Annotated in this window: 53 protein-coding genes (2 of these 53 cut by a window edge); 20 read left to right on the top strand and 33 right to left on the bottom strand. The window is 71.5% G+C overall.

All coding sequences use genetic code 11. The annotated features are described in order from the left end of the window. The 4 genes from ACWGDB_RS23095 to lnt all read right to left on the bottom strand — a co-directional run. A protein-coding gene (locus tag ACWGDB_RS23095; protein ID WP_453824121.1) for a helix-turn-helix domain-containing protein crosses the window boundary here: on the bottom strand, positions 1-197 show its beginning. 1,771 nt of this gene lie to the left of the window's left edge; the window shows 197 of its 1,968 coding nt (coding positions 1-197); its start codon is at positions 195-197; its stop codon lies off the left edge, out of view. A gap of 192 nt (positions 198-389) precedes the next feature. Further along, positions 390-1,199, bottom strand: a complete 810-nt coding sequence (locus ACWGDB_RS23100) for a 3-hydroxybutyrate dehydrogenase (protein ID WP_453824122.1) — start codon at positions 1,197-1,199, stop codon at positions 390-392. Positions 1,200-1,253: 54 nt separating this feature from the next. Continuing rightward, positions 1,254-1,733, bottom strand: a complete 480-nt coding sequence (locus ACWGDB_RS23105) for an NUDIX hydrolase (protein ID WP_453824123.1) — start codon at positions 1,731-1,733, stop codon at positions 1,254-1,256. Between the two features lie 69 nt (positions 1,734-1,802). Next, positions 1,803-3,416 carry an apolipoprotein N-acyltransferase gene (gene lnt, locus ACWGDB_RS23110; protein ID WP_453824124.1) on the bottom strand — a complete coding sequence of 538 codons (1,614 nt, stop codon included), beginning with the start codon at positions 3,414-3,416 and terminating at the stop codon, positions 1,803-1,805. Positions 3,417-3,734: 318 nt separating this feature from the next. Here lnt and ACWGDB_RS23115 point away from each other — a divergent pair, with 318 nt between their 5' ends. After that, entirely contained in the window at positions 3,735-4,802 is a 1,068-nt protein-coding gene (locus ACWGDB_RS23115; RefSeq protein ID WP_453824125.1) for an O-antigen ligase family protein, read from the top strand. 66 nt (positions 4,803-4,868) lie between these two features. Here the strand turns inward: ACWGDB_RS23115 and ACWGDB_RS23120 are convergent, their stop codons facing one another. After that, complete coding sequence (locus tag ACWGDB_RS23120) at positions 4,869-5,411, bottom strand: hypothetical protein (RefSeq protein WP_427842596.1); 543 nt, start codon at positions 5,409-5,411, stop codon at positions 4,869-4,871. Positions 5,412-5,517: 106 nt separating this feature from the next. Further along, a complete protein-coding gene (locus ACWGDB_RS23125; RefSeq protein WP_453824126.1) occupies positions 5,518-6,303 on the bottom strand; it encodes a glutamate racemase in 786 nt (261 codons plus the stop codon). 57 nt (positions 6,304-6,360) lie between these two features. Between ACWGDB_RS23125 and ACWGDB_RS23130 the strand changes: the two genes are divergently transcribed. Further along, entirely contained in the window at positions 6,361-7,536 is a 1,176-nt protein-coding gene (locus ACWGDB_RS23130) for a glycosyltransferase (RefSeq protein WP_453824127.1), read from the top strand. 4 nt (positions 7,537-7,540) lie between these two features. On the opposite strand, the gene ACWGDB_RS23135 is transcribed toward ACWGDB_RS23130, so the two are convergent. Further along, on the bottom strand, positions 7,541-8,827 hold the full coding sequence (locus ACWGDB_RS23135; protein ID WP_453824128.1) for a TerD family protein: 1,287 nt from the start codon (positions 8,825-8,827) through the stop codon (positions 7,541-7,543). A 296-nt stretch (positions 8,828-9,123) separates the two neighbouring features. Between ACWGDB_RS23135 and ACWGDB_RS23140 the strand changes: the two genes are divergently transcribed. The 4 genes from ACWGDB_RS23140 to ACWGDB_RS23155 all read left to right on the top strand — a co-directional run bounded on the left by ACWGDB_RS23140 (position 9,124) and on the right by ACWGDB_RS23155 (position 13,772). Further along, entirely contained in the window at positions 9,124-9,552 is a 429-nt protein-coding gene (locus tag ACWGDB_RS23140) for a DUF6643 family protein (RefSeq protein ID WP_453824129.1), read from the top strand. Positions 9,553-9,597: 45 nt separating this feature from the next. Then, positions 9,598-10,425, top strand: coding sequence for an MOSC domain-containing protein (locus ACWGDB_RS23145; protein WP_453824130.1), 828 nt, complete (start codon positions 9,598-9,600; stop codon positions 10,423-10,425). A gap of 193 nt (positions 10,426-10,618) precedes the next feature. Continuing rightward, entirely contained in the window at positions 10,619-11,224 is a 606-nt protein-coding gene (locus ACWGDB_RS23150) for an Rv1733c family protein (RefSeq protein WP_453824131.1), read from the top strand. A 109-nt stretch (positions 11,225-11,333) separates the two neighbouring features. Beyond that, positions 11,334-13,772, top strand: a complete 2,439-nt coding sequence (locus ACWGDB_RS23155; RefSeq protein WP_453824132.1) for a right-handed parallel beta-helix repeat-containing protein — start codon at positions 11,334-11,336, stop codon at positions 13,770-13,772. A gap of 29 nt (positions 13,773-13,801) precedes the next feature. On the opposite strand, the gene ACWGDB_RS23160 is transcribed toward ACWGDB_RS23155, so the two are convergent. Next, positions 13,802-16,096, bottom strand: coding sequence for a hypothetical protein (locus ACWGDB_RS23160; RefSeq protein ID WP_453824133.1), 2,295 nt, complete (start codon positions 16,094-16,096; stop codon positions 13,802-13,804). A gap of 292 nt (positions 16,097-16,388) precedes the next feature. Between ACWGDB_RS23160 and ACWGDB_RS23165 the strand changes: the two genes are divergently transcribed. Beyond that, entirely contained in the window at positions 16,389-17,216 is an 828-nt protein-coding gene (locus ACWGDB_RS23165; RefSeq protein ID WP_383629739.1) for a DeoR/GlpR family DNA-binding transcription regulator, read from the top strand. An 89-nt stretch (positions 17,217-17,305) separates the two neighbouring features. Continuing rightward, positions 17,306-17,776, top strand: coding sequence for an SRPBCC family protein (locus ACWGDB_RS23170; RefSeq protein WP_453824134.1), 471 nt, complete (start codon positions 17,306-17,308; stop codon positions 17,774-17,776). A gap of 49 nt (positions 17,777-17,825) precedes the next feature. Here the strand turns inward: ACWGDB_RS23170 and ACWGDB_RS23175 are convergent, their stop codons facing one another. Continuing rightward, on the bottom strand, positions 17,826-18,950 hold the full coding sequence (locus tag ACWGDB_RS23175; RefSeq protein WP_453824135.1) for a PLP-dependent cysteine synthase family protein: 1,125 nt from the start codon (positions 18,948-18,950) through the stop codon (positions 17,826-17,828). Positions 18,951-19,284: 334 nt separating this feature from the next. On the opposite strand from ACWGDB_RS23175, the gene ACWGDB_RS23180 reads away from it, so the two are divergent. Both ACWGDB_RS23180 and ACWGDB_RS23185 read left to right on the top strand, forming a co-directional pair. Further along, entirely contained in the window at positions 19,285-19,608 is a 324-nt protein-coding gene (locus ACWGDB_RS23180) for a hypothetical protein (protein WP_328429540.1), read from the top strand. A 184-nt stretch (positions 19,609-19,792) separates the two neighbouring features. Further along, positions 19,793-20,335 (top strand): ATP-binding protein, encoded by a 543-nt coding sequence (locus ACWGDB_RS23185; protein ID WP_453824136.1) that lies wholly within the window; start codon positions 19,793-19,795, stop codon positions 20,333-20,335. A gap of 40 nt (positions 20,336-20,375) precedes the next feature. Here ACWGDB_RS23185 and ACWGDB_RS23190 read toward each other — a convergent pair whose 3' ends face one another. Genes ACWGDB_RS23190 through ACWGDB_RS23200 form a run of 3 tightly spaced genes read right to left on the bottom strand, consistent with a single transcriptional unit; the run spans position 20,376 to position 23,970 of the window. Next, positions 20,376-22,937, bottom strand: a complete 2,562-nt coding sequence (locus ACWGDB_RS23190; RefSeq protein ID WP_453824137.1) for an ABC transporter permease — start codon at positions 22,935-22,937, stop codon at positions 20,376-20,378. After that, positions 22,934-23,692 (bottom strand): ABC transporter ATP-binding protein, encoded by a 759-nt coding sequence (locus ACWGDB_RS23195; protein WP_453824138.1) that lies wholly within the window; start codon positions 23,690-23,692, stop codon positions 22,934-22,936. Before ACWGDB_RS23195 ends, ACWGDB_RS23190 begins: the two co-directional genes overlap by 4 nt. Continuing rightward, positions 23,689-23,970: an SHOCT domain-containing protein gene (locus ACWGDB_RS23200; protein ID WP_328883496.1), complete on the bottom strand. Its 282-nt coding sequence runs from the start codon at positions 23,968-23,970 to the stop codon at positions 23,689-23,691. Before ACWGDB_RS23200 ends, ACWGDB_RS23195 begins: the two co-directional genes overlap by 4 nt. A 185-nt stretch (positions 23,971-24,155) precedes the next feature. Between ACWGDB_RS23200 and ACWGDB_RS23205 the strand changes: the two genes are divergently transcribed. The 3 genes from ACWGDB_RS23205 to ACWGDB_RS23215 are packed head-to-tail and all read left to right on the top strand — an operon-like array spanning position 24,156 to position 25,795. Further along, positions 24,156-24,713, top strand: coding sequence for a TetR/AcrR family transcriptional regulator (locus ACWGDB_RS23205; protein WP_453824139.1), 558 nt, complete (start codon positions 24,156-24,158; stop codon positions 24,711-24,713). Positions 24,714-24,768: 55 nt separating this feature from the next. After that, positions 24,769-25,335, top strand: a complete 567-nt coding sequence (locus tag ACWGDB_RS23210; RefSeq protein ID WP_453824140.1) for a DUF4865 family protein — start codon at positions 24,769-24,771, stop codon at positions 25,333-25,335. Positions 25,336-25,360: 25 nt separating this feature from the next. After that, entirely contained in the window at positions 25,361-25,795 is a 435-nt protein-coding gene (locus ACWGDB_RS23215; RefSeq protein WP_453824141.1) for a tautomerase family protein, read from the top strand. Here ACWGDB_RS23215 and ACWGDB_RS23220 read toward each other — a convergent pair. Further along, positions 25,782-26,231: an RpiB/LacA/LacB family sugar-phosphate isomerase gene (locus tag ACWGDB_RS23220; protein WP_453824142.1), complete on the bottom strand. Its 450-nt coding sequence runs from the start codon at positions 26,229-26,231 to the stop codon at positions 25,782-25,784. The genes ACWGDB_RS23215 and ACWGDB_RS23220 overlap by 14 nt on opposite strands. 120 nt (positions 26,232-26,351) lie before the next feature. On the opposite strand from ACWGDB_RS23220, the gene ACWGDB_RS23225 reads away from it, so the two are divergent. Further along, positions 26,352-26,732: a nuclear transport factor 2 family protein gene (locus ACWGDB_RS23225; protein ID WP_453824143.1), complete on the top strand. Its 381-nt coding sequence runs from the start codon at positions 26,352-26,354 to the stop codon at positions 26,730-26,732. 41 nt (positions 26,733-26,773) lie between these two features. Here ACWGDB_RS23225 and ACWGDB_RS23230 read toward each other — a convergent pair whose 3' ends face one another. Both ACWGDB_RS23230 and ACWGDB_RS23235 read right to left on the bottom strand, forming a co-directional pair. Next, positions 26,774-28,012, bottom strand: a complete 1,239-nt coding sequence (locus ACWGDB_RS23230) for an ROK family protein (protein WP_453824144.1) — start codon at positions 28,010-28,012, stop codon at positions 26,774-26,776. Between the two features lie 36 nt (positions 28,013-28,048). Then, entirely contained in the window at positions 28,049-28,705 is a 657-nt protein-coding gene (locus tag ACWGDB_RS23235; protein WP_453824145.1) for an alpha-ketoglutarate-dependent dioxygenase AlkB family protein, read from the bottom strand. 89 nt (positions 28,706-28,794) lie between these two features. On the opposite strand from ACWGDB_RS23235, the gene ACWGDB_RS23240 reads away from it, so the two are divergent. Beyond that, positions 28,795-29,928, top strand: a complete 1,134-nt coding sequence (locus tag ACWGDB_RS23240) for a methyltransferase (protein ID WP_453824207.1) — start codon at positions 28,795-28,797, stop codon at positions 29,926-29,928. On the opposite strand, the gene ACWGDB_RS23245 is transcribed toward ACWGDB_RS23240, so the two are convergent. The 3 genes from ACWGDB_RS23245 to ACWGDB_RS23255 all read right to left on the bottom strand — a co-directional run bounded on the left by ACWGDB_RS23245 (position 29,918) and on the right by ACWGDB_RS23255 (position 32,618). After that, positions 29,918-30,772, bottom strand: coding sequence for a class I SAM-dependent methyltransferase (locus ACWGDB_RS23245; RefSeq protein WP_453824146.1), 855 nt, complete (start codon positions 30,770-30,772; stop codon positions 29,918-29,920). The two genes, ACWGDB_RS23240 and ACWGDB_RS23245, sit on opposite strands and share 11 nt — an antisense overlap. A gap of 42 nt (positions 30,773-30,814) precedes the next feature. Beyond that, positions 30,815-31,669 (bottom strand): class II fructose-bisphosphate aldolase, encoded by an 855-nt coding sequence (locus tag ACWGDB_RS23250; RefSeq protein ID WP_453824147.1) that lies wholly within the window; start codon positions 31,667-31,669, stop codon positions 30,815-30,817. Positions 31,670-31,736: 67 nt separating this feature from the next. After that, positions 31,737-32,618, bottom strand: a complete 882-nt coding sequence (locus tag ACWGDB_RS23255; protein WP_453824148.1) for an SIS domain-containing protein — start codon at positions 32,616-32,618, stop codon at positions 31,737-31,739. A 144-nt stretch (positions 32,619-32,762) separates the two neighbouring features. Between ACWGDB_RS23255 and ACWGDB_RS23260 the strand changes: the two genes are divergently transcribed. Next, positions 32,763-33,542: a DeoR/GlpR family DNA-binding transcription regulator gene (locus ACWGDB_RS23260; protein ID WP_453824149.1), complete on the top strand. Its 780-nt coding sequence runs from the start codon at positions 32,763-32,765 to the stop codon at positions 33,540-33,542. Between the two features lie 92 nt (positions 33,543-33,634). After that, positions 33,635-35,470, top strand: a complete 1,836-nt coding sequence (locus ACWGDB_RS23265; protein ID WP_453824150.1) for a glycoside hydrolase family 15 protein — start codon at positions 33,635-33,637, stop codon at positions 35,468-35,470. A gap of 12 nt (positions 35,471-35,482) precedes the next feature. On the opposite strand, the gene ACWGDB_RS23270 is transcribed toward ACWGDB_RS23265, so the two are convergent. Continuing rightward, complete coding sequence (locus ACWGDB_RS23270) at positions 35,483-36,442, bottom strand: hypothetical protein (RefSeq protein ID WP_453824151.1); 960 nt, start codon at positions 36,440-36,442, stop codon at positions 35,483-35,485. A 188-nt stretch (positions 36,443-36,630) separates the two neighbouring features. Here ACWGDB_RS23270 and ACWGDB_RS23275 point away from each other — a divergent pair, with 188 nt between their 5' ends. Next, entirely contained in the window at positions 36,631-36,846 is a 216-nt protein-coding gene (locus tag ACWGDB_RS23275) for a heavy-metal-associated domain-containing protein (protein WP_383598535.1), read from the top strand. Between the two features lie 67 nt (positions 36,847-36,913). Beyond that, positions 36,914-39,169 carry a heavy metal translocating P-type ATPase gene (locus ACWGDB_RS23280; protein ID WP_453824152.1) on the top strand — a complete coding sequence of 752 codons (2,256 nt, stop codon included), beginning with the start codon at positions 36,914-36,916 and terminating at the stop codon, positions 39,167-39,169. Positions 39,170-39,235: 66 nt separating this feature from the next. Here the strand turns inward: ACWGDB_RS23280 and ACWGDB_RS23285 are convergent, their stop codons facing one another. The 8 genes from ACWGDB_RS23285 to ACWGDB_RS23320 form a co-directional block, all read right to left on the bottom strand. Further along, on the bottom strand, positions 39,236-39,688 hold the full coding sequence (locus ACWGDB_RS23285; RefSeq protein WP_453824153.1) for a phospholipase: 453 nt from the start codon (positions 39,686-39,688) through the stop codon (positions 39,236-39,238). A gap of 129 nt (positions 39,689-39,817) precedes the next feature. After that, positions 39,818-40,462: a hypothetical protein gene (locus ACWGDB_RS23290; RefSeq protein ID WP_453824154.1), complete on the bottom strand. Its 645-nt coding sequence runs from the start codon at positions 40,460-40,462 to the stop codon at positions 39,818-39,820. 5 nt (positions 40,463-40,467) lie between these two features. Next, entirely contained in the window at positions 40,468-41,334 is an 867-nt protein-coding gene (locus ACWGDB_RS23295) for a carbohydrate ABC transporter permease (protein WP_453824155.1), read from the bottom strand. After that, on the bottom strand, positions 41,331-42,275 hold the full coding sequence (locus tag ACWGDB_RS23300) for a carbohydrate ABC transporter permease (RefSeq protein WP_453824156.1): 945 nt from the start codon (positions 42,273-42,275) through the stop codon (positions 41,331-41,333). The genes ACWGDB_RS23295 and ACWGDB_RS23300 overlap by 4 nt, the downstream gene beginning before the upstream one ends. Further along, positions 42,272-43,555: an ABC transporter substrate-binding protein gene (locus ACWGDB_RS23305; RefSeq protein ID WP_453824157.1), complete on the bottom strand. Its 1,284-nt coding sequence runs from the start codon at positions 43,553-43,555 to the stop codon at positions 42,272-42,274. The genes ACWGDB_RS23300 and ACWGDB_RS23305 overlap by 4 nt, the downstream gene beginning before the upstream one ends. A 105-nt stretch (positions 43,556-43,660) precedes the next feature. Then, positions 43,661-44,413: a cupin gene (locus tag ACWGDB_RS23310; RefSeq protein ID WP_453824158.1), complete on the bottom strand. Its 753-nt coding sequence runs from the start codon at positions 44,411-44,413 to the stop codon at positions 43,661-43,663. Continuing rightward, on the bottom strand, positions 44,407-45,345 hold the full coding sequence (locus tag ACWGDB_RS23315) for a DUF6807 domain-containing protein (protein ID WP_453824159.1): 939 nt from the start codon (positions 45,343-45,345) through the stop codon (positions 44,407-44,409). The genes ACWGDB_RS23310 and ACWGDB_RS23315 overlap by 7 nt, the downstream gene beginning before the upstream one ends. Then, positions 45,342-46,457 carry a Gfo/Idh/MocA family protein gene (locus tag ACWGDB_RS23320; protein WP_453824160.1) on the bottom strand — a complete coding sequence of 372 codons (1,116 nt, stop codon included), beginning with the start codon at positions 46,455-46,457 and terminating at the stop codon, positions 45,342-45,344. Before ACWGDB_RS23320 ends, ACWGDB_RS23315 begins: the two co-directional genes overlap by 4 nt. 292 nt (positions 46,458-46,749) lie before the next feature. Between ACWGDB_RS23320 and ACWGDB_RS23325 the strand changes: the two genes are divergently transcribed. Beyond that, positions 46,750-47,931: a flavin-dependent monooxygenase gene (locus ACWGDB_RS23325; protein ID WP_453824161.1), complete on the top strand. Its 1,182-nt coding sequence runs from the start codon at positions 46,750-46,752 to the stop codon at positions 47,929-47,931. A 15-nt stretch (positions 47,932-47,946) separates the two neighbouring features. Here the strand turns inward: ACWGDB_RS23325 and polX are convergent, their stop codons facing one another. The 6 genes from polX to ACWGDB_RS23355 all read right to left on the bottom strand — a co-directional run. Beyond that, the gene (polX, locus tag ACWGDB_RS23330; RefSeq protein WP_453824162.1) at positions 47,947-49,683 is read right to left on the bottom strand and encodes a DNA polymerase/3'-5' exonuclease PolX; all 1,737 of its coding nucleotides are present in this window, start codon (positions 49,681-49,683) and stop codon (positions 47,947-47,949) included. A gap of 81 nt (positions 49,684-49,764) precedes the next feature. Beyond that, positions 49,765-51,009: a DegT/DnrJ/EryC1/StrS family aminotransferase gene (locus tag ACWGDB_RS23335; protein ID WP_453824163.1), complete on the bottom strand. Its 1,245-nt coding sequence runs from the start codon at positions 51,007-51,009 to the stop codon at positions 49,765-49,767. A 154-nt stretch (positions 51,010-51,163) separates the two neighbouring features. Beyond that, complete coding sequence (locus tag ACWGDB_RS23340) at positions 51,164-52,291, bottom strand: GNAT family N-acetyltransferase (RefSeq protein WP_453824164.1); 1,128 nt, start codon at positions 52,289-52,291, stop codon at positions 51,164-51,166. 175 nt (positions 52,292-52,466) lie between these two features. Next, positions 52,467-53,240 (bottom strand): class I SAM-dependent methyltransferase, encoded by a 774-nt coding sequence (locus ACWGDB_RS23345; RefSeq protein WP_453824208.1) that lies wholly within the window; start codon positions 53,238-53,240, stop codon positions 52,467-52,469. Positions 53,241-53,333: 93 nt separating this feature from the next. Next, complete coding sequence (locus tag ACWGDB_RS23350; protein WP_453824165.1) at positions 53,334-54,551, bottom strand: aminotransferase class V-fold PLP-dependent enzyme; 1,218 nt, start codon at positions 54,549-54,551, stop codon at positions 53,334-53,336. Positions 54,552-54,556: 5 nt separating this feature from the next. Further along, positions 54,557-55,190, bottom strand: the 3' portion of a protein-coding gene (locus ACWGDB_RS23355; protein WP_453824166.1) for a pyridoxal-phosphate dependent enzyme. 710 nt of this gene lie beyond the right edge of the window; only the last 634 of its 1,344 coding nucleotides appear in the window; its start codon lies beyond the right edge, outside the window; its stop codon occupies positions 54,557-54,559.

Below are 55,190 nucleotides of genomic sequence, written 5' to 3' on the forward strand. Positions count from 1 at the left end.
GCGACGATCCGCTCGGTGGCTGTGCCCTCGGCGCGGGCGAGCAGCACCGGCTGCTCGTAGGCGTCGGCGGACGCGCCCCGGGCCAGCAGCTCGAGGAACGGCGCCTCGGCGCCGCCCGGGGTCGCATCGGCGCTGCTCAGGGGCGCTCCGGCATCGGCGGCGGAGCGCTCGGCGGGCTGCATGTGATCGCGGGACATGCCGACAGGATTACTCATCGCACCGCCACCTCGTCAGCCCTGTGGATAACTCGGCACTCCACCGGCACCGGCCGGCCGGTACGACCGACCGGTACAGCCGATCTGCGAGCCAGAACAGCACGCCCGATCTGCGAGCCGGCACAGCGCGCCCAGTCAGCCCGCCCGATCAGCCGGCCCGACCTGCGAGCCCGATCAGTGCGCCGTCCACCCACCATCGAGCACGAGTGACGTACCGGTCACGAAAGACGCCGACGGGCTGCACAGATACGCCACGGCCTCTGCGACCTCCTCCGGTTCGATGAGCCGCTTGACCGCGCTGTCCTGCAGCAGCACCTCGGTCAGCACCCGCTCCTCGGGAATGCCGTGCGCCTCGGCCTGGTCGGCGAGTTGCTTCTCGACCAGTGGGGTGCGCACATAGGCGGGGTTCACACAGTTGGAGGTGACGCCATGGGGGGCGCCCTCCAGGGCAGCGGTCTTGGAGAGTCCCTCCAGACCATGTTTGGCGGCCACATAGGCCGACTTGAAGGCCGAGGCGCGCAGCCCATGGACGGAGGACACATTGACGATGCGGCCCCAGCCCTGCCCGTACATATGGGGCAGGGCACCACGGATGAGCCGGAACGGCGCCTCCAGCATCACGGTGAGCACCGTGTGGAAGACGTCCGGCGGGAACTCCTCGATGGGGCGCACGAGTTGCAACCCGGCGTTGTTGACGAGGATGTCGGTGCCGGCGGCGGCGAGCTCGGCGGCGTCCAGGTCGGTGAGGTCCAGGACGTGCGGCTCGACGGCGCCCGCGAGCCCCGTGCTCCGCTCCGCGAGCTCTTCCAGCCCCGCGGCGTCCCGGTCGACCGCTCTCACCTTGGCTCCCGCGCCCGCGAGCAGTAGCGCGCAGGCGCGGCCGATGCCGCCCGCGGCGCCGGTGACAAGGGCGGTGCGGCCGCCGAGGTCGAGCGGAGAAGGCGCCGACGAGCCTTGAGCAGGAAGAGTGCTGGGCGGGGTCATGGCTCGACCCTAGGCAGCGCCCTCGCCCGACCACATATGGCCACAGCCCATACTTCAGTCCGAGGTCATAGGCTCGAACCACGTGGGTTCATCGCACTGCGCCTGCTTGATCCGGAACAGCTGACGTTCGTCCATCGCGGGCAACGCGTCCACCTCGAACCATCCCACCTCCAGGGACTCGTCGTCGTTCACGCGCGCCTCGCCACCGACGGCCCGGCAGCGGAAGGTGACGTCCATGAACTGGCACATGTCACCGTTGGGATAGGTGACCTCGCCTCCGGACCTGATGAGGACGACCCGCTCGGCGACGCATCGGACACCCGTCTCCTCGTACACCTCCCGCACGGCGGCAGCGGCGGGCTGCTCGCCCGGGTCCGGGATGCCGTTGACCACCGTCCACTTGCCGTTGTCGGCGCGCTGCCCCAGCAGGACCCGTCCCTGGTCGTCGAAGACGACGGCGCTGACGCCCGGAAGCCACAACAGCTGATGGCCGGCCGAGGCCCGGACCGTACGAATGAAGTCAGGAGTAGCCATGGACCCGACCCTAACGGGCCGATGGCGGTGCCCCCGGCGGGATTCCGGGGGCGTCCGAGCGGCGTACCGCTAGACCTCTCCAGCGCGTCGTGCGCGCATCCCGGCACCGATCGCCCAGCCGACACCGCCCGCGGCGACCAGCAGCAACGCGATCTCCGGGAGGATGCCGAGCCGCGTGGCGGGCGTCTCGGTGGAGCGCAGGGGCACCTCCTGGACCAGCGAGTCGGGCACGAACATGCCCGTCCGCTGTGTGATCGTCCCGTCCGGCATGATGATCGCGCTGACACCGCTGGTCACCGGCACGGTGACGGTCCGGCTGTGCTCGACCGCACGGACACGGGACATGGCGAGCTGCTGGTAGGTCATCTCGCTGCGGTCGAAGGTCGCGTTGTTGCTCGGTACGGAGATCATCTGGGCGCCGTCGACGACCTCGGAGCGCACGGCCCAGTCGAAGGCGGCCTCGTAGCAGGTGACGAGGCCGACCTTGGCGCCGTCCATGGTGAACACACCCGGCTCGCTGCCCCGGCTGAAGTCCTTGCGGACCATGGAGGTCCAGTTCTCGTTGATCGCCCCGACGAGCGAGCGCAGCGGCAGGTACTCGCCGAACGGCTGGATCTGCCGCTTGTCGTACGTGTCGATGGGCCCCTTGACCGGGTCCCACAGGATCTGCTCGTTGAGCAGCTTGCCGTCCCGCTCCACGACACCGCCGACGGAGATGGGCGCGCCGATCGCCTTGGCGGCCCTGTCGATGACGGCACGGGCGTCGGCGTTGGCGAACGGGTCGATGTCCGAGGAGTTCTCGGGCCACAGCACGAAGTCGGGCCGGGCGACCTTGCCCGCCTTGACCTCGGCGGCCAGGCGCTCGGTCTCACGCGCGTGGTAGTCCAGTACGGCCCGCCGCTGGGCGTTGAAGTCCAGGCCGGCGCGCGGCACATTGCCCTGGATCACGGCGACGGTCGCGGTGCCGTCCTCCGCCTTGTCGCTGACCAGGGGCCGGGCGGCCACCGCGCCCACCACCGGTACGGCCACGCTCAGCAGGGCGACCGCAGCAGTGGACCGCTGCACGGCCCGTGTGCGCCGCGCCTCGACAGCCAGGCGTACTACTTCGTACAGGCCGAATCCGCACAGTACGACCGCGAAGCCGAGCACCGGTGTGCCACCCACCGCGGCGAGCGGCAGGAAGACGCCCTCGGCCTGACCGAACGCGATCTTGCCCCAGGGGAAGCCGTTGAAGGGCGCACGCGCGCGTGCCGCTTCTCCGGCGATCCACAGCGCCGCCGCCCACAGCGGCCAGCCCGGCAGCTTCGACACCGCGGCGACGCCCACGCCCACCAGCGCGACGAAGATCGCCTCGATCACGACCAGTGCGAGCCAGGGACCGGGTCCGACCTCCACGCCGGTCCACACCAGCAGCGGCAGCAGGAAGCCGAGCCCGAAGAGATAGCCGAGGCCGAAGGCCGCCTTCCAGCTGCGGCCGCGCAGCACCCAGCCGAAGACGGCGAAGGCCGGCAGGGCCAGCCACCACAGGGTGCGGGGCGGGAAGCTGACGTAGAGCAGCACTCCGGAGAGCGCCGCGGCGAGGGCCGGAACCAGGCGGCGCGCCAGCCGTGCCGCGCGCGAGGCGGTCGCGATCTGCGGCTCCAACTGGTCCGACTCGCCCACGGAAGTTGCGGTGACGGTCACTCCGGGAGTGTACGGCGGCCGACCTTGGCTCCGACAGCGCGGTCCGGTGCCGGCGAGGCCCGCGCACACGCGTGGTCGCAGGGTCTCCGGCCCCCACGCCCGGTCCGGTCCGTCCGCCTCGGGCCGACTCGCACGGTGCATCCCCCGATTCCCCGGGATTTCGTGTGACGCATCGTTCCTGCACGACACGTCCACAAATCGCCCATCACCCGTTACGGTATGGCGGAGCCTCAGTCGTACCGGCCGGTCAGGTCCGGGCGGCCGGGGCCCGTCACAGGTCGGGGGACCGGTTCGGGGGGCGGGGTGGATGTCACGGGGATGACGTCTGCGGCAGGTCCGGATGAGGACTACGACAGACGAAACGTTTCTGACGCGACAGGCGTAGTGGTTCTGGGAGCCTGCGCCGCCTGGTCGCTGATCTCGGCTGCCGTGCACGACGGCCGCCCCGAAGGTGTCCTGCTCGCGATCCTCGCCGTGTCCGCCGGCTATGCCGCGGGCCGGATCAGCGGGGCGCTCCTGCCCGTCGCCGCGCCCTGCGCCGGAGCGCTGGCCGGAGTGAGCCTGACCCTGGCCGTTCCGCACCTCTCCCCCGGGCCACGGATCGACGTCCCGCTGGGTCACGCCGGGGCCACCGCAGCCGTACTGACTCTCTCCGCCGGCGCCGCGTGCTGCGCAGCCTGGACCGCCTCCGCCGCCGCCCTGCGACTCGGCCTGCGGGCGCTGGCCGTCGCCATCGCGGTGACCGCGGCAGTGCTGGGCTCGACCAGCGGCTTCGTCGCCTGTTCCGCCGTAGTACTGTGCTCGCTCGCCGCCGGCCACCTCCGTCATCGCGGCGTGGGCATCGCCGGGCTGGCCCTGGGAGCGACGGCGGTCACCGGACTGACCTGGACGGTCGCGAGCAACGCGGCGCCCGACGGGCTCGCCGCCTGGCTGGAAGGTCAGCTCACCCGGCACCGGATCGAGCTGTGGCACGACGCCGCGCACCTGGCCGGCCGGGAGCCGGTCCTGGGGGCGGGCCCAGGGCGCTTCGGGGAGCTCAGTACGACTGCGAGCGAGACGCTGTCGTCCGACGGAAAGCCGCACTCGGCGCTGTTGCAGCAGGCGGCGGAGCAGGGAGTCATCGGCGTGCTGCTACTGGCGGCGGCGTTCTGCTGGATGCTGTTCGCGCTGTGGCGCACCGCGCGCCCCACCCCGGTCGCGCTCACCGCAGGCGCGGCCCTGACGGCACTGGCCGCGATCGCAGCGGTCGGCAATGCGCTCAGCTTCACCACCGTGTCGGTGGGCGCCGGCCTGCTGGCGGGACTGGCCACAGCACGTCCGATCACCGACGTGCCGTCGCCGCGCGAGCTGGACGCACACGCGCGTGGTGAGAGGCCGACCTCATGACGCGGGGCGAGATTCAGGGGTCCGCCGACACACGGGCCGCCGGGGGACCCGCTCACGGGGAGGTGCTCAGAGCGCCGTGTCGGGCTCCCGGGTCCGCAGCCGGTCCCTGATGACTCGTACGGCTGCCTCCGCGTCGTCCACGGTGACCGTGAACGTGTGCCCGTCCCACAGCTGCAGCACCAGGCCCTCACCACGCCGTACGACGACCGCGGTGCCCTTCTCGGGCCGCCAGCGGTAGCCCCAGCCGCCCCAGTGGCGCGGCGTGACGTTCGGGACGAAGTCCGCGCCCACCACCTCGGACAGGGGGATGCGGCGGCGCGGCACACCGATGTGGCCGCAGCGCACCTCGAGGCACTCCTGGTCGACCCTCAGGGCGACGTGCACGAACGCCAGAGTGCCGAAGAGGACCAGCAGCCCGGCCGCGATGCAGCCGACGACGGCCATGACGAGCGGGAGGATGCCGTCCGTCCACGGCGAGTCGATGGCCAGCTCGATCCCGAGCGCCATGCAAGCGCCGCCGACGAGCGCCAGCAGCCATTGGACCCGGTTGGTCGCCCGCCCGGTCCAGACATCGGGGTGCGGCTTCCTGCCGTGGGGGTGGTCCCTCATGCCTATGAGGTTACTCAGGTTTCGCTCTGCTGGTACCACGCTGCAGAGGGTGAATACGCCGACCGGGCCACACCCGGACCGCGAGCGTCCGCCTGGTGACCGCCGGTTATCGGGCGGGGCTGATCGCCTGCAGGAGACGGCCTTCGTCGTAGGCGAGGGCGGGCTCGGGGAGCGTTCCCTCGCGGCCGCTCAGCAGCACCGTAAGGGTGCCGTTCGCTTCAGCCGTGGCGGCGGGCTGTTCGCCCAGTCGGCGCAGCGCCTGCGCGGCGACCGCTCCGGCGGAACCGTGCAGGACGAGCGGCGGAAAGCCGGGGCGCTGGACGGCTGCGCGGATGCGGTCGGAGACGAGCTCGTAGTGCGTGCAGCCCAGGACGACGGTCGTCACGTCCTCGGGTGTCAGCGCGGCGGCCGCGGCGACTGCGGCCTCGATCGCCGTCTGGTCCGCATGCTCGACCGCCTCGGCCAGCCCGAAGCACGGCACCTCGGTGACGGTGACGCCGTCGGCGAAGTCCTCGATGAGCCCGCGCTGGTAGGGGCTGCCGGTGGTGGCGGGCGTGGCCCAGATCGCGACGGGTCCACCGCCGGCCGCGGCCGGCTTGATCGCCGGGACCGTGCCGATGACCGGAATGGCCGGTTCGAGGCGGGCGCGCAGGGCGGGCAGCGCGTGCACGGACGCGGTGTTGCAGCCGACGATCAGCACGTCGGGCCGGTGCGCGGCGGCGGCGTCGGCGACAGCCACGGCACGCCGGGTGAGATCCTCGGGAGTCCGGGGACCCCAGGGCATGCCGTCCGGGTCGAGTGAAAGCACAAGATCGGCGTCAGGTCGCAGACGCCGTACCGCGGCGGTGGCCGCGAGCAAGCCGATTCCGGAGTCCATCAGCGCGATCTTCACCCGGCCACGATAGTCGATGGCCCCTTGCGGGCCCCCGGGGTGGGGCAGACTTCGCGCGTGAGCGCCATCGCGTGGACCGCCGCCGGATCACTCGCCGCCTGGCTGTGGCTACTGCTCTGCCAGGGCTTCTTCTGGCGTACGGACGTCAGGCTTCCACGTCGGACGACACCGGACGGATGGCCGTCGGTCTGTGTCGTCGTCCCCGCGCGCGACGAGGCTGCGGTCCTTCCGTCCGCTCTGCCGTCGCTGCTCGCCCAGGACTATCCGGGGCGCGCGGAGATCTTCCTGATCGACGACGGCAGTACGGACGGCACGGGGGAGCTGGCGCGCGCGCTCGCACGGCGGCACGGGGGACTGCCGCTGACCGTGGACTCCCCCGGCGAACCACCGGCCGGCTGGACCGGCAAGCTCTGGGCGGTGCGCCACGGCATCGGCCTGGCACGCGCGCGTGCCCCCGAGTACCTGCTGCTGACGGACGCCGACATCGCGCATGCACCCGACAGCCTGCGGGAGCTGGTCGCGGCGGCGCGCACCGGAAGCTTTGACGCCGTATCCCAGATGGCCCGGCTACGGGTGGAGAGTCTGTGGGAACGGCTGGTCGTGCCGGCCTTCGTCTACTTCTTCGCGCAGCTGTATCCGTTCCGCCGGATCGGTGGGAAGGGGGCACGTACGGCGGCAGCGGCGGGCGGCTGCGTCCTCTTGCGTGCCGAGACAGCCGAGCAGGCGCGGATTCCGGACGCCATCCGGCACGCCGTCATCGACGACGTGGCGCTCGCGCGGGCCGTCAAGGGCGGCGGCGGCCACATCTGGCTGGGGCTGGCGGAGCGGGTGGACAGCGTGCGCCCGTATCCGCGGCTGCGCGACCTGTGGCGCATGGTCTCGCGCAGTGCGTACGCGCAGTTGCGGCACAACCCGCTGCTGCTGGCCGGGACGGTCGCCGGGCTCGCGCTGGTCTACCTGGTGCCCCCTGTGGCCGTGGCCGCGGGGCCAGCCGGCGGGGACACGGTGACGGCGGTCGTCGGCGGCCTCGCATGGCTGGTGATGACGGGGACGTATGTGCCGATGCTCCGCTACTACCGCCAGCCGCTGTGGCTCGCTCCCCTGCTGCCGTTCACCGCGTTCCTCTATCTTCTGATGACGGTCGATTCCGCGGTGCAGCACTACCGGGGGCGCGGCGCGGCCTGGAAGGGCCGCACCTACGCACGTCCGGACGCGGTGCCCGACGAGGGCTGACTGCTTACTTGCGGCCGGGCGTCCAGTTCATGCCCCACGCGTACGCGTGGTCGACCGTGCGCTGCGGGCTCACCCCGCGCTCGGGCACCAGGTAGCGGGCCTCGCGCTGGACGACCAGGTCGCTGCCGGTGTTGGTGATCAGCGCGAGCGCGCACACGGTCGAGGGGACCGTGCACTCGTCGAGCGAGAAGTCGATCGGGGCGCCGTGCTGCGGTGTGAGGGTGACCGTGGCGTGCAGGTCGGCGAAGGAACGTGCGCCTTGGTAGATGGTCACGAAGATCAGGATGCGGCGGAAGGCCCGCAGGTGGTCGAGGTTAACGGTGAGGTTCTCCCCGGCGGCACCGGTGCGGTCGTCGCCGTCGAGGTGGATGTACGGCGGCTGGTACAGGGCGCCGTAGGCGTTGCCGAGGGACTGGATGACTCCCTTGCTGCCGTCGGTCAGCTCGTACAGGGCGCACAGGTCGAGGTCGAGGTCGTTGTGCATGGCGACCGGGCGGCCCAGCTTGCTCGCCCAGCCCGAGAACTGCTTGCGCACCTCCCAGTTGAGGTTGACGCGCATGGCGCCCGAGGTGCCGCCCTGCTTGGTCAGGGACACCGAGGGCGCCGCCTTGGTCAGCGTCACCTTGCTCAGGCTGACCGGCGGCGCCTGGGGTGCGGGCGGGGGCACAGGCGGTATGGCGGGCGGCTGCATCGCCGGCGGCGGGGGTGCGGGCGTGGTCATCGGGGGCGCGACCGGCGGGGCTGCGGGCGCGGAAGCGGGTGCCGCGCTCTGGGGTTCGTCGACCGCGATGCCGTAGTCGGTGGCCAGGCCCTCGAGGCCACTGCTGTAGCCCTGGCCGACGGCGCGGAACTTCCAGGCGCCCTGACGGCGGTAGAACTCACCGAGGACGAAGGCGGTTTCGACGGTGGCGCCCGTACTGTCGAAGCGGGCGACGGCGGTGCCCTGGGCGGCATCCTTGACCTCGATGTAGAGGTCCGGGACCTGGCCAAACGATCCGCCGTCCGCGGAGGCGGCGAGGATGACGGTCTCGATCGCGGGCTCCACACGCGCAAGATCGACGAGCACGCTGTCGGTCACCCGGCCGCCGGCGTCCCGCTTGCCCTCGTGCCGGACGGCGCCGGAGGAGTGCTCGGGCTGGTTGTAGAAGACGAAGTCCCCGTCGGAGCGGACTTTTCCGCCGACCAGCAACAGCGCCGAGGCGTCCGCGTCGGGCACGCCCGGTCCGGAACGCCAGCCCAATTCGACCCGCAGTGCCGTCGTCGGCACCGGAACATTCGATCCTTTCGGCATTGACATGTCCGCCCCCATCACGGGTCACCGTGCCAGGCATGTCCTGGCAGCTCATCGGCTTCTTACAGGGTCAACCTATTCCCCGCGACATCGAACTCCCATGAGGGGCGGATGAACACCGCCGGTCAACCGCCGGTAACCCACCCGGAACTCGGCATTTACACGATCCGAACGCGGATTGGCGTCCCTTTTTGCCAAGTTCGCTCGCATTGGGGATCCAGCGTCACTGCGGACACATAAAACAACCCTCTTATCGGTCTCCCCAACCAGCACATCGTGGGCTTACCTTATGTGCCATGACCTCCCCCCGCTCCACCTATGGCGGCGGCTACTACTCCGCCTCCTTCCCGGACACCCCGATCTACGACTCGCTCGTGGCCGAGCGGGGCACCCCGCAGATCGCCCCGATCCGGGTCCCCGCCGCGTACGACGCCCCGGGCAGCCACCTGCCCGCGCTCCCGTCGGCACTGCCCGCCCTCCCGGCGGCCCCGTCCCAGCCCTCCTACGGCTATCCGCATGCGCAGCAGCCCGCTCCGCTGCAGCAGGCGCCTGCCGCCTACATCCCGCAGCAGGCAGCGCCGCGCGGCTATCCGGGTCCGCAGGCGCAGCAGCCTCGCCCGGTGGCCCCCGGCGGCATGGGCTACGAGGCGATGCGCCCCGCGGCTCCCCGGCCCGCGGCTCCTTACCAGGACCCGTACAACAACCAGCAGTACCGCGGCTACTGATCCCTTCCCCTCGGGGTTGTCGTCGCCACCTGGCACGATGGCTCCATGGGGCAAGCGCAGCTGCAGTCGATCCTCGTTCATCCGGTCAAGGCGTTCCGGGGCACCGCGCCCCGGACAGCCGTCGTGGAGCCCTGGGGGCTGGCCGGAGATCGACGCTGGGCGCTGATCGACGCAGGGGGAAAGGTCGTGACGCAGCGCCAGCAACCGCACCTCGCCCTGGCCGCCGCCGAGCTGTTGCCCGGCGGCGGTGTCCGCCTGTCCGCGCCCGGCATGGACCCGCTGAACGTGCCCGTGCCGCACGCGTCCGGCACGGTGCCCATGGAGATCTTCCGCGACAAGGTCGAAGCAGCCCCCGCCGAGGACGAGGCCGCGCACGACTGGTGCAGCACGTTTCTCGGCATCGGGGCACGTCTCGTGCACATGGCCGATCCCGGCACGTCCCGGCCCGTCGACCCGGAGTACGCCCTGCCGGGCGAGACGGTCAGCTTCGCCGACGGCTACCCGCTGCTGGTCACCACGACCGCCTCCCTCGACGCCCTCAACTCCCTCCTGGCCCGAGGTGATCACCCGGCCGAGGGCCCGCTGCCCATGAACCGCTTCCGGCCGAACGTCGTCGTGTCGGGCACCGCCGCCTGGGCCGAGGACGACTGGTCGCGCATCGCCATCGGTGAGGTGGCCTTCCGTGTCGCCAAGAAGTGCGGCCGCTGCGTGGTGACCACGACCGACCAGGCCACCGCCGAGCGTGGCAGGGAGCCCCTGCACACCCTGGGCAGGCACCGCCGGCTGGGCGGCAAACTGGTGTTCGGCCAGAACCTGGTGCCCCTCTCCCGGGGCACGATCCGGGTCGGCGACCCGGTCACGGTCCTCGACTGAGAGAGTCGACCGGGAAAGTTCTCCCGTGGGCGACGACATGCGGGAACCGAGGCCGGGGGCCCGCGCGTTGGGCATTTCGTGAGAAGTTCATGAGAAGCCCTGGCGGCAGGTGATTTCGCTCTCTCTTCGCCGGGCTCGCGGGTGAGCGGCTCCGGCAGGGGCTATCACGGAGCGGGGAAGGGGGTGACCGGACATGCGGGCGATCAGCGGACTCTGGCGCTGGCGGCACAATCCGCTGTGCCGTGCGACCGATCTGGCCGAGGCCTGGGTCGCCCTCGCGGCCCTGTTGCTGATCCTGGTCCTCACACCCGTGGTCGGCTCCCTGGTCGGCAGCCTCGCGCAGGACACCCTTCAGGACTCCGTGCGCGACCAGCGCGCGTCCCGGCACCTGGTGACGGCGACCGTGGTACGCGAACTGGAGGGCTCCCCGCTGGACGCCGACCCCGAGGCCACCACCGGACGGGAGCGTCGCACCCGCGTCGTGGCCGACTGGACCGCGCCGGACGGCAGCGTGCACCAGGGGCAGGTCATGGCGGGCCTCGACACCCCGCAGCCCGGCGACCAGTTCAGGATATGGACCGACCAACAGGGCCGCACAGTGGCCCGCCCCCTGGACTCCGCGACCGCGGCGACGCACGCCGTGCTCGCCGGGGTCGGTGCGGCCCTGCTGGCCATCGGCCTTGTCGAGGGCGGCAGACGGCTGCTCGTCTGGCACATGGTCCGTCGCCGGTACGCGCGTTGGGACCAGGCCTGGGACAAGGCCGGTCCGGACTGGGGCCGGACCGGCACCGGCAGCTGACGGCCTTACCGCTCTGGTCAACCCACCACCCGCGCGCACGCTACGGTGGAGCGGCCGAACTCTCCGGGAGCAAAACCCGCGTACTACGAGGTGGGGGCACATCAACGCCATGGCACAGGGCACGGTCCAGGTGACGCACACCGGCACATCGCGGTGGCGGCGCCGCACGGGTGAGTACGCATCGCTCGCCGCAGCCCTGGAGGCCGCGACCGACGGCGACGTCCTCACCGTCGCGCCGGGCACCTACCGGGAGAACCTCGTCGTCCAGCGGGCGGTGACCCTGCGCGGCCCCGAGGGCTCCCCGGGCTCGGTGCGCATCGCTCCCCTGGACGGTGTGCCGTTGACCGTGCGCGCCTCGGCGGTGGTTCAGGACCTGCATGTCGAGGGCCAGGACGCTGCGGCACCCGCGCTGCTCGTCGAGGAGGGCACCCCGGAGCTGTCGGACGTCCGCATCGTCACGCGGTCCGCTGCCGGGATCGAGGTGCGGGGCGGCGCGCGGCCGACCGTGCGCCGCTGCACCGTCGACAACCCCGCGGGCATCGGCATCGCCGTACTCGACGGCGGGGGCGGCGTGTTCGAGGAGTGCGAGGTCGTCGCGGCCGGCCAGGCCGGCATCGCCGTACGCGGTGGCGCGCACCCCCGCCTGGACCGCTGCCGGGTGCACCACGCCTCCGGCTCGGGGCTGACGGCGACCGGTGAGAACTCCGCTCTGGAAGCGGTGGGTTGCGAGATCTACGAGGTCCGGGGCTCCGGCGTCCAGGTCACCGGACGGGCCACCGCCCACCTCACCGACTGCGATGTGCACCGCACCACCGCCGACGGCGTCACGCTCGACACGGACGCCGTGCTGACCCTGGCCGACTGCCGTATCCACGACATCCCGGAGAACGCGGTCGATCTGCGCTCCCGTTCCGTACTCACCCTGACCCGCACGACGGTGCGTCAGTTCGGTCGCAACGGCCTTTCGGTGTGGGACCCGGGCACGCGCGTGGACGCCAACCAGTGCGAGATCTTCGACAGCACAGGCGACTACCCGGCGGTGTGGGTCAGCGACGGCGCCACCGCCGTGCTGGACTCCTGCCGGGTGCACGACGTGCCGGACGCGCTGTTCGTCCTGGACCGCGGCTCGCGCGCGGACGTCGTGGACAGCGACCTGTCGCAGGTGCGCAACACGGCCGTGTCGGTCAGCGACGGCGCCACCGCGCAGCTCGACGACTGCCGGATCCGGGACGCGGCGACGGGCGCCTGGTTCCGGGACCACGGCAGTGGCGGCACCCTCAACAACTGCACCCTGGACGGCACCCAGACCGGCGTGATCGTCACCAAGGGCGCCGACCCCACCATCGAGCGCTGCACGGTCGAGTCCCCGGCGGAGGCCGGGTTCTACGTGTCGGCGGGCGGCCGGGGCACGTTCCTGAACTGCCGGGTGAGGGGCAGCGCCGGCTATGGCTTCCATGTGATCGACGGCTCCCGTACGACGCTGCGGAAGTGCCGCACGGAGCGGTGCGCGCGGGGCGGGTACGAGTTCGCCGAGGGCGGCCCGGGCATGGCCGGGGCGGGCCCCGACGTGGAGGACTGCACCAGCGACGAGAGCGCGGGCCTCAGGCAGCCGCCCTCGGCGCCGGAACCCGCCGTTCAGACGGCGCATCAGTCCCCCGGGCTGCTCGGCGCGATCCCCGGGCAGCGCAGCACCGAGCAGGAGCCGCTCATCGCCGCCGCGGAGCCCGAGAAGTCGTCTCGGACGTCCAAGGCCGTCCTGGGTGAACTGGACGCGCTGGTGGGCCTGGAGAGCGTCAAGCGCGAGGTACGCGCCCTCACCGACATGATCGAGGTGGGCCGGCGCCGCCAGCAGGCGGGCCTCAAGGCGGCGTCCGTCAAGCGCCACCTGGTCTTCACCGGCTCCCCGGGCACCGGCAAGACGACGGTCGCCCGCCTCTACGGCGAGATCCTCGCCTCCCTGGGTGTCCTGGAGAAGGGGCATCTGGTCGAGGTGTCCCGCGTCGACCTGGTCGGTGAGCACATCGGCTCCACCGCGATCCGCACCCAGGAGGCCTTCGACAAGGCGCGCGGCGGTGTGCTGTTCATCGACGAGGCGTACGCGCTGTCGCCGGAGGACTCGGGCCGGGACTTCGGCAAGGAGGCCATCGACACCCTGGTGAAGCTGATGGAGGACCACCGGGACGCGGTCGTCGTCATCGTGGCGGGCTACACGGCCGAGATGGAGCGCTTCCTCTCGATCAACCCCGGGGTGGCGTCCCGCTTCTCACGGACCATCACCTTCAGCGACTACGGCCCCGAGGAACTGCTGCGGATCGTGGAGCAGCAGGCCGAGGAACACGAGTACCGGCTCGGCCCCGGACTCGCCGAGGCCCTCCTGAAGTACTTCACGGCCCTCCCCAAGGGTCCGGCGTTCGGCAACGGCCGTACGGCACGCCAGACCTTCGAGGCGATGGTGGAGCGGCACGCGAGCCGGGTCGCCCAGCTCGACGAGCCGAGCACGGACGAGCTCACGCTGCTGTACGACGAGGACCTGCCCGAGCTGGGCTGACCTCGGCACCTGCATCGGACCCGGTCGGATCAGCCCTCGGCACCGACCTCCCGCCGCTGTGCGGGCACCTCCGGTTTCAGTCGCGCCAGCAGCCGCTCCCGCTCCTCGGCGAACGCCGGGTCCGCCTGGTAGTCGCCGTGGCCCAGAATCGGGGCGGGCAGGGGGTGTTCGGGGGTACGGCCGTACGCCAAGGGGTCCCTGAGAGCCGCGCGGTCCACTTCGGGGGTGCAGCTGCCGGGCAGCCGGACCGGGCCGCCGATGGGGTCGGTGACGCGGTACAGGTTGCGCCAGCAGTCCAGCTCGGCATGCAGGGACGCGAGGGCGGCCGAGCCGAAGTGGGCCGGGAACCATCGGCCGTAGAGGCGTTCCAGCGGGGAGCCGTAGGTCAGCAGCGCGACCCGCTTGCGGTCGGCCGGCGTCAGCTGCCAGACCGCCGCGGCCGCGAGCACACTGCCCTGGGAGTGCCCGGAGATCACGAGGCGGCGGCCGTCCTCGGCGCGCGTCCAGGTCGCCATCCGCCAGGTCAGGTCGGGCACCGCGCGCTCGGCGTAGCAGGGCGGGGCGAAGGGGTGGGCGGCACGGGGCCAGAAGGTGCCGACGTCCCACAAAATGCCGATGGTGCGCCGTGCGGAGGCGTCCTTGTAGGCGCGCCGACCCCAGGTGACGAAGAGTATGAAGCCGAGGCCGATCAGCCAGGAGCCCAGCGCCTGCGCGGTCTCGGCGGCGCCGTGCACGAAGGCGTACGTCCCGTCGGCGGCCTCGCTGGGTGTCTCGTCGGTCGTCAGCGCGCCGACCAGGGCTCCGGCGCCCAGGAGCAGGGTCGCGGTGGAGGTGACGGCGACGAGGAGCGGGGCGCGGTCGGTGAGCGTGGCCATCGCGCGCGTGCTCGCGATCCGGCGGGTGCGTGCGGTGTCACGGGGCTCCCCGGCGTAGTCGAGCTCCACCGTGCCCAGCTCGGTGCGGCGCAGCAGCCAGGCGCGCCATGCCAGCCCGCCGCAGAGCAGCAGCAGGAGGACCAGCAGCGGCGGGATCACGGACGCCTGCCAGGTCAGCAGGACCGGCGGGCCTGCGATGGACGCGTGCGTGCCGTCCAGCCAGTCGGCGACCCGCTGGGCGACGCCGCCCGACATCACGCCGCCGAGGGCGCAGGCCAGCATGACCACGGCCGGCCCGCCGAGGCCACGCATCGCGGCGCGCGGGTCGGGCCGGGTGCGGTGAAGGACGTGGGCGACCACGGCGAGCACGATCACGAGCAGGCCCTGGAGGAAGGCGATCGCGCCGAAGGTGGGGTCGCCCGGGAGGCGGCCCGCCGACTGCCAGCCCGGGCGTTCCCACCCGGCGTACACCAGGGCGAGCAGCAGCAGGACGAGGGCGGCGAGCGGCAGGCGCCGTACGAGATGCTCGTCGAGTTCCCGGTCGAGACGGTTCTCGCTGCGGCCCCGGCGGCAGACCACCCACACCACGACGGCCGCGCCGGTGAGGATCGCCGCTTCCAGGAGCCATCCCAGGGCGTCCAGGAGCGCGGGTCCACCGGCCCTGCGGTCGAAGCGGGCAGCTGCCGCGCCCACCGCCGCGGCGACGGTCAGCAGGCCGGCGGCGGTGTGCGCGGCGCGCAGCCGTGCGACCAGGCGACGGCCGTACCAGAAGCCGGGGCGGCCCAGGGAGGTGCCGCCGGACTCCTCGTCGGGCTCGGGATCGCGGGACATCGGCTGCTGGGACTCGTACGCGCTCCAGGTGCGGCGGGAGAGGTACCAGAGCAGGCCGGTCAGCGCGGCGGGCACCAGGGCCGCGAGGGCGAGCCTGCGGCCGGGCCGGCTCCACCAGCCGCCGTCCGAGGCGAGCGGCGACAGGAAGCCCAGCCAGCTGTGCCGGTCGGCGCACGCGCGTGTGCCCGCGCACTGCCAGGCCGTGAGGTCGAGGGCGACCTCGCACGCGGCCGCGACGAGCAGCACCGTCAGCGTCAGCCCGGCGAGCCGTACGAGCAGGCCGTACAGCCGCACCGTCCGCGTGCGGTCCTGTGCGGTGGGGCGCATCCAGTGGGCGAGGTTGACCACCATGAACGGCAGTAACAGCAGCCACAGGGCGCGTGCGCTGTTTCCCGAGGTGAGGTTGCACCAGACGTAGGCCTCGGGCACCGGGCCGTCCCGGTGGTCGTCCGGCCGGTCCTCGGCATCGACGTCGTCGGCGCGGCGGAACACGGCGGCCGTGTCGTCGCCGGTGATCCGCACCGTGCGCGGATCGTCGAGCATCTCCTGCGGTGTGGTGCCGCCGACCCCATGGACCAGGAGTTCCAGGGCTGCGGCGCGCTCCTGCGCACGATTCACTTTTCGCACTTCCCCCGTGACGAGCCTTCGGCTTCTGTCCGTGCGGGCACAAGGATCTCCCCGTGGGAGGTCCCGTACACCTCTCGTCACGGAATCTCCCCGATCCGTGTGAAGAACAGGGGAACGGCAGATGCGGAAGTGACATGCGCGCGTCGGTACGGTCAGTGGCGCGACCGGTACCGACCCGTGCGAGGATGGGACGTCCCGCGCACCGGGAGGGGCGAGAATGTCCTTATCAGAGCAGGTGCGCAGGGCGTGTCGGACGGCTTGAGGCGAAAGGACCGGAGCGTACGTGAGTGAGAATCAGAACCTCCTCGCGGAGCAGCGGCGCGCCCTGATCCTGGACGAGGTACGGCGCCGAGGCGGGGTGCGTGTCAACGAGCTGACCCGCAAGCTCGGCGTGTCGGACATGACGGTGCGCCGCGATCTCGACGCGCTCGCCCGACAGGGCGTGCTGGAGAAGGTGCACGGCGGCGCGGTCCCGGTGGTCGAGGCCAGCACCCATGAGCCGGGCTTCGAGGCCAAGTCGGGTCTGGAGCTGACGGCCAAGGAGGACATCGCCCGCTCGGCGGCCGAGCTGGTCGCGCCGGGCACGGCGATCGCGCTGTCGGGCGGTACGACCACGTACGCGCTGGCGCACCAGCTGGTGGACGTGCCCGACCTGACGGTGGTCACGAACTCGGTGCGGGTGGCCGACGTCTTCCACGCCGCGCAGCGCACGTCAGGCCCCCGGCAGGGCGCGGCCACGGTCGTGCTGACCGGCGGGGTTCGCACTCCCTCCGATTCGCTGGTGGGCCCGGTGGCCGACCAGGCGATCGCGGCGCTCCACTTCGACATGCTGTTCCTCGGAGTGCACGGCATATCGGTCGAGGCCGGTCTGTCCACGCCGAATCTCGCGGAGGCCGAGACCAACCGGCGTCTGGTGCAGTCGGCGCGCCGGGTCGTGGTGGTCGCCGACCACACCAAGTGGGGTGTGGTGGGGCTGAGTTCGTTCGCGGCGTTGGAGCAGATCGACACGCTGGTGACGGACTCCGGTCTGGAGAGCGAGGCGCGCTCGGAGATCGCGGAGCATCTGCGGCTGGTGGTGGCGGGCGAGCCCGACATGGATGCGGACCTCTGAGACCGGTGACGTCTCGCGGTGCAGACAGCTGACGGAGCGCCAGCTAGGGTGGCGTGCCCGGTCCAGCGTCGGCACAGGGGGTTTCGTCCATGGCTCATCTGCTGCGTGAGGTGGGTCTCGACTTCGTCGGGACCGCGCCCGTACGGCACGTCTTCGCGCGGGAGATCACCGCTCCCCCGGAGACGGTCCACCGCGCGCTGGCCGAGGACGTGTCCGGCTGGACGGAGTGGTTCTCGGCGGTGACGCTGGCCCGCCCGCTCGACGACGGTGCCCGGCGCGAGATCAGGCTCAAGGGCGGGACACGCTTCGAGGAGACGATCCTCGCCGCGAAGAGCCCCGAGCTGTACGCCTACCGCGTCGACATCACCAACGCGCCGGGGGCCCGTGCCATGGTCGAGGAGTGGCGGCTCGCCCCGGCGGGGACGGGCACGCGGGTGCAGTGGACGTTCGCGGTGGACGGCACGGCGCCGTTCCGCTTCACCTTCGGCCTCGCGCGGCCAGGGCTCGCACGGGCGTTCCGGGGCGCGGTGACCGCGCTGGACCGACGGCTGACGCACTAGGCGGTTTCTCAGCGCCGCGGGGATCGTGCAGCATCCCGTGCCTCGCCCGTCACTCCGGCCAGACGCCCGTCTCCAGCAGTTGCCCGATGACCGCGGAGTACGGCGCGATGTCCAGGCCCTGCTCGGCGAGCCAGGTGTCCGAGTAGTACTTGTCGAGGTACCGGTCCCCCGGGTCGCACAGCAGCGTCACCACGCTCCCCTGCCGGCCCTCGGCGACCATCTCGGCGACGATCTTCAGCGCGCTCCACAGCCCGGTGCCGGTGGAGCCGCCCGCCTTGCGGCCGATGCCCTGCTCCAGGGCGCGTACGGCGGCCACGCTCGCGGCGTCCGGCACCTTCATCATCCGGTCGATCGCACCGGGCACGAAGCTCGGCTCCATGCGTGGCCGGCCGATGCCCTCGATGCGGGAGCCGCAGTCGTAGGTGACGTCCGGATCGCCGGTGGTCCAGCCCTCGAAGAAACACGAGTTCTCCGGGTCGGCCACACAGATGCGGGTGTCGTGCTGCATGTAGTGGACGTACCGGGCGATGGTCGCCGACGTGCCGCCGGTGCCGGCCGTGGCGACGATCCAGGCGGGCTCGGGGAACCGCTCCAACTCCAGCTGGCGGAAGATGGATTCGGCGATGTTGTTGTTGCCGCGCCAGTCCGTGGCCCGTTCGGCGTAGGTGAACTGGTCCATGTAGTGGCCGCCGGTGTCCACCGCGAGGCGGGCTGACTCCTCGTACATCTTCCGCGAGTCGTCCACGAAGTGGCACTGCCCGCCGTGGAACTCGATCAGACGGCACTTCTCGGCGCTCGTCGTGCGCGGCATGACCGCGATGAAGGGCACCCCGATCAGCTTCGCGAAGTACGCCTCGGAGACGGCCGTCGAGCCGCTGGACGCCTCGATCACCGGGCGACCCGGCCGGATCCAGCCATTGCACAGGCCATACAGGAACAGCGAGCGGGCGAGCCGGTGCTTGAGGCTCCCGGTCGGGTGGGTCGACTCGTCCTTGAGGTACAGGTCGATGCCCCAGTGCTCCGGCAACGGAAAGCGCAGCAAGTGGGTGTCGGCCGAACGGTTGGCGTCGGCCTGGACCTTGCGCACGGCTTCTTTCAGCCAGACGCGATAGCCGGCGTCGCTCCGGTCGACGTCGAGGGTCACGCCGGACGGGGTCTGCTGAACGGTGCTCACGGCGGTGCTCCTCATGCTCGGCCACAACGGCGACTCGCGCGGCCGTCACTTCGAGCATAGACACCTTCCGCACGCTTCTCACCTGCATAAACACACCTTTGAGAGCCTCAAAGGCACCCCTGGGCCGTGCCTTCACCAAGGCTGCGGGGGCGCATTCGCGCGAGTGCTCCGAGCACTGCGAACAGGGGTGACATGCGTACTGGTGCTCGGCGCGGGACGCGGGCACACTGCTCCGGACGGGACGACGGTCCCGAACGGGGTGCACACTGGATCAAGACCAGGGCCGGCACCCGCGCAGGACCAGCCGGCACACCGAGGCGCAAGGGGGCGGGGCATGGCGGAGCCTGAGTTCAGGGCCACGGGCGTGCGGATCGGGAAGCGGCTGCGCTCGCTGACCCGGGCCGGGCAGGTGCGGATCAGCGACGGCAGGGTGCAGTTGCTCACCAGCTACGGCAGCGAGATCGACAGCGCGCCGGTGCAGGCCGTACGGGCGTCCAAGCCCTGGTTCTCGCCGGACGACAAGGCGCTGGCCGACATCAACGGCAAGCGCTACTCGCTGACCCTGGGCGATCACGACCCCGCCCCCGGGGAGGCGGGTCCTCCTGCGGCGCGCCGGTTCATAGAGGCCGTGCGGAAGGCTGCTGGACGTAAGGGCTGAGTCACTGCGAGTTGCGGTACCGCATCCCCTGCGTCACGCTTGTCTCACGTCACTCTGGGTTTACCGGCGATAACGCTGCGAACCAGCCCGCCGGCCACGACAGCAGGCGGCCGTTTTCCTTCACGCCCCTGCTGGATCCGTACTCCGTGTTCTTCCGGACCTCTTCAGTCGGGGAGTCGCAGCCGTGATCAGTTACCCAAGCAGGCACTGCACGGTGGAGCTCCAAGCCCTGCCGTCGCGGATCGGACAGGTCCGCAGAATCGTATCGGCGCAGTTGCGCTACTGGCATCTGGACGCGTTGATAGACCGCGCCGCGCTCGGTGTGACCGAGCTGTTGACCAACGTCCACCAGCACGCCCGGCCGGACAAGATGTGCACCGTGGAGATCGAGGTGCTGCTCGACCGGCTGATGGTCTCGGTGCGCGACCACGACCCACGGCTGCCGGTCGTTGCGGACGTCAGGACCGCCGACATGCTCGCCACGTGCGGTCGCGGGCTCGCGATGGTGGCCGCCGTCAGTGAGAGCTGGGGTGTGCGGCCGGACGGCGAGGCCGGGAAGGTCGTGTGGTTCACGCTCCCGACGGCCGTGACGCCGCGGGCCACGGCCGCTCGCCCGCCGCAGCGCACGGCGGTGGACAAGCCTGTGCGTCAGTTCGCGGAGGTCGGGGCGCCGGTCGACCTGCGTCGGCCCGAGCATGCTCCCGCCCGGTCCGCCGTTGTCGGCTGACCGGGCGGTGAGGGGACCTTTTAAGGTGCCGTCACCTGTGTCATTCGGTGGCGATCGCCCGTAGTACGTCCAGGCGGGCCGCACGGCGTGCCGGGCGCAGGCCTGCCAGGGCTCCGGCTGTGATGCCGACCAGGGCCACCAGGGCGAGTTGGAGCGGCGCCATCGCGAAGGCGAAGGCGCTGTCGCTCGCCCCGTCGGAGGCCTTGACCAGGACCCAGCCCAGGAAGGCGCCGAGGGCGAGGCCGCCGACCGTGCCGAAGGCGGCCACCAGGACCGACTCCCATCGGACCATGGCGCGCAGTTGGGAGCGGGTCTGGCCCACGGCCCGCAGCAGGCCCAGTTCACGGGTGCGCTCGTGGATCGCCAGGGTGAGGGTGTTGGCGATGCCGAGGAGTGCGATGAGCACGGCGAGGGCGAGCAGGGCGTAGACCAGGGTGAGCATCATGTCGATGCCGCCGGCCGAGGACTGCGCGTACTCGTCGCGGGTCTGCACGTCGGGGTTGCCGTACCGGTCCGCAACCCTCTCGACTGCCGCCTTGCCCTCGTCCGTGCTCACGCCGTCCTTGAACGAGACGGCGATCAGGGTGTCGGCGTCCTGGGTGCGGTGCGGGGCCCAGGCGTCGCGGGTGACGACGTAGTCGCCGGCGAGTTCGGACCGGCCGTAGACCGCTCGGACCGTGAAGGTCTCCTGGCGGCCGTCGGTGAAGGTGAGGCGGGTCTTGTCGCCGGTCGTCAGGTTCCGCTTGTCGGCCTCCTGCCCGGTGATGGCGATGCCGTCGGTGCCGAGGTCGCGCAGGGAGCCGTTGACGGTGCCGAGGTCGAAGGTGCGCTCCAGGGCGACGGGGTCGGTGACCGTCAACGCCCTTCCCTTGCCGTCGACTTCCGCGACACCCCGTCCGAGTCCGACGGCCGTGTCCACCTCGGGCAGCCGCTGGACGGCGTCGGCGAGGCGGGGGCTCAGCCCGCTGCCGCCCGCGCCGAACGACGGGGTGCTGACGGCCACGTCACCCGCGAAGGACCGGGACACGGTCTGGTCCATGGTCGCCTTCAGCGAGGCCCCGAACACGGTGAACAGCGACACGACGGCCACGCCTATCATCAGGGCGCTCGCGGTGGCGGCCGTGCGCTTCGGGCTGCGCAGGGCGTTGCGCCGAGCGAGCCCGCCGGTGACGCCGCGCAGCCGGCCGAGGGGGCCGCCGAGGATCCGTACGGCCGTCGAGGAGGCGACCGGGCCGAGGACCACGAAGGCGGCCAGGGCGAGGACGGCGCCGGCTGCGGCCGGCCACAGGGACGGGGACACCAGGACGCCGGTGAGCGTCACGCCGAGCGCGAGGGCGAGGAGACCCAGGCCGGTGACGGCGCGGGCGCGGGAGGCGCCGGAGGTGTCGACGGCCGTTTCGCGCAGGGCGGCCAGCGGTGCGGTGCGGCCGGCTCGTGCGGCGGGCAGCAGCGCGGAGCCGAGGCAGACCACGATGCCGACCGCGAGGGGCAGCGCCATGGAGATCGCGCTGATCACCAAGTCGCCCTCGGGGAACGGGAATCCGATCGCCGGGAACAGCGCCTGGAGGCCTGCCGCGATGCCGATGCCGCCCGCGAGGCCGGCCACCGACGCGGTGACGGCCACGGCGGTCGCCTCGACGAGGGTCGACGCGGTGACCTGGCGACGGGAGGCACCGAGGGCGCGCAACAGGGCGTTCTCGCGGGTGCGTTGGGCCACGACGATGGCGAAGGTGTTGTGGATGGAGAAGGTCGCGACGAGGAGGGCCACTCCGGAGAAGACCAGCAGGAAGGTGGTGAAGATGGTCAGGAACTGGCTGGAGATCATGTCCGTGTTCTCCTCGGCCGATTCCTGACCGGTGATGGCCTCGACGCCGCTGGGCAGCACGGATGCCAGTTCGTCGACCAACTGCTGCGGGCTGACGTCCGGTCCGGCCCGCACCTGGATGGTCGCCGCCTCGCCGGGACGGGCGGTGAGGTACTTCTCGGCGTCGGCCTGGGTCATGCCGGTGAAGGTCACCTGGGCCATGCCGTCCTCGCCACCGAAGGTCGCGAGGCCGACGATGGTCACCTCGACGGGGTCGGGCGTGCGCAGGGTCGTGGTGTCGCCGACCTTCAGGTCGCCGCGGTCGGCGGCACCGCGGTTGACGACGACCTCGCCGGACTTCTGCGGGGCACGGCCTTCGGCCAGGCGGTACGGGTTGAGCTCGGGGTCGTCGATCCAGTTCCCGGCGAGGGTGGGCGGGCCCTGGCCGCCGATGGGGTCGCCGTTCCTGCCGATGAGCTGACCGGCGCCCTGGATGCTGGGCGCGACGGCCTCGACGCCGGGGGCCTGCTCGATCCTGCGCACCAGGTCCGTGTCGACCGGTTCGCGCACGCCCTCGCTCTCACCGGGCGTGGTGATGGCGTCGGCGCTGCGGACGACGGCGTCCGTGCCGCCGGTCGCGTTGCCGAACATCGTGTCGAAGCCGGCCCGCAGGGTGTCGCCCATGACGAGGGTGCCGGCGAGGAACGCGACGCCGAGGAACACCGCGAGGAACGTGCCGGCGAAGCGGCGCTTGTGGGCGCGCAGGGAGGACACGCTGAGGCGGACGGAGGCGTTCATGACGGCACCTCGAAGGCTTTCATGCGGTCCAGGACCTTGTCGGCGGTCGGGGATTCGATGCGGTCGACCAGGTGGCCGTCCGCGAGGAAGACGACCGCGTCGGCGTGGGCGGCGGCCACGGGGTCGTGGGTGACCATGACGACCGTGCGGGCCGTCTGGCGCGCCGCGCGGCCGAGCAGTCCGAGGACCTCTTCGCCGGAGCGGGAGTCGAGGTTGCCGGTCGGCTCGTCGGCGAAGACGACGTCGGGCCGGCCGGCGAACGCCCGGGCCACCGCGACGCGTTGCTGCTGGCCGCCGGAGAGCTCGGCGGGCCGGTGGTGGAGCCGGCCGCGCAGGCCGACGACGTCGATCAGCGCGTCGATCCACTCCGGGTCGCCCTTGCCGCCCGCGAGGTCCAGCGGCAGCGTGATGTTCTCCGCGACGGTCAGGGTCGGGACCAGGTTGTAGGCCTGGAAGACGAAGCCGACGCGGTCGCGGCGCAGGAGGGTGAGGCGGCGGTCGTCGAGACTGCTCAGGTCGGTGTCGCCGATGTGGGCGGTGCCCGAGGTGAGCGTGTCGAGGCCGGCCGCACAGTGCATCAGGGTGGACTTGCCGGAGCCCGAGGGCCCCATGATCGCGGTGAAGCGGCCGGCCGGGAAGTCGACGCTCACCCCGTCCAGGGCCCTCACGGCGGTGTCGCCGGTGCCGTACACCTTCACGGCGTCCACGACGCGGGCGGCCGTCGGCGTGCCTGTCGTGGTGGTCGTGACGGTCATGCCGCACCGCCCTTGCCCGTGCGGCCGAACTGCTCGTCCAGGACGGACAGCCGGCGCCAGTACTCGTCCTCGTCGATCTCGCCGGAGGCGAAGCGGTGGCCGAGCACGGTGATGGGCGAGTTGTCGTCGGGGGTGGGCCGCCCGGGGCCGCGGCGTCCGCGCCACACCGTCCGGCGCAGCAGCGTGATGCCACCGATCACGACGGCCGCCCAGATCAGCGGGAAGAGGAGGATCCACGGGCCGGGGCCGCCGTCGGCGAAGTGTGCCAGCGTCTGCATCTCGAGTCATCTCCCGGGTCGGTTCGGTCGGGTCTTTCGGTGATGTCTCGAGACTCGCGCCGCGAGGGGGTCCGGGTCGTCGTACGGCCAGCGGCAGTGTGCGTACCTCGCGGGGAGTAGGCGGGGCCGGTTCCGCTGCTCCGATGGGCTCGACTTCTGTAACTACTAGTATGTACAGTGACGGCATGAGCACCTCGGACCGACTGATCGAGTCCACCCGCGAACTGCTGTGGGAGCGCGGCTACGTGGCCACCAGCCCCAAGGCGATCCTGGAGCGTGCGGGGGCCGGGCAGGGCAGCATGTACCACCACTTCAAGGGGAAGCCCGATCTCGCGCTGGCCGCGATCCGGCGGACCGCCGAGGAGATGCGGGCTACCGCCGCGGGAGTACTCGACTGTCCGGGCACGCCGTACGAGCGCATCGAGGCGTATCTGCGGCGCGAGCGCGAGGTGCTGCGCGGCTGTCCGATCGGGCGGCTGACGATGGACCCGGACGTGGTCGCCAGCGACGAACTGCGGGCGCCCGTCGACGAAACGCTCGACTGGCTGCGCGAACGGCTCGCCGCGATCGTCGAGGAGGGCCAGGAACAGGGCCAGTTCGCGGCCGCACTCGACGGCGAGGCGATCGCGGCGACGATCGTCGCGACCGTCCAGGGCGGCTATGTCCTCGCCCGCGCGTCCGGCTCGCCCGCCGCGTTCGACGTGGGCGTCCGGGGCCTGCTGTCCCTTCTCGCACCGCACTAGGAACCGCACCGCACCGCACCAGGAACCACACCGGACGCGCCAGGAAGGCGGCACGATGCACGCGATGCAGTACCGGATCACCCTGCCCGCCGACTACGACATGGAGATCATCCGGCGTCGTGTGGCGAGCAAGGGGCACCTGCTCGACGACTGGCAAGGGCTGGGCCTCAAGGCGTACCTGATTCGCGAGCGCGGCGTGCACGGGTCACCGGTCAACGAGTACGCGCCGTTCTATCTGTGGAACACCGTCGCGGGCATGAACGCCTTCCTCTGGGGCGGCCCGTTCCAAGGCATCGCCGACGACTTCGGACGGCCGCCGGTGCGGCAGTGGACCGTGCTGGCACGGGAGGGCGCCGCCGATCCGCGTGTGCGGGTGGCGGTGCTGCGGCGTCAACAGGTGCCGGACGGCGTGCGGTTGAAGGACCTGGCGGCGGACGTGACACGGGAGACCGAGAGGTCGGCCGGCGAGGACGGTGCGGTGCTCGCGGCGGCGGCCGTGGACACGAGCCGTTGGGAGCTGATCCGTTTCTCGCTCTGGGAGAACGACACGCCCAAGGCCGACGGCGAGGTGTACGAGGTGCTGCACATGTCCGTGCCGGGGCCGCTCACCGCACGTTCCTGAAGCCGCTGACAAGGAGAACCGACCCATGCCCTTCGTTCGCATCGACGCCCTGGGAGCCGACCCCGAGCGGCTCGACGCGCTCGGTCGTGCCGTGCACGACGCCCTGGTGGAGGCCATCGGGATTCCGCCCGACGACCGGTTCCAGGTGCTGGTCGGGCACGACGGCACGCGCAGCACCCTGCGCTACGACGCCGGCTATCTCGGCATCCGCCGGGACGACGGCATCGTGTACGTGACGATCACCCTGCGCTCAGGGCGGACTCCCGCGCAGAAGCAGGCGCTGTACCGGCGGATCGCCGAACTCGCCCATGCCTACGCGGGGACCGAGCCGCGCAATGTGTTCGTCAACCTCATCGAGAACGAGCCCATCAACTGGTCGTTCGGCGAGGGAGTCGCGCAGTACGCCGATGCCCCCGCCCCCGTCGACTCCCCCGCCTCGAAGAGCATCACGGCTCCCTGAGGTCCAGGCGGCCGATGCGGGCCACGTTCTCGCGGTCCTCGGCGTCCTCGCTCGCCTCGCCGGCGAACCAGGCGTCGAGGATCTCCTTGAGCAGCGGCTCGGACGTCAGTCGCAGGCTGAGCGCGAGGACGTTGGCGTCGTTCCAGCGGCGGGCGCCGTCCGCCGTGTAGCCGTCCGTGCACAGGGCGGCTCGTACGCCCGGCACCTTGTTCGCGGCGATCGACGCGCCCGTGCCGGTCCAGCAGCAGACGACCGCCTGGTCCGCCGTCCCGTCGGCGACCTCGCGGGCGGCCGCTTCCGAGCACGCGGCCCACTGGGGGTCGGACCCGGGACGCAGGGCCCCGTGCGTGACCACCGCGTGGCCACGGGCACGCAGCTCGGCGACGAGACCGCGGGCCACGGGTTCGTCCATGTCGGAGGAGACGGAGATCCGCATGTCAGGAAGGGTACCCAGGTCCGCGGGCGGGTGTGCGGCCGTGGGCCGTGAGGTGCGGTCGTCCCGGCTGCGGCAGAGCATGGAGGTGACCGCGAGGAGACCCGGGGCAAGGAGGTCGGGATGGACGCCGTGGATGTCGTCCAGCGCTTCAACGCCGCGATCAACGACCATGACCTCACCGAGATGGCCTCGCTGATGTCCGACGACCACACACTCGTCGACACCGAGGGCGGCACCGTCAGCGGAAAACAGGCCTGCATCGAGGCGTGGCGCGGGTTCTTCGCGGCGTTCACGGACTACCGGAACGTGTTCACCGACCTGACCGTGGAGGACGAGGTCGTCTCGGTGTCCGGATACTCCCTCAGCTCGCGGCCCGAGCTTGCCGGTCCGGCGCTGTGGAGCGCCCGCGTCACCGGTGAGCTGGTCGGCGAGTGGCGGGTGTACCCGGACTCGCCGGAGACGCGCCGCGAGCTCGGGCTGCCGCCGGGCGGGCTCGTCTAGGGCCTGTGGATTGGACGCCGGCACGATCCAAGCGACAGCCCCTAGGCCAGCGCCCCCAGCGGATCGTCCAGCACCGGCTGCCAGGCCAACTCGGCGGCGCCGACCAGGCTGTTGTGGTCGAGGGTGCACGCGAGGATCGGGACACTGCCGCTCTGCCCCCAGAGGCTGCGGTCGGCGACGACGGCGCGCAGACGGCCGGGGTCGGCGTCGAGGAGGGTGGCGTGCAGGCCGCCGAGGATGATGCGGTCCGGGTTGAGGATGTTGACCAGGCCGGCGAGGCCCAGGCCGAGGCGGTCGATGAGGGCCTCGGTGGCGACACGGATCGTGGGGTCGTCGTACCGGGTGCGGATCAGGTCCTTGGCCTGCTGGAGCAGGGAGACCTCAGGGCCGGGCTCGCGGCCGGCGGCCGTGAGGAACGCCAGCGGGTCGGCCTCGACGTCGAGACAGCCGCGGCTGCCGCAGTGGCAGGGCCTGCCCTCGGGGTTCACGGTGAGGTGACCGACCTCCAGGGCCAGGCCCGAACTGCCGGTGTGCAGACGGCCGTCCAGCACGAGCGCACCGCCGACGCCCCGGTGCCCGGTGGCCACGCACAGCAGGTCGCGGGCGCCGCGCCCCGCTCCGTGCCGGTGCTCGGCGAGCGCGACAAGGTTGACGTCGTTGCCGGTGAACGCCGGTCCGGTGATCCCGGCGGCGCGCACGCACTCCGTGAAGATACGGCGGACAGGGGCTCCCACGGGCCACGCCAGGTGCAGGGGGTTCAGGGCCAGGCCGTCGGGCTCGGCGACGGCGGACGGTACGGCGAGCCCGGCACCGACGCAGCGCCGTCCGGTGGTGCGCAGCAGGTCGGCGCCCGCCTCGACGACGGACCCGAGCACCTTCGCCGGGTCGGCTTCCACGGTCTCGCAGCCGGGTGCGGTGGCGACGATACGGCCGCCCAGGCCGACCAGCGCCGCCCGGAACCCGTCGGCGTGCACCTGCGCGGCAAGGACGACCGGGCCGTCCTCGGCGACCGCCAGCCGGTGCGAGGGCCGCCCCTGCGATCCCGCCGCCGCGCCGGGCCGTGCGTCGACCCGGATCAGCCCGAGCGCCTCCAGCTCGGCGGCGACCGCGCCCGCCGTCGCCCGGGTCACGCCGAGCTCGGCGGTGAGGACCGCGCGTGTGGGTGCGCGTCCGGTGTGCACGAGCTCCAACGCGGGTCCGAGCGCGCCGCGCCCCCGGTCCAACCGCGCCCTCGAGGTGGTCCCTTCCCCCGCCGTCCGGGGGTCCGCCTTGCCGCTCATGAGGGCGAGTCTCCCATGATCCGCAGGTCCGGCGGCCTACAGGCCGCTCACTCTGAGCGTGATGTTCAGCCGGCCGGTCAGCCCCAACTCCGGCGGTGCGGTGCCCGGCTGCACCTTCGGCACACCGTGGTGGGCCAGTCGCGACGGGCCGCCGAACACGAACAGGTCGCCGCTGCGCAGCTCGACGTCCGTGTACGGGCGGCTCCGGGTCTCGGTGTTGCCGAAGCGGAAGACGCAGGTGTCGCCGAGGCTCAGGGACACCACCGGGGCGTCCGACTTCTCGTCGCTGTCGCGGTGCATGCCCATGCGTGCGTCGGCGCCGTAGAAGTTGATCAGGGCGATGTCGTACGCGGCCTCCGGTCCGCCGGGCAGGTCCGCACCCACCGTGTCCCGCACCGCGCGCCGGCCCAGGTCGCCCAGCCACCCGGGGAACGGCTTCACCGGGGCTCCGTCGCCGTCGACGACCGTCCGGGCGTAGGCGTACGGGTACCAGTGCCGGCCCAGGCAGACCTGGCGAGCGGTCATAGTGCCGCCGCCGGGGGTGCGCACCATGCGCAGGCCGGCCGGTGGGCGCGCCCACCCGCGGCAGGCCTCCAGCAGCTCGCGCTGGGCCGACGCGTCCAGCCAGCCGGGCACGTGCACCGCGCCCGGCGCGACCTCCGTACGCTCACGGGGGAACAGCTCGGCGTCCATGCCTCCCATCCTCCCCCACCGGCCTGAGCTGCGGCCCGGCAAGCGGTGCCGCCGGGGTCGCTTAGCCTTGACGCACGATGAACGACCGTATGACGACGCCCTGGGGCGAGCTCGCGCTGTCCCGTTTCCCCGCGGACCCGCGTGACAGGCTGCGCGCCTGGGACGCCTCCGACGAGTACCTTCTCAGGCATCTGGCCGAGCAGAACGTCCCGCTGTCCGGCACGGTCGTGGTCGTGGGTGACCGCTGGGGCGCCCTGGTCACGGCGCTCGCGGCGCACCGGCCGGTGCAGGTCACGGACTCCTACCTGGCCCAGGAGGCGACCCGAGCGAACCTCGCCCGCCATGGCGTCGAGCCCGGCGACGTCCGGCTGCTCACGACGCAGGACCCGCCGCCGGACCGCGTCGACGTCCTCCTGGTCAGGGTGCCCAAGAGCCTCGCGCTGCTGGAGGACCAGCTGCTGCGGCTCGCGCCCGCGGTGCACGAGGGCACGGTGGTGGTCGGCACGGGCATGGTGAAGGAGATCCACACCTCGACGCTCCAGCTGTTCGAGCGGATCCTCGGCCCGACCCGCACCTCGCTCGCCGAGCGGAAGGCCCGGCTGATCTTCTGCACGCCTCAGCCGGCGGCCGAACGGCCCGCCAACCCGTGGCCGTACACGTACACGCTCCCCGACGGCATCGGCGCGGTCTCGGGACGCACGGTCGTCAATCACGCGGGTGTCTTCTGTGCCGATCGGCTCGACATCGGCACGCGCTTCCTCCTGGGGCACCTGCCCGACGTCAGGGGCGGCCGGCGGGTGGTCGACCTCGGGTGCGGCAACGGTGTCGTCGGTACGGCGATGGCGCTGGCCAGCCCTGAGGCCGAGGTGCTGTTCGTCGACGAGTCCTTCCAGGCGGTGGCCTCGGCGGAGGCGACGTACAAGGCGAACGGGGTGCCGGGGCACGCCGAGTTCCGGGTCGGGGACGGGCTGGCGGGCGTGCCGGCCGGGAGCGTCGACCTCGTGCTCAACAATCCGCCGTTCCACTCCCACCAGGCCACGACCGACTCGACGGCCTGGCGGATGTTCACGGGGGCGCGGCGCGCGTTGCGGCCGGGCGGTGAGCTGTGGGTCATCGGCAACCGGCACCTCGGCTACCACGTGAAGCTGCGGCGGCTGTTCGGCAACAGTCGACTCGTCGCCAGTGACGCGAAGTTCGTGGTGCTTCGGGCCGTCAAGAAGTGACGGTGCGTTCGGGGTCCCCGACGCGGTAGCGGTTCAGGCGGTACGCGTCGATGTCACGGCGCCGGATCACCGTCATGGCCCGCAGCAGCAGCCGTACGGGGAGCGGGACGGCGCTGCGGACGGCGCCGCTGAAGTCCGCGAAGGTGCGGGACTCCGCGAGCTCGATGCCGGCGCGCCACGTCTCGACCTCCTTCGGGTCGTCGCAGCGCCAGCGCATGCGGGCGGCCATCCTGCCGAGGACGTCGTGGTTGTCCTGCCGGTCGATCGCGCGGCTGCCGGCCGTCTCCAGAGCCAGCTCGGCGCCGGGGAACCGGTCGGCGACGAGGTCGAACACCGAGCGGACGCCGTCCTGGTCGAGGTAGATCAGGACGGCCTCGGCGACCATGAAGTACGGCCCCGGGCTCGCGCGCACCGCCTCGGTCCAGGTCGGGTCGGTGACCGAGGCGGCGATGGTGTGTCTGCGGTCGGTGTCCTGGAAGAACGTGCGGCGCAGCGCCATCACGTCGGGCAGGTCGAGGTCGAACCAGTGGACCGTGCCGTTGTCCAGGCGCTCGAACCGGGTGTTGAGGCCGGTGCCGATCTCCACGACCGTTCCGGACGGATGGCGGCGCAGGAAGCCGGCCACCCAGGCGTCGAACTGGAGCGTGCGCAGGGTGGCGCCGATCAGGCTCTTCGCCCCGTGGAAGCGCGAGAAGTCGTAGTCGAGGGAGTCGACCATCTCCACGGCCTTGGGGTCGTGGATCAGGCCGTTGCGTTTGCGTGTCTGCACCGCCCGCCCGTAGAGCGGGATGAGCAACGTCTCCTGGGTCTCGCCCAGTTGGGGCCGCCGCTTCGACTTAGGCATACCTAAGTATGCATTCGGAGCGCCCGGCCTGGGAGTGGTCGGTCAGGGTGTCGTCAGTACCCCGATGATGTCCGCCACCGCTCGCACCATCGCCTCCCGTCCCACGCTCAGGTATTTGCGTGAGTCGACCGCCTCGGGATGGGCCGCGAGGAATTCGCGGATCGCTGCCGTCATGGCGATGTTGAGGGCCGTGCCGACGTTGACCTTGGCGATGCCGCCCGCGACCCCCGCGGTGAGTTCGTCGTCGGGGACGCCGGAGGAGCCGTGCAGGACGAGGGGGACGTCCAGGGTGGCGGCGAGGCGTTTGAGGAGATCGTGGTCGAGGGTGGCGGTGCGGGTGGTCATGGCGTGGGAGCTGCCGACGGCGACCGCGAGGGCGTCGACGCCGGAGTCGGTGACGAAGGCGTGGGCCTCGGCGGGGTCGGTGCGGGCGCCGGGGGCGTGGGCGTCGAGGGGCGGCTCGCCGTTCTTGCCGCCGAGGCGCCCCAACTCGGCCTCGATCCAGAGGCCTTGGGCGTGCGCCCAGTCGGCGGCGGCCTTCGTAGCGGCGAGGTTGTCGGCGTACGGCAGGCGGGCCGCGTCGTACATCACGGAGCTGAACCCGGCGTCCGGTGCCTGGCGCAGCAGGTCGTCGCTCTGGATGTGGTCGAGGTGCAACGCGACGGGGACGGCGGCGCGTTCGGCGGCGGCGACGGCGGCGCGGGCGAGCGGAAGGAGCCGTCCGTAGCGGAACTTGACGGCGTTCTCGCTGACTTGGAGCACGACTGGCGAACCCACCGACTCGGCACCGGCGATGACCGCCTCGACGTGCTCCAGGGTGATGACGTTGAAGGCGGCGACGGCGGAGCGGGCTGCGGCGGCACGGGTGACGAGCTCGCCGGTGGTCACGAGGGGCACGGCCTTGTCCTTTCTCGGCGCGGGAGAGGACGCGTCGGACACGTCCGGGGGCGTGTCGTGGTGCGCGTCAGGGGGCGAGGATCACCGAACGGGTGAGGTGACGGGGCTGGTCCGGGTCGAGGCCGCGCGCTGCGGCGACGGCTACGGCGAGTCGCTGGGCGCGGACCAGTTCGGCGAGGGGGTCCAGGCGGCCCTCGATCCACAGCCCACCGGTGGAGCGCACCTGTTCGGCCAGCCCCTCGGGCGCCTCGCCGAACATCCAGGTCGCGGTGCCGCCGGTGGTGATGCTGATCGGGCCGTGCCGGTACTCCATGGCCGGGTAGGCCTCCGTCCAGGACAGCGCCGCCTCGCGCATCTTCAGCCCGGCCTCGTTGGCCAGGCCCACGGTCCAGCCACGGCCGAGGAAGGTGAACTGCCCGCACTCCACCAGCCCTTCGGGCAGTTCGACGGCGAGCGCGGTGCGGGCGTCGGCCACAACCGCTTCGGTGTGCAGGCCGAGGTGGGCGCGGAGCAGGGTGAGGGCGGTGGTCGCGAACCTGGTCTGCACGACGGACCGTTCGTCCGCGTAGTCCAGGACCACCACCTCGTCGGCGACACCCATGACGGGCGTGTCCGGGTCGGCGGTGATCGCGACGGTCGGCGTGCGCCCCTTCAACCGCCCCAGCAGGTCCAGCACTTCGGTGGTCGTACCGGAGCGGGTCAGGGCGAGGACGCGGTCGTAGGAGCGCCCGTGCGGGAACTCCGACGCGGCGAAGGCGTCCGTCTCGCCGCGGCCCGACCCCTCACGCAGTACGGCGAACGCCTGCGCCATGAAATACGACGTCCCGCAGCCGACGACCGCGACCCGCTCCCCCGGCCCCGGCAGCACCCCGCCGAGGCGGGCCGCCTCGGTCGCGGCGCGGGTCCAGCGCTCGGGCTGGCTGTTGAGCTCGTCCTCGACATGCGTCATGCCGCCGTCCTCCGGGCCTCTGATGGAGCCTTGCGATGGTCATCTGATTGTTCTTGCAAGATAGCTCCCACTTTCGAGCATAATCAAGCAAACACAGGAAGAAGCGTGCGCTAAGGTCGCGGGAGATCGAGGAATGGAGGGTGGATGTCGCGCGACGCCCGCTGGAAGGCGCTGCTGGAGCTGCTCGTTGAGCGGGGCCGGCTGGACGTCGAGGAGGCGGCCGCCGAGCTGGAGGTCTCGGCCGCGACGATCCGCCGCGACTTCGACCAGCTCGCCGAGCAGCAGATGCTCGTCCGCACACGGGGCGGCGCGGTCGTACACGGAGTGTCGTACGAGCTGCCGCTGCGCTACAAGACGGCCCGGCACGCCTCCGAGAAGCAGCGCATCGCCAAGGCGGTGGCCGATCTCGTCGCCCCCGGCGAGGCCGTCGGGCTGACCGGCGGTACGACGACCACCGAGGTGGCGCGTGCCCTGGCCGTGCGCAGCGACCTCGCGTCCGGCTCGCCCGCGCTGACCGTCGTCACCAACGCGCTCAACATCGCCAATGAACTGGCCGTGCGCCCCCAGTTCAAGATCGTGGTCACCGGCGGGGTGGCGCGCCCGCAGTCGTACGAGCTCATCGGGCCGCTCGCGGACGGGGTGCTGTCCCAGATCACGATCGACGTGGCGGTTCTCGGCGTCGTCGGCTTCGACGTCACACACGGTGCCGCCGCGCACGACGAGGCGGAGGCGGCGATCAACCGGCTGCTGTGCGAGCGCGCCGAGCGCGTGGTCGTGGCCGCGGACTCCAGCAAGCTGGGCCAGCGGGCGTTCGCCCGGATCTGCGCGGCCGACGCCGTGAACACGCTGGTCACGGACACGGCGGCCGACCCGGAGACCCTGCGCCGCTTCGAGGAGGCGGGCCTGCGGGTCCTCGCGGTCTGAGACCCCGAGCCCCCCGATCCCGCCACCCCGGCCCCTCCGGCCGACCTCACCTACGCTGGGAGCGAGGCGCATGGCGGGCCGAGGAGGCTGCGATGAGCACTACTCCGATCGAGACGGGCACACCGGGGGCGTCGCGGTACGTGCCGATCGCCGATCACGGCCTGATCGGCGATCTGCGCAGCGTGGCCCTAGTGGGCATCGACGGCACGATCGACTGGTACTGCTGCCCGGCTTTCGACGCGCCCAGCATCTTCGCGGCGATCCTGGACGCCGAGCGGGGCGGCTGCTTCGAGCTGGCGGCGTCCGTGCCGGCGCGGACCAAGCAGTTCTACTTCCCCGACACCAACGTCCTGATCACCAGGTTCTTCACCGAGGACGGCGTCGGCGAGGTGCAGGACTTCATGCCGGTCGACGGCGATACGGCCGAGGCCGAGCGGCACCGGCTGATCCGGCGTGTGGTCTGCGTACGCGGCTCGATCCCGTTCCATACGCGCGTCGCACCGCGCTTCGACTACGGCACCCGGACACACACCGTCCGCATGGAGGACGAGGTGGCGGTCTTCGAGTCGGAGGAGCTGTCGATCGGGCTGACCTCCACCGTGCCGCTGGAGATCGACGGGCCGGACGTGCACGCCGACTTCAAGCTCTCCCAGGGCGAGTCGGCGGTGCTGGCCCTGGACCAGATCAGCGGGGCGCTCGCGCTGAAGCGGTGCGCGCGAGCCGAGGCCGAGAGGCAGTTCAACAGCACGGTGGCCTACTGGCGGAGCTGGCTGACCGCCTCCCAGTACCGGGGCCGCTGGCGGGAGATGGTGCACCGCTCCGCACTGACCCTGAAGCTGCTCACCTACGCGCCCACCGGCGCCATCGTGGCCGCGCCCACGACGAGCCTGCCCGAGCAGCTCGGCGGCGAACGCAACTGGGACTACCGGTACATGTGGGTGCGCGATGCCGCGTTCTGCGTGTACGCGATGCTGCGGCTGGGCTTCACGACCGAGGCCGAGGCCTTCATGAAGTTCCTCACCGAACACGTCAGCCGGGGCGACGGCTCGCCCACCGGTCCGTTGCAGATCATGTACGGCATCGACGGCCGCACCGAATTGCCCGAACGGGTACTCGACCACCTGGAGGGCCATCTCGGCTCCGCTCCGGTGCGGGTCGGCAACGCCGCCTCCGACCAGCTCCAGCTCGACATCTACGGCGCGCTGGTCGACTCGATCTACCTCTACGACAAGTGGGCGCAGCCCATCTCCAGCGACCAGTGGGACGACGTGTGCGCCCTGGTGGAGTGGGTGTGCGAGAACTGGGACCAGCCCGACGAGGGCATCTGGGAGACCCGCGGCGGCCGCAAGAACTTCCTGTACTCGCGGCTGATGTGCTGGGTGGCCATCGAGCGGGGCATCCGCATGGCCAACCGCCGCGGACTGCCCGCCGATCTGCCGCGCTGGCAGGAGTGCCGGGACAGGATCTACCGGCGGATCATGACCCGGGGCTGGTCCGAGACGCGCAAGGCCTTCGTCCAGTGCGAGGACAGTGACGTCCTGGACGCGGCCGTGCTGATGATGCCGATGGCCAAGTTCATCGCGCCGACCGACCCGAAGTGGCTGTCCACGCTCGACGCCCTCACCGAGGATCTGGTGTCCGACTCGCTGGTCTACCGCTACGACCCGGAGGCGAGCCCCGACGGACTGCGCGGTGACGAGGGCACGTTCTCGATCTGCTCGTTCTGGTACGTGGAGGCCATGGTCCGGGCCGGCCGGGTCGACGAGGCGCAGCTGGCCTTCGAGAAGATGCTGACGTACGCCAACCATCTGGGCCTGTACGCCGAGGAGATCAGCCACACGGGTGAGCAACAGGGCAATTTCCCTCAGGCGTTCACCCATCTCGCCCTGATCAGCGCGGCGTTCAACCTGGATCGCGCCCTGGGCTGAGGCAAGAACCCCTCAGTGACCGTGCTCCGCAGTCCCGTCCTCGTGCCCGGGCACCTCCGAGGCGGTCGCCGTCGCACCTGCCCGCACGGTGAACTCCGCCGTGTGCACCTCCCCTTCGTGCTTGAAGTCGAGGAACAGCCGGTACGTACCACTGCTCGGCGCCGTCGCCGTGAACGAGATCTCCGGGCCGGGCTTCGTCCTGCCGTCGCCGGGCTCCCCGTTGGGGTGGACGTGGAGGTACGCGAGGTCGCCGGCGCGCAGGGCCACCAGGTGGCCGTAGGCGCCGAGGTAGGGCTGGAGGTTGGTGACGGGGCGGCCGCCCCGCGAGACCTTGAGCTTCAGCTCGCGCTCCTTGCCCGGGCGCAGGACGCCGTCCAGCCGGACTTCGTAGCCGTGGACCTTGGCGGTCGTGTTCGGCGTCGGCAGCTGCCGCGGCTCATAGGGACCGGCGGCCGCCAGGTCCGCGCCGAGGGTGAGGTTCTCGGCGCCCTTCTTCGCCGGGGTGAAGTCGGCGAAGACGCGGTAGCCGCCCGCGCGGGGCAGTTCCACGGGGATGCCCCAGGTGCCGTCGGCGGCGCGGGTGGGGTGCAGATGACGGTAGGTACCCAGGTCGCGTGAGGCCAAGATGAGGTGGAGTTCCTTGTCGTGCTCGCGCCGATAGGCGGTGACGGCACGTCCGTCGTCGTCGCGGATGACGAAACTCAGGTCGGAGCGCTTCCCGGCCGTGACGCCCGGGGTCCGCAGGTCGAGGGTGTAGCCGCCCTCGGAGATCTGCAACCCGCCGGCCGGCTTCGTCTCGTGCCCGCCGTGTCCGTCACCTTCCGGTGCCGCTGACTCCTCGCTGTGGCTCTCGTGGCGGGCGGGTGCCGGGTCGTCGACGACGGGGTCGACGCCTTTGCCCACGCCGTAGGCGGTGCCGAAGGTCGCGGCCAGTGCGGCCGCGAACGCGGTGATCCTCAGTCCGGCATGCATGGCGGTCTCCTGCGAGTCGGTCCTTCGATACGATCCTTCACTGCACCTCACGATACCCCTGGGGGGTATGAAGTCAACCTGCTTCCCCGCTTGCCTCGACTACCCCCTAGGGGTATACATGGACATCGGCCAGGATACCCCTACCCCGTACCCGGGCCAACCGCGACAGAGCCCCTCGGGAGGAACACATGACCACCACCACCTACGCCGTGTCCGGGATGAGCTGCGCCCACTGCAAGGCCACGCTCACCAAGGTCATCGGCGAGCTGGACGGCGTCACCGAGGTCGGTGTCGATCTCGCGACCGGCCAGGTCACCGTCACCAGCGCCGGCGAGCCCGACGACGCGCTGATCACGGAGGTCGTGGACGAGGCCGGCTACGAGCTGACCGGCCGCGCCGCCTGACCCGCACCCCGAATCGCCGGGGCCCGGCCGCACCGGGCTCCGCCCGCACCCCGCACGAGGAGCTGGGATGACCACCACCGCGTCCGACCCCACGACCGAGGTAGAGCTCGCCATCGGCGGCATGACCTGTGCCTCGTGCGCGGCGCGCATCGAGAAGAAGCTGAACCGCATGGACGGCGTCACCGCGACCGTCAACTACGCCACCGAGAAGGCGAAGGTCAGCTACGGCGGTGACGTGTCCGTCCAGGACCTGATCGCCACGGTGGAGAAGACCGGGTACACCGCGCAGGAGCCGGCGCCGCCCGTGCGGGACGCCTCCGAGGACACGGACGAGCCCGATGAACTGCGGCCCCTGCGGGAGCGGTTGATCACGGCCGTGACCCTCGCCGTGCCCGTCGTGGCGATGGCCATGATTCCGGCGCTGCAGTTCGAGTACTGGCAGTGGCTGTCACTCACGCTGGCGGCGCCTGTCGTGACCTATGCCGGGTGGCCCTTCCACAAGGCGGCGTTCACCAATCTGCGGCACGGCGCGGCCACCATGGACACGCTGATCTCGGTCGGTACGTCGGCCGCGTTCCTGTGGTCGCTGTGGGCGCTGTTCTTCGGCACGGCGGGCGAGCCGGGCATGACGCACCCCTTCGAACTGACCATCGCCCGCAGCGACGGCTCCGGGAACATCTATCTGGAGGCGGCCGCCGGTGTCATCGCCTTCATCCTGGCCGGGCGCTACTTCGAGGCCCGTTCCAAGCGCAAGGCGGGCGCGGCACTCAAGGCACTGCTGGAGCTGGGCGCCAAGGACGTGACCGTCCTGGGTGGGAACGGCATCGAACGGACCATATCCGTCCCGGAGTTGAAGGTCGGTGACCGCTTCCTCGTGCGGCCCGGCGAGAAGATCGCCACCGACGGGACCGTCGTCGAGGGCTCGTCGGCGGTGGACGCCTCGATGCTCACCGGCGAGTCCGTGCCGGTCGAGGTGACCGTGGGCGACGCGGTCACCGGCGCCACGATCAACGCGGGAGGCCGACTCGTCGTCGAGGCCACGCGCGTGGGCGCCGACACCCAACTCGCCCGGATGGCACGGCTGGTGGAGGACGCACAGAACGGCAAGGCCGCGGCGCAGCGGCTGGCGGACCGGATCTCCGCCGTCTTCGTGCCGGTCGTGATCGCGCTCGCGCTGGGCACCCTCGGCTTCTGGCTGGGCAACGGGGTCGGGCCCGCCGCCGCCTTCACCGCCGCGGTCGCCGTACTGATCATCGCCTGCCCGTGCGCCCTGGGTCTGGCCACGCCGACCGCGTTGATGGTGGGCACCGGACGTGGCGCGCAGCTCGGAATACTGATCAAGGGCCCGGAGGTGCTGGAGTCCACACGCAAGGTCGACACGATCGTCCTCGACAAGACGGGCACCGTGACCACCGGCCGGATGACCCTGCTGGCCGTGCACACCGCGGACAACGCCGACGAGGCCGAAGTCCTCCGTCTCGCGGGCGCGTTGGAGCACTACTCGGAGCACCCGATCGCCCGTGCGGTGGCCGAGGGGGCGCTGCAGAAGCTGGGTTCGCTGCCCACGCCGGAGGACTTCGCGAACGTACCCGGCCTCGGGGTGCAGGGCATCGTCGGCGGGCATGCGGTCCTCGTGGGGCGCGAGCGCCTGCTGGCCGACTGGGCGATGGAACTGCCTCAGGAGCTGCGGCAGGCCAAGTCCGAGGCCGAGGCGGCCGGTCGTACCGCCATCGCGGTCGCCTGGGACGGCGAGGCGCGGGCGGTCCTCGAGGTCGCCGACGCGGTGAAGGAGACCAGCGCGGAGGCGATCCGGCGACTGCGCGCCCTCGGTCTCACCCCGATCCTGCTGACGGGCGACAACAAGGCCGTCGCACATGCCGTCGCCCGCGAGGTCGGGATCGCCCCTGAGGACGTCATCGCCGAGGTACTGCCGCAGGACAAGGCCGATGTCGTCAAGCGCCTTCAGGGCGAGGGCCGTTCGGTGGCGATGGTCGGCGACGGCGTCAACGACGCGGCCGCGCTCGCCCAGGCCGACCTGGGTCTGGCGATGGGCACCGGCACGGACGCGGCGATCGAGGCGGGCGACCTGACCCTGATGCGGGGTGACCTGCGTGCCGCCGCCGACGCCATCCGGCTGTCCCGCCGGACGCTCGGGACCATCCGCTCGAACCTGTTCTGGGCCTTCGCCTACAACGTCGGCGCCCTGCCGCTCGCCGCCGCCGGTCTGCTCAACCCGATGATCGCCGGAGCGGCCATGGCCTTCTCGTCGGTCTTCGTTGTCGGCAACTCGCTGCGCCTGCGCTCGTTCCGGGCCGCGAGCTGAATCCTCACGCAAAGGGGGCGCCGCTCAAGCGGCGCCCCCTTTTCCGTACGGTCGCTCAGCGGCTGCTCAGCCGAAGGCCTTCACAGCCTGGTAGTAGGTCCAGGCCGTGCTGTTGCAGGCGGCCTTGGAAGCACCGCTGTAGCCGGCGCACACGCGCTTGAGGTCCTCGTAGAAGGCACTGTCGACGCGCGACTTGTTGGCACTGAACGTGCCCAGCGCCTTGTAGTTGCGGTAGCCGAAGTCGTGCCGGGCGCAGGACGTGGAGAAGGGGAAGCCGAACGGGTTGTCCGGCGAGGAGGAGCAGTAGTCCGTGGACCAGTCGAACCCGTAGGCGGACCAGGCGGACTGGTTGGAGCGGGCGGCGACCCAGGAGTTGTAGCTCGACGCGCTGGTCTGGGTCCAGTTGGCCAGGACCTGGGGCTTGTCGGCGGGGGCGGCTTCGGCGGCCGTGGCGGTGGCGACGACGGCCATGAGTGAGAGGGCTGATGCGGCAAGACCGGTGGTGAGTGTGCGGTGCATTCCACACCTCCATGAGGCTGCGACCCGCCCGTCGGGTCGCAGGTTCATGACAAGATGATTGACACCCCAACAGTCCTTTTACACCGCATGCGACCTAATGCGCCGTTAACTCTGGGACATGCGAGGAGATCAGGGGATGAATTCGTGCTCCGTACTACGTGCCCCCGCCCGCCTGCGCCTACCCTCCCTGCGCAGGTCCACGGCCGTGACCGCCAGCGCCAGCGGCCCCGGGGCGAGGAACGCCAGCGGCACCAGCATCCAGGCGCACAGGATCGCGGTCACCACCGCGAGCAGCACCAGGCCACTGCCGCCCACGTCCTGAACGGAGTCCCGGGCGGCCCCGCGTACGGCCGCGTGCCAGTCGGAGAGCGACTCGCGGCGGGCGCAGGCCCTGAGGCCGACCACGACGGCGCACGCACCGATCGCGGCGGCCGGCACGGCGAACAGCGGCGCACCCGGCAGCCCCGCCCCGGCCAGTGCCAGGTCGCAGGCGAGCAGCAGCACTCCCGCCAGCGCGAGGGCGCCCGCCGCCAGGTCGCCGGCCCGCAGCCGTCGCCGTAGCAGCGCGAAGTACCGTCCGGCGGTGGCGGGCCGTTCCTCCCGGGCGCCGCGCAGCACCGCGCAGGCCGTCGACAGCGCCGCGGGCGCGGTCAGCAGCGGCAGACCGGCCACGGCCGTGGCGAGGCCGATGCTCAGCACGTCGGCGAACAGGGTCATGCGCGGGCCGAACACCTCGCCCGCCTCACGCGAGCGCGTCCCGCTCGGTCCACTCATGCCGCTCACCCCTTGAGTCCGGAGCTGGCCATGCCCTCCACCAGCAGGCGCTGGAAGGCGAGGAAGAACAGCACGATCGGCAGCAGCGCGATCACGGACAGCGCGAACATCGGGCCGAACGCCGAGGTGCTGGAGGCGTCCACGAACGACCTCAGGGCGAGCGTGAGCGTGAACTTCTCGGGGTCGAAGAGATAGATGAGCTGGGTGAAGAAGTCGTTCCACGTCCAGATGAAGGTGAAGATCGCGGTGGTGATCAACGCGGGACGGGTGAGCGGCAGCACGATCCTGAAGAAGCTGCGGAACGGGCCGCAGCCGTCGATACGGGCCGCCTCCTCCAGCTCGCGCGGCAGTCCGCGCATGAACTGCACGATGAGGAACACGAAGAACGCCTCGGTGGCGAGGAACTTCGGCAGGATCAACGGCCAGTAGGTGTTCACCAGACCGAGCTGGTTGAAGATGATGTACTGCGGGATCAGCACCGCGTGATGCGGCAGCATGATCGTCGCGATCATGAACGCGAACAGCGGCCCGCGGAAGCGGAATCGCAGCCGCGCGAAGGCGTACGCGGCGAGCGAGCAGCTGATCACGTTGCCGAGGACCGCGCCACCCGCGATCAGCAGCGAGTTGGTCAGCAGCCGCCAGATGGAGACGTCGTTCACGCCGTCCAGCGCGGTCTCGTAGTTGGACCACTCCAGGTGGCTGGGCAGCAGGTCGAGGCTGGCGATGACCTCGTCGGCGGGCTTGAGCGAGGTGGCCAGCAGCCACGCCAGCGGGTACAGCATGACCAGCAGCGCGGCCAGGCAGCCGACGTGCAGGGCGATCCGCCCCCGGGCAACGGGCTTGCGGACGACCGGAGTCGTGGTGGTGGTCATCGGTCCCCCTCGGAGGCGTAGAAGACCCAGGAGCGCGAGGTGCGGAACAGCACCGCGGTGACGGCGCCGATGGCGATCAGCAGCACCCAGGCCATGGCGGAGGCGTAGCCCATGTGGGAGGCGACGAAGCCGCGGTCGTAGAGGTACAGGGTGTAGACGAGCGTCGAGTCGGCGGGGCCACCCTTGCCGGCGCCGATCGCGAAGGCGGGCGTGAAGACCTGGAAGGCCTGGATGGTCTGCAGGACGAGGTTGAAGAACAGGACCGGGGACAGCATGGGCACCGTGACGGACACGAACTGCCGCCACCTCCCGGCGCCGTCCACGGCCGCCGCCTCGTACAGCTCACCCGGGATCTGCTGGAGTCCCGCGAGGAAGATGACCATGGGCGCCCCGAACTGCCACACCGTCAGCAGCGCCACGGCGAGCAGCGCCCAGCCCGGCTTGTTGACCCAGCCGCCGGTGCCGAGCAGGTTGTCCACCGTGCCGCCGTCGCTGAAGATCGCGCGCCAGACGAGGGCGATCGACATCGATGCGCCGAGCAGCGAGGGGGCGTAGAACGCGGAACGGTAGAAGCCCTTGCCGCGTTTCATGGACTTCAGGGCGAGTGCCACGCCCAGCGCGAGGGCGAGTTGCAGGGGCACGGCGATGACGACGTACGTCAGCGTGGTCAGCACCGAGCGCCAGTAGCGCGGGTCCTCGGTGAACATCTGGACGTAGTTGCGCAGGCCCACCCAGCGCGGCGGGTTGAACAGGTCGTAGTCGGTGAAGGACAGGTACAGCGACACGGCCATCGGCAGCAGGGTCAGGGCGATCGCGCCGAGCACCCATGGGGAGAGGAACACCCAGGCAGGGCCCTGGGGTTCGCGCTTGGGCCGGCGCTCGGGGGCCGGGGTGGCCCGCGTCTTCCCGGCGGCGGGCGCGGAGATGTCGGTGGTGGTCATGACCTCAGCTCCGCCTTCGCCTCGGTGACGTAGTTCTCGGCCGCCTCCCGCGGCGACATGCGCTCGTACGACACCTGGTCGTAGTCGCGCTGGAAGGTGGTCTGCAGGGCGTTGTCGCCCGAGGGCGGGGCCTGCGGCGGGTCCTTGAGGGAGCCTTCCAGGGACGCCTGGTAGTCGGCGATCGTCCGGTCGAAGTCCTTGAGCTGCGGCTCGATCGCCTTGCGGATGGACTCGTTGACGGGGATGCCGCGGGTGGCACCGAGGATCTGCGCCGCCTTGTCGTCGTTGACGAGGAAGTCGACGAGCTGTGCCGCCTCCTTCGAGTGAGCGGTGTTGGCGCCGACCCCGAGGAACATCGACGGCTTGAAGTACTGGCCGGGGGTACCGTCCTCACCGGACGGCATCGGCGCGAGCGCGACGCCGCCCGGTATGAGGGCGAGGTAACCGCTCGCCGGTGCGTCCCAGTTGGAGTCGGACATGGCCTCACCGCGCCCCAGCGGGGTGTTCTCCACCGAGCCGTCGAGCTGGGTGGTCTGCTCGGCGGGCGAGACGACGCCCTCGCGGCGGAGCTCGTCGGTGAAGGTCCACCAGCGGGTCAGGTCGCCGGCCGTGAAGCCGAGCCCGCCGTCCTTGGTGTAGAGGGACTTGCCCTGGCCGCGCAGCCAGACCTCGAAGCAGTCCTCGCTCTGCCCGGGGTCGGTGGCGCCGGGCTTGCCGGCCTTCTCCGTCAGGGCCCGCATGGCGTCGGCCCATTCGCTCCAGGACCAGCTCCCGCCCGGGAGCGGAACGCCGGACTCCTTCCACGCCTTGACGTCGTAGGCGACGGTCTCGGTGCCGCGGCCCTGCGGAATCGCGTACTGCGTCCCGTCCAGCCGGCCGGTCGCGAGCAGGCCCGCGTCGATCTCGCCGGTGCGCAGTACGGCCTTCTGCTGCGCGAGGTCGAGCAGGACGTCACCGGAGGCGTACTGGTCGATCTGCCGGTAGTCGAGCTGCATCACATCGGGGGCGTCGCCACCCGCCGCCTGGGTGGCGAGCTTCTGCTTGTAGGCGTCGTAGGCCGAGAACGACGTCTGCACCTGGATGTTCGGGTGCCGTTTCTCGAACAGGGCGACGGCCTGCTCGGTGCGCTCCGCACGGTCGGGGTTGCCCCACCACGTGTAGCGCAGCACGACCTTGCCGCCGCCGACCGATTCTCCGGATTCCCCGCAGCCGGCCGCCATCGCGCAGAGCACGAGTGCGGCGGCCGCCGCGCAGAACCCCTTTGTCCTGTGTCCGGGCATGCCGAGGTCACCTCTCCTTTCCTCGGGCTTTCTGTTGGCCCCCCTCGGCCCCCTGGCCTGCTCCCTCGTCGGCCTGAGACTCACCGACTGAGACTCGTCGGCCTGTTACTCGCCGCCGTAAGGCAGCGTCGTCCCGGGCAGGTTGTACTCGTCGCGGCGCCCGCACATGCCGAACCCACCGCGTCTGGTGGGCCCGGCCTCGTACGCGGTCGCGTCGGCGAGATACGCCGGCTCGCCCGCCTCCAGCGCTGCGAGCTGCTCGCCCGTGCGCTCGGCCGTGGCCAGCGCGCCGGCCCGCCACAGCTCCCGCCAGTTCGGCACCTTGGCGCGCACGAGCCGGGCGGCGGCGCGCTGGAACTCTGCGTACGGGCCGTTGTCCCCGGCGACGAGCGCCTGGCGCAGCGCGAGATACCCCTCGACGGCGAGGTCCCGGCGGCGACGCGCGGCAGCCGCCGCCTCCGGTCCGGTACCGGGCGGAAGCGACGCCGCGGCGGCGTACTTCTCGGGGTCGGCGAGCACCTCGGCCGGGAAGGTGAACACCGCGTCCCCGGCCTCGGGCAGCCCGCTGTTCTGCATCAGCACCGTGATGCGCAGGTCACCGCCCTGGACCATACGGTGCACGGTCCCCGGCGTGAACCAGGCGACCGAGCCCGCCTCCAGGGGGATGTCCCGGTAGCCGTCCGGGCTCAGCGTCTGAACGGCCCCTCGGCCGCCGGTGACGACGTACGCCTCCGTGCACACCAGGTGCAGGTGCGGGCTGCCGCCGCACTCACCGTCGGCGGCCTCCCAGTCATAGGCGCTGAGGTGGGACAGGCCGACGGCGGCGGGCAGCGGATGCGGAAGGTTCGGCTTCACCACGGCAACCCCTCCAGGTGAGCGCCCACCCGCTCCCGGTCCCAGGCCCCGTCGGCGACGACCACCCGGTAGCGGTAGGCGAAGGACTGGCCCGGCGGCAGCTCGAACTCCTCGAAGAACGCCCAGGAGAACGCCACCGTCGGGATCGGCTCGGAGCGCACGAACCAGTGGGACTCGTGGATCGCGGCCCGCTCGTCGAGGTTCTCGGGAGCGTGCGCGAAGACGAGCGTGGACTGTCCGTCGATGTCGTCGTGCTCGGTGGTGAAGGCGAGCCACGGGCCCTGTGTGCCCATCAGCTTGCCCGCGTCCGCGCCCGCTCCCCCGTCGAGGTCGGGGCCGAAGGCGGTGCCTCCGGTGAAGTCCCGGGGTCCGCGCCACTGGAGTCCGGTGTAGCCGGCCATCTCACGGCCTGCGGTGGTGGGCGAGCCGAAGGACAGGGGCTCGGCACGGACGTTGGTGAGCCGGATCGACCAGTCCAGGGTCCAGGCCCCGGACTCCTCGTCCACCGAGTGGACGGTCAGCCCGCGCACCTCGCGCGCCCACTCCTCGCCGCCGTTCTCGACCCAGGTGAGCTCCTCGCTGAAGGCGAGCCGGTCGTCCTCGACCGTGAACGCGGTGAAGCCGTCGTGCCGCATGGAGCCGATCCGCTCGGGCAGCGGCAGGTAACCCTCGCCATGGACGTAGCAGTTGCCGCCCCAGAAGTTCTGCCCCGACAGATGGCTCGCCGTCATCTGCAGGCCCTTGTGCCAGCGGTGGTCGTTGGGCCGGTAGCCGGTCACGGTGTGCCCGGCCAGGGTGCGCACGGGGTGGGCGTACGGCTTGCGGGACTCGAACGCCTCCGGGTCGGGCCGGTAGACGTACCGCAGGATCTCGGTGCCGTTCGCGGCCGTGACGGCGATGTGGTCGCCGTGCGCGTGGGTGACGCGGATGCTCATGCGCGCTCCTTCGGGGCCCAGTGGGGGTGATCGCCGTGCATGGCCGGGTAGAAGGGGTCGCCGGGCCGGATCTCGCCCGCGTGCACCGGGCGTCCCGTGAACGCAGCCTTGTAGAGGGCGGCCGCGAAGTCGAGGGTGGCCCGGGCGTCGGGGCCGCTGCCGGGCGGCCGGACACCGTTGTCGTAGGCGTCGAGGAGGGCGCCGAGCTGCGCCGTGTGGGAGCTGGGGAGATCCGCCGCGGGGGTGCGCCAGGCGGTGGCGCGCTCGGCGGGGACGTGCGGGGCCGGGGTGTAGACCCAGTCCTCGTTGCGGTGGCCGTACAGGTGGGTGAGCTCGACCGTGCCGTCGGCGCAGTCGACGCGGATACGGCTCACCTCCTGCGGGGACAGCACGCTGTTGACGACGGTGGCGAGAGCGCCGCTCTCGAAGCGCACAAGGGCCGTCGAGACGTCCTCGCTCTCGGTGTCGTGCACCAGGCGTGCGGCCATGGCGCGTATCTCCGCCCACGGGCCGAGCAGGTGCAGCAGCAGGTCGAACTGGTGGATGCCGTGCCCCATAGTCGGTCCGCCGCCCTCGGTGGCCCACCGTCCGCGCCACGGCACCGCGTAGTAGGCGGCGTCGCGGTGCCAGGTCGTCTGGCAGTGCGCGACCAGCGGGGTGCCCAGCTCACCGCTCGTGATCAGCTCACGGGCGTGCACGGCGCCGGAGCCGTAGCGGTGCTGGAAGACCACCGACGCATACGCGCCCGACGCCTCCTCGGCCGCCGCGATGTCGTCGTACTCGGCGAGCGACAGACACAGCGGCTTCTCGCACAGCACCCAGGCGCCCGCCTTGAGTGCGGCGACCGTCTGCTCCCGGTGCAGGGACGGCGGTGTGCCGATCAGGACCAGGTCGGGGCGTACGGCGTCCAGCATCTCGCCGGTCGAGGTGTACCCGGCGACGTCCTCGCCCGCGAGCTCCCGGAAGGCGTTCAGCCGGGCCTGGTCCACGTCGACGGCGGCGACCAGCTCCACCCGGTCGGGGTGGGATCTCAGCGCGGGGAGATGACTGCCGCTGACGATGGCGCCGGTGCCGATCACCGCGACGCGGCGGCGGGCGGGGCTTGGGGACATGCAGTTCTCCTCGGACGGCGGACAGCCCGCTCAGAAAGCGCTTGCACTTCGAGGGCGACCCTAGGCAGGGACGGAATGTAAGGACAACCCCTCTGCGGCGAGATGAGCAAAGCCCGACCCGTTCGGCTCGCCCACCTCCCGCACGCTCCCCTTTTCGACCACCGCTGAAACGAACGGAGATCACCGGACTGCAGGGGCTTTGGCGCGCTTCAACTCCCCTCTCCAGACGGCCCGTTGACAGTGCCGGACATCCGCGTCACGGTGATGACTCGTCGTGCTCGGGAGGTCACCGATGACAGCAGCCGGCACCGATACCGATTTGGTCAACCGCGTCCGGGCACTACGCCCACTGGTCCGCGAACACGCGCTGCGCGCCGAGCAGGAGCGGCGAGTCACCCCCGAGGTCGCGACGGCGCTTTCGGACGCCGGCATCCACCGGATGAACGTCCCCCGGCGATACGGCGGCTACCAGAGCCGGCTGCACACCCAGGTCGACGCGGTGGCCGAGATCGCCTCGGCGTGCGGCTCGACGGCGTTCAAGACGGTGATCCAGGCCGGCTGCTCCTACATCGCGGCGCTCTTCCCCGACGAGGCGCAGGACGAGATCTTCACCGACCCGGACGCGAGGGTCGGCGGCACCCTGATCCCGGACGCGACGGCGGTCCGCTCGGACGGCGGGTACCTGGTCAACGGCACCTCGGGCTTCGCCACCGGCTGCCACGACGCCGACTGGCACCTGCTGACGGTCCGGGTCGAGTCCGAGTCGGGTGAGGGGCCGCCGGAGCTGCTGTGGACGGCCGTACCGATGGCCGCACTGGAGATTCTCGACGACTGGTACGTGTCCGGGCTGGCCGGGACCGGCAGTGACAGCGTCGTGGCGCGGGACGTGTTCGTTCCGGCCCATCGGGTCCTGCCGGTCGGGCCGCTGCTGGCGGGCAGGATCGGGTCGAAGAGCAACGCCGACGACCCGTTCTACCGGATGCCCGTGCTGCTGCTGTTCTGCGTGTGGACGGCGCCCAACGCGCTCGGCCTGGCCCGGTCCGCCCTGGCGGAGTTCACCGAGCGCAGCCGGCGGCGGGGCATCACGTACACCCTGCACCAGCGCCAGAACGAGGCCACGGTCACCCATCTCCAGGCGGCCGAGGCGGCCATGAAGATCTCCTGCGCAGAGCTGCTGACCGCCGAGTTCGTCGCCCTGATCGAGTCGCGGGCCGAGTCGGGCGAGCCGTACACGCCCGAGGAGCGGGCCAGGATCCGGGCGCAGAGCGGCTATGTGGCGCGGCTGTGCAAGGAGGCCGTCGATCTGCTCGGCTCCGCGGCGGGGGCGTCGTCGCTGCACCGGGACGTGCCGATCCAGCGGGCGGTGCGCGATCTGCACGCACTGAGTCTTCACTCGTTCGTGAATCCCGCGACCAATCTGGAGATCTACGGCAGGGTCCTGTCCGGAGTGGACCCGGGCACACCCTTCCTGTAGGCCCCTGGGGCGGGGTCACCCCTTGTTCAGGAAGCGCCGCAGCCGGGTCAGCGGCCAGGTGTTGATCACGTCGTCCCTGGTGAGCCAGCCGCGCTGGGCCGTGCCCACGCCGTAGCGCAGGTTGGCCAGATGGGTGACGGCGTGGGCGTCGCTGTCGACGGCGAACTTCACGCCGTGCCGCCTGGCCCGCAGGATGTCCTCGTCGCGCAGGTCGAGCCGGTCGGGATGGGAGTTGATCTCCAGGGCCGTGCCGGTGCGCGCGCACGCGGCGAACACGGCGTCGAGGTCCACGTCGATGCCGGGGCGCTTGCCGATCAGTCGGGTGGTGGGGTGGCCGATGATGTGGACGTGCGGGTTCTCGCAGGCCCGGACGATCCGCCGGGTCAGTGCCTCGCGTCCCTGGTTGAAGTGCGAGTGCACCGAGGCCACGCACAGGTCGAAGCCGGCGAGGAACTCCGCGGGCCAGTCCACGTCGCCGACCGGGCCGATGTTCAGCTCGGCACCGTGCAGCACCCGCATGCCGGCCCGTTTGCCCCTCTTGCCGTGCTCCCCGTCGAGTTCGCGGACGCGTTCACGCTGGGCCAGGATCCGTTCGTCGGTCATCCGCTGCATGGCCATGTCCGGGCCGTGGTCGGTGACCGCGTAGTAGGCGTAGCCGCGCTCGGCGGCCGCGGCGACCATCTCCTCCAGTGGCGCGAGCCCGTCGGTGAGGTCGGTGTGGGTGTGCAGATCGCCCCGGATGTCCTTCTCCTGGATCAGGTCGGGCAGCTCGCCGCGCAGTCCGGCCTCGATCTCGCCCCGGTCCTCACGCAGGGTGGGCGGGATCCAGGGCAGGCCGAGCCGGGCGTACACGTCCTCCTCGGTCTCGGAGACGATCTTCTTGCCGGACTCGGTGTCGAAGAGCCCGTACTCGGAGAGCTTGAGCTTCTTGTGGACGGCCATCTCCCGGGTGCGGATGTTGTGCGCCTTCGAGCCGGTGAAGTACTGCATCGCCGCGCCCCAGGAGTCCGGCGGTACGACGCGCAGGTCGACCTGGAGGCCCTTGATGGTACGGATCGATGTCTTCTTCGTGCCGTGCGCGATGACCTCCGAGACGTAACGCAGCTCGGTGAAGGCCCGCATGATCGGCTCCGCCTTCCCCGCCGCGACGAGGATGTCGATGTCGCCGATCGTCTCGCGGACGCGGCGCAGCGAGCCGGCGTAGGAGCAGCGCTTGCAGCCGGTCGCCTGGGACATCTCCGCGACGATGTCCTCGGCGAGGCTCATGGCGGCGTCGATCAGGACGCGGTCGCCGGCGGACTGCAGCAGGGAGATGCCGTGCAGGATGTTCTCCTCGGTCTTCGGCCCGAAGCCCTTCAAATCGCGCAGCCGCTCCTCGTGGATGGCGTCGGCGAGCTCCTCGGTCGTGGAGATGCCCAGTTCCTGGTAGATGACCAGTGCTTTCTTCGGGCCGAGGGTGGGGATGGCGGTCAGCTGCCGGACGCCGGCGGGGATCTTCGCCCGCATTTCCTCGACAGCGGAGACGCTGCCGATGGAGAAGTACTCGACGACCTTCTCGGCGATCGACTTGCCGACGTTCGGGATCTCCTTGAGGGCCTTGACGTCGAGCGTGGACACGTCGGCGTGGTGGCCGCCGATCGCCCGGGCGGCCTTCTCGTAGACACGTGCCCTGAACGCGTCTCCTCCGGTGATGGAGATCAGATCCGCGTACTCCTGGAACAGCGCGGCGACCTCGTCGTTGGACCGAGCCACACCTCCAGGGTAGGCAAGGTGGGTCCGGGCGGCGCGGTGCCGGACGAGCCGCCCGTTTCCCCCGGCCCGGTACCGGCCTCTTCACTGGCCCAGAGGTGTGGGGGGAGTCGTCGTGGTGGTGTCGGCTTCAGGTGTCCGGGTCGGGATCGGAGGGTGGGCCGGAGTCGCCAGCTCCGTGGTCAGGGCGTCGGTGATCCTGCGGGCCAGGAGGGGGTCGGCCGGCAGGGTGTGCGCGGCGAACCAGCGGGCGGCCGAGGGGTCGGGGGACGGTTCGACGAACTCGGCGCCCGCGTAGTCGTCGAGCGGCGGGTCGTAGACGTATCCCGCGACCACGCCGTGGTCGACCAGACGTGCCACGAGGGCGTTGCGGTCGTGGACCAGAAGCGGCACCCGGAACAGTCCCGGAGAGCCGTCGTGTGCCGCACGGTCGCGCAGGGCCGGGGTGGCCCAGGTGGTGCCCGCGAGCAGTGAGACACCGGCCCGGCGCCGGGCGAGGTCGCCGTCGAGCAGGGCCATCCGCAGCTCCAACTGCCCCCGGACCAGGGCCCCGTGGCGGGAGCGGAAGCCGTGCAGGTCGACCCGGACCCAGGGCTCGTAGGCGGCCAGGCTCGGCGCGTGGCGGGCGCTGCCGGCGAGGCGCGGCGCGTGCAGGGCCATGCGGAAGTCGTCGCGTTCGAGCAGCCCCAGACGCTGCATCGTGCGCCAGACCGGGCGCACCAGGTGCAGCGAGCGTACGGCTGACCGTGCCAGTGGACGCAGTGTGGTGGTCAGGTCGTGGCGGAGGCGGCGCGGGGTCAGCAGGTCGTCGCGCAGCAGTTCCAGTTCCCGTCGGGTGCGTACGTCGTCGACGGCGAGGAAACCGCCGGCCATCCCCGCCACATGCTTGGAAAGGCTGAACGCCGCCGCCTGCCCGAAGGTGCCGATCGGCTGCCCGTCCACATGCGTGCCGATCGCGTGCGCCGCGTCCTCGATCAGGGGGATCCCCAACTCGTCGCAGCGACGGCGCAGTTCGACGACCCGGTCCGGCATGCCGTACAGGTTGGTGGTCAGGACGGCGTCCACGTTGCGCCACGTGGTCTCCGGTACGGCGGCCGGGTCGATGTTGCCGTCCCACTGGGACACGGGGGCTTGTACGGGGCGCAGTCCGGCGGCGAGGACGACGAAGAGGATCACGTCGTCGTTCACCGGGGACATCAGCACCCGCCCACCGGGCCGGCACCAGCGCCGCAGCGCCAGGTACAGGGCCAGTCGGGCCGAGGGCGTGTAGACGCATTCGCGTCCGATGCGCCGTGTCATCATCGCGGCGAGCCGCGATCCGTACGGCATGGTCACCTCTTCCGTGGAAGGGTCCGACGAAGGGCCGCCCGAGTCAGGCGGTGTGCGCTCGCGGGCATCGTGAGGGCCCCGAGCTGGGGTTCCGAGGCAGCGCGGGCCAGGGCTGCGACGCCGAGGCGGCGAAGGGACGAAAACGAGGCCCCGCTCAGCGGGCGCGGGCTCCCGCCCCCGGCGAGTGGGTCAGGACCGAGGTGCGCAGCGAGCCGACGGTCTTCAGCAGCCGGTCGGCGGGCTCCCGCAGCCCGGGGTGGGCCAGGACCGTGTTTCTGAGGCCGCGCACCGGTCTGCGCCACATCCTGTGTGCCGCCGCCACCGGGTGCGGGCGCACCGCGAACCCTTCGGCCACCCGCAGCTCACGCGACTTGAGCCAGTCCTTGTACTCCTTCTCGCCGCGCCCCATGTCCATGACCGTCACACCGTCCCGGCCCGCGGCGTCGGCCATCCGCAGATGCATCATCAGTCCGGGCGAGTAATAGCCGAACTCCGGGTCGTAGGCGGTGAACCAGGCCGCGAACACCGTGCGCGACCTCGGCCCGAAGTGCGCGGCGACCGGCCGGTCACCGGCGTACACCACGGACAGGATGCCGGTGAAGTGCTCCTCACGGACCTGGAAGAGGTGGTCCACCAGGTCGACGATCCACGGCTTGGAGAAGCGGTCCATCCGCCCCGTTCTGCGGTACTGGGCGGACTTCCACCGCATGAGGGTGCGCAGCACGCGCGGGTCGCGCTCGTCGTACACGAAACGCACCTCGCCCACGTTCCGGCCCAGGCGCCGCTCCTTCTTCAGGGTCGTCTTGGCGAGCCCCGGGTACGCGCGACGCAACCAGTCGGCGTAACTGCCCTCGCCGGGCTTGAGGTCGAGCACGGGTGAGGCGAACGTCCCCGTGACGTAGGGGCCGAAGGGCTGCTGCTCCTCGACGAGGTGGTCGAACTCGAAGACGGACAGATTGCAGGCCCGCAGCAGTTCCCGGGTGTCCCAGGTGACGCCCGGCCGGTGGACCAAGGCCTGGCAGTCGGAGAGACCCAGGCCGATGGCCTTGCCGACGCCGTACGCGTTGCGCTCGTAGGGCAGGAAGCCGACGGCTTCCCCGTCCTCGTGCAGGACCGCCACCCGCGCTCCCCCGCGGGACCTGCCGACCCCGATCGCGAACTCCGGCGCCAGGAACGGGTTGGCGTAGTCGGGCGACTCGTCCATCGCCCGGTGCCACGCCCGGCGCAGCGACTCGTTCAGTTCCTCGGGTCTGTGAATCGTGATGGCGCTAGTGGACCGCATGGCGACCGCTCCCCCCAGAATCCCCCAAAGAAGCGCCTAATGGCGCCGCGCCGCATTTCCCCCAAGTCGAACCTTGCGGCGAGGCTCAAACGTCGCGAAACAGCACGCACGCTGTCAAGATGCCCGATGAATCCTTTAGCTGTGCTTGGTAAGCAGGGCGCGACGGCGGCCCGGGTCAGCGGATCGCGACGATGACGTGACTGTCGCCGTACTGCCAGACGGCACCGGCATGGCCGAACCCCGCCTGCCGCAGCAGCCGTTCGTGCGCGGTCACGGACAGGTGCGCCGCGCTGTCGGTTCCGGCGGCCGGTTGCCGTCGGTATCGGCGCCGGCGTTCGGCGAGGAGGTCGGCCAGCTCGGGATCGGCCGCGACGGACGTCCACCAGGCGTCCCAGTCCTCGTGCGCGAGAGCGTGCCCCCGCTCGGCGTGGCGGCGCCCGACGCACCCCGCGAGTCCGGCGAGCGCGGTGTCGTCGTGCGGGAAGTGGTCGCCGTTGACCAGGACGCCGCCGGGCCGCAGCAGCGCGGCGAGCTGCCGGTAGGTGCGGTGCAGGGCGTCCGGGCTGAGGTAGTGCAGTGCCGTCGTCGAAACGGCCGCGTCGAGCGGGCGGTCGAGGCACAGGGCGTGGGTCCAGCCCTCCTCGCCGATCACCGCGTCGACGTAGCGGGCAGCGTCCGCGTGATGGGTGCGGGCCAGCTCCAGCAGCAGCGGGTCCATGTCCACACCCACGATGTCCGCGCACGGCAGCCGCCGGGCCAGCCGGGCCGCCAGGGACCCGGGACCGCAGCCGAGGTCGACGACCAGCGGCCGGTCCGGGCGGCCGGTCACAGCCTGCTCCACGACATCGGCGATCACCGTGAAACGCTCCTCGCGGTCGACGGCGTACCGCTGCTGCTGGCACTCCCAGCGCTCCACCCACCGCTCCGCCGTCGCCAGGCTCAGCCCCATCCCGTCGTGCACCTCGCCGTTCCGCACCCGTCCGCACCGTCTGCGCAGACCCTACAGGTGGAAACGGTTCCCATTCCCTCTGATGGCGGTACGTCACCCGAGCGTGGCAAGGACGGTCAACAACCGGTCCACCTCCTCGGCGGTGTTGTAGACGTGCAGACTCACCCGCACCGAGCCGGTGCGCTCCCCCGCGCTGCCCTGGCAGTGCTGGTCGGAGCGGATCATGAAGCCGTGGCTGAAGAGGATGAAGCCGAGATCTCCGGAGTCGATGGCGTGGTGGCGGAAGGTGACGATGCCCTGGCGCCGCTGCACGGACGAGTCGGCGGCCAGGCTGCTCCGGCAGCCGAGGATCTCGTAGGCGTCGAGGTGGCGCAGACCTTCGGTGAGGCGGGCCGCCAGGGCGACCGTCCACTGCTCGATCCGTGCGGCGCCGGCTTCGTCCAGCCAGTCCAGGGCACTGGTGAGGGACGCGATACCGACGGTGTTGGGAGTGCCCGACCAGCCTCCCGGCGTGAACTTCGGCCCGCGGGCCTGGCGGGCCCAGACGGCCCCCGTGCCGGGCAGGGCCATGGCCTTGTGCCCGGAGAAGACGATGAAGTCGACGTCCAGCTCGGCCACGGACACCGGCAGATGGCCGACGCTCTGGGCCGCGTCCAGGCAGATGACCGCGTCCGGGCCGACCGCCTGCCGGATGCGATGGATGTTCATGTTGCCGCCGTACACGTGGTGGACGTGGCTCGCGGCGACGAACCGGGTCCGCGGGCCCGCCAGCCGGGTGAGCGCGGTGTGGTCGTAGTCGCCGGACGCCCCTTGGTACGGCATCGGCCGCACGCCGATACGGACGCCCTGCCGGGCCAGTTCCCGCTGGACCTCCAGCCAGGGTGCGATGTTGGCCTCGTGGTCGGCCACGGGGACCACGATCTCGTCGCCGTCGGTCAGGAATTGGGGCAGCCAGTCACGGGCGATCGCGCGCAGGCCCTCGGTGGTGCCGCTCGTGAAATGCACGGCCGAGCGTTCCGGCACGGGGTCGTCGAGGAACCGTTTCACCCGGTCGCGGGCCTGCTCGACCAGGGCCGTGGTCCGGTTGGCCCAGGGGTAGGTGCCGCGTCCGGCGTTGGCGTTGGTCGTGGTGAGGTAGGTGCGGACGGTGTCGAGCACGTCCTGCGGTTTCTGGGCGGTGGCCGCGCTGTCGAGGTAGGTCAGTTCCGGGTGCGCGGTGATGATCGGGAACCGGGAGCGCAGCGCACGCTGCCACGCCCCCAACTCCTCGATGAGGGCGGCCTCTTGGGTGTCGGTCCTGGGCAGGGTCATGGGCGTCAGTCCCGTACGAGAGGTGCGCCCGCGTCACGCCAGGCGATGATGCCGCCGGTCAGGCTGCGCACGTCCGGATGCCCCATCCGGGTCAGCAGGGCGGCATGGCGGGCGGACTTCTCGCCGACCGGACAGGCCAGCAGGACGGGGCGGCTGCGGCTGAACGGCAGTCCGCCGTGGAGGAGTTCCTCGAAGAGCTCGTCGACGATGTTGACCGAACCGTCGATGTGCAGGGCGGCGTACGCGTAGGGACTGCGCAGGTCGACGACGAGCGGTTCACCGGTGGCGATCCACTTCTGGGCGTCGGCGACGCCGATGGCCGGTGCCGTGCGCACCTCGGCGTCGGTGAGGTCGGCCGGGGAGTTCCTGCGGCGCGGGCGGCCGAAGAGGTCAGGGCGCCGCTGCCGGACGTAGCTCAGATAGCTCTCGACTCGGTCGCAGACGATGAAGACCGCCGACTGCCGCTCCACGGCTTCCTCGTCGTGCCGCTCTTCCAACTCGTCGTCGATGTCGCACAGTTGGCGTATGGCTCCGAAGTAGGCGGCGCCTCCGGTGGGTCCGGCGAGGATGCCGCAGCGGCGGTTGAGGGTCAGCATCCCCTCGATCGCCTCGTCGGCGCCGACCGCCTCGATCGTGTCG

The sequence above is a fragment of the Streptomyces sp. NPDC055013 genome (assembly GCF_053608645.1).

What these genes read in the sequence shown, in the direction of transcription:
- ACWGDB_RS23100 (WP_453824122.1), bottom strand. Translation starts at nt 1,199, where the DNA reads ATGACCCCGCCCAGCACTCTTCCTGCTCAAGGCTCGTCGGCGCCTTCT.
- ACWGDB_RS23105 (WP_453824123.1), bottom strand. Translation starts at nt 1,733, where the DNA reads ATGGCTACTCCTGACTTCATTCGTACGGTCCGGGCCTCGGCCGGCCAT.
- ACWGDB_RS23115 (WP_453824125.1), top strand. Translation starts at nt 3,735, where the DNA reads ATGACGTCTGCGGCAGGTCCGGATGAGGACTACGACAGACGAAACGTT.
- ACWGDB_RS23120 (WP_427842596.1), bottom strand. Translation starts at nt 5,411, where the DNA reads ATGAGGGACCACCCCCACGGCAGGAAGCCGCACCCCGATGTCTGGACC.
- ACWGDB_RS23135 (WP_453824128.1), bottom strand. Translation starts at nt 8,827, where the DNA reads ATGCCGAAAGGATCGAATGTTCCGGTGCCGACGACGGCACTGCGGGTC.
- ACWGDB_RS23140 (WP_453824129.1), top strand. Translation starts at nt 9,124, where the DNA reads ATGACCTCCCCCCGCTCCACCTATGGCGGCGGCTACTACTCCGCCTCC.
- ACWGDB_RS23145 (WP_453824130.1), top strand. Translation starts at nt 9,598, where the DNA reads ATGGGGCAAGCGCAGCTGCAGTCGATCCTCGTTCATCCGGTCAAGGCG.
- ACWGDB_RS23150 (WP_453824131.1), top strand. Translation starts at nt 10,619, where the DNA reads ATGCGGGCGATCAGCGGACTCTGGCGCTGGCGGCACAATCCGCTGTGC.
- ACWGDB_RS23155 (WP_453824132.1), top strand. Translation starts at nt 11,334, where the DNA reads ATGGCACAGGGCACGGTCCAGGTGACGCACACCGGCACATCGCGGTGG.
- ACWGDB_RS23170 (WP_453824134.1), top strand. Translation starts at nt 17,306, where the DNA reads ATGGCTCATCTGCTGCGTGAGGTGGGTCTCGACTTCGTCGGGACCGCG.
- ACWGDB_RS23180 (WP_328429540.1), top strand. Translation starts at nt 19,285, where the DNA reads ATGGCGGAGCCTGAGTTCAGGGCCACGGGCGTGCGGATCGGGAAGCGG.
- ACWGDB_RS23190 (WP_453824137.1), bottom strand. Translation starts at nt 22,937, where the DNA reads ATGAACGCCTCCGTCCGCCTCAGCGTGTCCTCCCTGCGCGCCCACAAG.
- ACWGDB_RS23195 (WP_453824138.1), bottom strand. Translation starts at nt 23,692, where the DNA reads ATGACCGTCACGACCACCACGACAGGCACGCCGACGGCCGCCCGCGTC.
- ACWGDB_RS23200 (WP_328883496.1), bottom strand. Translation starts at nt 23,970, where the DNA reads ATGCAGACGCTGGCACACTTCGCCGACGGCGGCCCCGGCCCGTGGATC.
- ACWGDB_RS23205 (WP_453824139.1), top strand. Translation starts at nt 24,156, where the DNA reads ATGAGCACCTCGGACCGACTGATCGAGTCCACCCGCGAACTGCTGTGG.
- ACWGDB_RS23210 (WP_453824140.1), top strand. Translation starts at nt 24,769, where the DNA reads ATGCACGCGATGCAGTACCGGATCACCCTGCCCGCCGACTACGACATG.
- ACWGDB_RS23215 (WP_453824141.1), top strand. Translation starts at nt 25,361, where the DNA reads ATGCCCTTCGTTCGCATCGACGCCCTGGGAGCCGACCCCGAGCGGCTC.
- ACWGDB_RS23220 (WP_453824142.1), bottom strand. Translation starts at nt 26,231, where the DNA reads ATGCGGATCTCCGTCTCCTCCGACATGGACGAACCCGTGGCCCGCGGT.
- ACWGDB_RS23225 (WP_453824143.1), top strand. Translation starts at nt 26,352, where the DNA reads ATGGACGCCGTGGATGTCGTCCAGCGCTTCAACGCCGCGATCAACGAC.
- ACWGDB_RS23230 (WP_453824144.1), bottom strand. Translation starts at nt 28,012, where the DNA reads ATGAGCGGCAAGGCGGACCCCCGGACGGCGGGGGAAGGGACCACCTCG.
- ACWGDB_RS23235 (WP_453824145.1), bottom strand. Translation starts at nt 28,705, where the DNA reads ATGGACGCCGAGCTGTTCCCCCGTGAGCGTACGGAGGTCGCGCCGGGC.
- ACWGDB_RS23240 (WP_453824207.1), top strand. Translation starts at nt 28,795, where the DNA reads ATGACGACGCCCTGGGGCGAGCTCGCGCTGTCCCGTTTCCCCGCGGAC.
- ACWGDB_RS23245 (WP_453824146.1), bottom strand. Translation starts at nt 30,772, where the DNA reads ATGCCTAAGTCGAAGCGGCGGCCCCAACTGGGCGAGACCCAGGAGACG.
- ACWGDB_RS23255 (WP_453824148.1), bottom strand. Translation starts at nt 32,618, where the DNA reads ATGACGCATGTCGAGGACGAGCTCAACAGCCAGCCCGAGCGCTGGACC.
- ACWGDB_RS23260 (WP_453824149.1), top strand. Translation starts at nt 32,763, where the DNA reads ATGTCGCGCGACGCCCGCTGGAAGGCGCTGCTGGAGCTGCTCGTTGAG.
- ACWGDB_RS23265 (WP_453824150.1), top strand. Translation starts at nt 33,635, where the DNA reads ATGAGCACTACTCCGATCGAGACGGGCACACCGGGGGCGTCGCGGTAC.
- ACWGDB_RS23270 (WP_453824151.1), bottom strand. Translation starts at nt 36,442, where the DNA reads ATGCATGCCGGACTGAGGATCACCGCGTTCGCGGCCGCACTGGCCGCG.
- ACWGDB_RS23275 (WP_383598535.1), top strand. Translation starts at nt 36,631, where the DNA reads ATGACCACCACCACCTACGCCGTGTCCGGGATGAGCTGCGCCCACTGC.
- ACWGDB_RS23280 (WP_453824152.1), top strand. Translation starts at nt 36,914, where the DNA reads ATGACCACCACCGCGTCCGACCCCACGACCGAGGTAGAGCTCGCCATC.
- ACWGDB_RS23285 (WP_453824153.1), bottom strand. Translation starts at nt 39,688, where the DNA reads ATGCACCGCACACTCACCACCGGTCTTGCCGCATCAGCCCTCTCACTC.
- ACWGDB_RS23290 (WP_453824154.1), bottom strand. Translation starts at nt 40,462, where the DNA reads ATGAGTGGACCGAGCGGGACGCGCTCGCGTGAGGCGGGCGAGGTGTTC.
- ACWGDB_RS23295 (WP_453824155.1), bottom strand. Translation starts at nt 41,334, where the DNA reads ATGACCACCACCACGACTCCGGTCGTCCGCAAGCCCGTTGCCCGGGGG.
- ACWGDB_RS23300 (WP_453824156.1), bottom strand. Translation starts at nt 42,275, where the DNA reads ATGACCACCACCGACATCTCCGCGCCCGCCGCCGGGAAGACGCGGGCC.
- ACWGDB_RS23305 (WP_453824157.1), bottom strand. Translation starts at nt 43,555, where the DNA reads ATGCCCGGACACAGGACAAAGGGGTTCTGCGCGGCGGCCGCCGCACTC.
- ACWGDB_RS23315 (WP_453824159.1), bottom strand. Translation starts at nt 45,345, where the DNA reads ATGAGCATCCGCGTCACCCACGCGCACGGCGACCACATCGCCGTCACG.
- ACWGDB_RS23320 (WP_453824160.1), bottom strand. Translation starts at nt 46,457, where the DNA reads ATGTCCCCAAGCCCCGCCCGCCGCCGCGTCGCGGTGATCGGCACCGGC.
- ACWGDB_RS23325 (WP_453824161.1), top strand. Translation starts at nt 46,750, where the DNA reads ATGACAGCAGCCGGCACCGATACCGATTTGGTCAACCGCGTCCGGGCA.
- ACWGDB_RS23335 (WP_453824163.1), bottom strand. Translation starts at nt 51,009, where the DNA reads ATGCCGTACGGATCGCGGCTCGCCGCGATGATGACACGGCGCATCGGA.
- ACWGDB_RS23340 (WP_453824164.1), bottom strand. Translation starts at nt 52,291, where the DNA reads ATGCGGTCCACTAGCGCCATCACGATTCACAGACCCGAGGAACTGAAC.
- ACWGDB_RS23345 (WP_453824208.1), bottom strand. Translation starts at nt 53,240, where the DNA reads ATGGGGCTGAGCCTGGCGACGGCGGAGCGGTGGGTGGAGCGCTGGGAG.
- ACWGDB_RS23350 (WP_453824165.1), bottom strand. Translation starts at nt 54,551, where the DNA reads ATGACCCTGCCCAGGACCGACACCCAAGAGGCCGCCCTCATCGAGGAG.